Source organism: Pseudomonas sp. FW305-7 (assembly GCF_058786735.1).
This window is the reverse complement of record NZ_JBYSZA010000001.1, coordinates 1-57,671: the sequence shown is the minus strand read 5'-3', so window position 1 is coordinate 57,671 and position 57,671 is coordinate 1. Positions and strand designations below refer to the sequence as shown.

52 protein-coding genes and 3 pseudogenes (1 of these 55 running past the window's edge) are annotated in these 57,671 nt (G+C 58.1%); 25 read left to right on the top strand and 30 right to left on the bottom strand.

Annotation, left to right across the window (positions count from 1 at the left end):
* Together AC3WMT_RS00275 and AC3WMT_RS00270 are read left to right on the top strand one after the other, a co-directional pair.
* On the top strand, positions 1-181 hold the 3' end of the coding sequence (locus AC3WMT_RS00275) for an SDR family NAD(P)-dependent oxidoreductase (protein WP_103301957.1). 608 nt of this gene lie to the left of the window's left edge; 181 of the gene's 789 nt are visible here — the last part of the coding sequence; its start codon lies off the left edge, out of view; its stop codon occupies positions 179-181.
* A gap of 126 nt (positions 182-307) precedes the next feature.
* Entirely contained in the window at positions 308-1,306 is a 999-nt protein-coding gene (locus AC3WMT_RS00270; protein ID WP_103301956.1) for an NADP-dependent oxidoreductase, read from the top strand.
* Between the two features lie 58 nt (positions 1,307-1,364).
* Here AC3WMT_RS00270 and AC3WMT_RS00265 read toward each other — a convergent pair whose 3' ends face one another.
* Positions 1,365-1,976 (bottom strand): dTMP kinase, encoded by a 612-nt coding sequence (locus AC3WMT_RS00265; protein ID WP_103301955.1) that lies wholly within the window; start codon positions 1,974-1,976, stop codon positions 1,365-1,367.
* A 419-nt stretch (positions 1,977-2,395) separates the two neighbouring features.
* On the opposite strand from AC3WMT_RS00265, the gene AC3WMT_RS00260 reads away from it, so the two are divergent.
* Entirely contained in the window at positions 2,396-3,298 is a 903-nt protein-coding gene (locus AC3WMT_RS00260) for a bestrophin family protein (RefSeq protein WP_103301954.1), read from the top strand.
* Here the strand turns inward: AC3WMT_RS00260 and AC3WMT_RS00255 are convergent.
* Complete coding sequence (locus AC3WMT_RS00255; RefSeq protein ID WP_103301953.1) at positions 3,295-3,846, bottom strand: GNAT family N-acetyltransferase; 552 nt, start codon at positions 3,844-3,846, stop codon at positions 3,295-3,297. The genes AC3WMT_RS00260 and AC3WMT_RS00255 overlap by 4 nt on opposite strands.
* A gap of 307 nt (positions 3,847-4,153) precedes the next feature.
* Between AC3WMT_RS00255 and AC3WMT_RS00250 the strand changes: the two genes are divergently transcribed.
* The 3 genes from AC3WMT_RS00250 to msrA all read left to right on the top strand — a co-directional run bounded on the left by AC3WMT_RS00250 (position 4,154) and on the right by msrA (position 5,423).
* Positions 4,154-4,303, top strand: coding sequence for a hypothetical protein (locus AC3WMT_RS00250; RefSeq protein WP_177431335.1), 150 nt, complete (start codon positions 4,154-4,156; stop codon positions 4,301-4,303).
* Between the two features lie 23 nt (positions 4,304-4,326).
* Positions 4,327-4,824, top strand: a complete 498-nt coding sequence (locus AC3WMT_RS00245; protein ID WP_249412131.1) for an LLM class oxidoreductase — start codon at positions 4,327-4,329, stop codon at positions 4,822-4,824.
* A gap of 92 nt (positions 4,825-4,916) precedes the next feature.
* Positions 4,917-5,423 (top strand): peptide-methionine (S)-S-oxide reductase MsrA, encoded by a 507-nt coding sequence (gene msrA / locus AC3WMT_RS00240; protein ID WP_103301952.1) that lies wholly within the window; start codon positions 4,917-4,919, stop codon positions 5,421-5,423.
* Positions 5,424-5,576: 153 nt separating this feature from the next.
* On the opposite strand, the gene AC3WMT_RS00235 is transcribed toward msrA, so the two are convergent.
* The 3 genes from AC3WMT_RS00235 to solA all read right to left on the bottom strand — a co-directional run bounded on the left by AC3WMT_RS00235 (position 5,577) and on the right by solA (position 7,941).
* Positions 5,577-5,816 carry a hypothetical protein gene (locus AC3WMT_RS00235; RefSeq protein WP_103302441.1) on the bottom strand — a complete coding sequence of 80 codons (240 nt, stop codon included), beginning with the start codon at positions 5,814-5,816 and terminating at the stop codon, positions 5,577-5,579.
* Positions 5,817-5,986: 170 nt separating this feature from the next.
* On the bottom strand, positions 5,987-6,766 hold the full coding sequence (locus AC3WMT_RS00230; protein ID WP_103301951.1) for a MetQ/NlpA family ABC transporter substrate-binding protein: 780 nt from the start codon (positions 6,764-6,766) through the stop codon (positions 5,987-5,989).
* Positions 6,763-7,941, bottom strand: a complete 1,179-nt coding sequence (solA, locus tag AC3WMT_RS00225; protein ID WP_103301950.1) for an N-methyl-L-tryptophan oxidase — start codon at positions 7,939-7,941, stop codon at positions 6,763-6,765. The genes AC3WMT_RS00230 and solA overlap by 4 nt, the downstream gene beginning before the upstream one ends.
* Before the next feature lie 354 nt (positions 7,942-8,295).
* Here solA and AC3WMT_RS00220 point away from each other — a divergent pair, with 354 nt between their 5' ends.
* On the top strand, positions 8,296-10,704 hold the full coding sequence (locus AC3WMT_RS00220) for a glucose/quinate/shikimate family membrane-bound PQQ-dependent dehydrogenase (RefSeq protein WP_103301949.1): 2,409 nt from the start codon (positions 8,296-8,298) through the stop codon (positions 10,702-10,704).
* 104 nt (positions 10,705-10,808) lie between these two features.
* Positions 10,809-12,098 (top strand): carbohydrate porin, encoded by a 1,290-nt coding sequence (locus AC3WMT_RS00215; protein ID WP_103301948.1) that lies wholly within the window; start codon positions 10,809-10,811, stop codon positions 12,096-12,098.
* A 169-nt stretch (positions 12,099-12,267) separates the two neighbouring features.
* Here the strand turns inward: AC3WMT_RS00215 and AC3WMT_RS00210 are convergent, their stop codons facing one another.
* A complete protein-coding gene (locus tag AC3WMT_RS00210) occupies positions 12,268-12,459 on the bottom strand; it encodes a hypothetical protein (protein ID WP_103301947.1) in 192 nt (63 codons plus the stop codon).
* 122 nt (positions 12,460-12,581) lie between these two features.
* On the bottom strand, positions 12,582-14,087 hold the full coding sequence (locus AC3WMT_RS00205; RefSeq protein WP_103301946.1) for a sensor domain-containing diguanylate cyclase: 1,506 nt from the start codon (positions 14,085-14,087) through the stop codon (positions 12,582-12,584).
* 337 nt (positions 14,088-14,424) lie between these two features.
* Between AC3WMT_RS00205 and AC3WMT_RS00200 the strand changes: the two genes are divergently transcribed.
* Positions 14,425-15,558: an aminotransferase class V-fold PLP-dependent enzyme gene (locus tag AC3WMT_RS00200; protein ID WP_103301945.1), complete on the top strand. Its 1,134-nt coding sequence runs from the start codon at positions 14,425-14,427 to the stop codon at positions 15,556-15,558.
* Between the two features lie 223 nt (positions 15,559-15,781).
* Here the strand turns inward: AC3WMT_RS00200 and AC3WMT_RS00195 are convergent, their stop codons facing one another.
* On the bottom strand, positions 15,782-16,237 hold the full coding sequence (locus tag AC3WMT_RS00195) for a hypothetical protein (RefSeq protein WP_103301944.1): 456 nt from the start codon (positions 16,235-16,237) through the stop codon (positions 15,782-15,784).
* Between the two features lie 476 nt (positions 16,238-16,713).
* On the opposite strand from AC3WMT_RS00195, the gene AC3WMT_RS00190 reads away from it, so the two are divergent.
* The gene (locus AC3WMT_RS00190) at positions 16,714-17,199 is read left to right on the top strand and encodes a hypothetical protein (RefSeq protein ID WP_103301943.1); all 486 of its coding nucleotides are present in this window, start codon (positions 16,714-16,716) and stop codon (positions 17,197-17,199) included.
* Between the two features lie 140 nt (positions 17,200-17,339).
* Here the strand turns inward: AC3WMT_RS00190 and AC3WMT_RS00185 are convergent, their stop codons facing one another.
* The 7 genes from AC3WMT_RS00185 to AC3WMT_RS00155 form a co-directional block, all read right to left on the bottom strand.
* On the bottom strand, positions 17,340-17,825 hold the full coding sequence (locus AC3WMT_RS00185; RefSeq protein WP_103302440.1) for a P-loop nucleotide/nucleoside kinase family protein: 486 nt from the start codon (positions 17,823-17,825) through the stop codon (positions 17,340-17,342).
* A 102-nt stretch (positions 17,826-17,927) separates the two neighbouring features.
* Positions 17,928-18,821: a hypothetical protein gene (locus AC3WMT_RS00180; protein ID WP_103302439.1), complete on the bottom strand. Its 894-nt coding sequence runs from the start codon at positions 18,819-18,821 to the stop codon at positions 17,928-17,930.
* Positions 18,822-18,977: 156 nt separating this feature from the next.
* The gene (locus AC3WMT_RS00175; protein ID WP_103301942.1) at positions 18,978-20,840 is read right to left on the bottom strand and encodes an ABC transporter ATP-binding protein; all 1,863 of its coding nucleotides are present in this window, start codon (positions 20,838-20,840) and stop codon (positions 18,978-18,980) included.
* 120 nt (positions 20,841-20,960) lie between these two features.
* Positions 20,961-21,335, bottom strand: a complete 375-nt coding sequence (locus AC3WMT_RS00170) for an ASCH domain-containing protein (RefSeq protein ID WP_213028625.1) — start codon at positions 21,333-21,335, stop codon at positions 20,961-20,963.
* Positions 21,336-21,502: 167 nt separating this feature from the next.
* Entirely contained in the window at positions 21,503-22,471 is a 969-nt protein-coding gene (locus AC3WMT_RS00165; RefSeq protein WP_218276670.1) for an AraC family transcriptional regulator, read from the bottom strand.
* A 55-nt stretch (positions 22,472-22,526) separates the two neighbouring features.
* A complete protein-coding gene (locus tag AC3WMT_RS00160) occupies positions 22,527-23,354 on the bottom strand; it encodes an oxidoreductase (protein WP_103301940.1) in 828 nt (275 codons plus the stop codon).
* Between the two features lie 252 nt (positions 23,355-23,606).
* Positions 23,607-23,957, bottom strand: coding sequence for a hypothetical protein (locus AC3WMT_RS00155; protein ID WP_256583433.1), 351 nt, complete (start codon positions 23,955-23,957; stop codon positions 23,607-23,609).
* 27 nt (positions 23,958-23,984) lie between these two features.
* Here AC3WMT_RS00155 and AC3WMT_RS00150 point away from each other — a divergent pair, with 27 nt between their 5' ends.
* Positions 23,985-24,395, top strand: coding sequence for a hypothetical protein (locus AC3WMT_RS00150; RefSeq protein WP_103301938.1), 411 nt, complete (start codon positions 23,985-23,987; stop codon positions 24,393-24,395).
* 43 nt (positions 24,396-24,438) lie between these two features.
* On the opposite strand, the gene AC3WMT_RS00145 is transcribed toward AC3WMT_RS00150, so the two are convergent.
* The 3 genes from AC3WMT_RS00145 to AC3WMT_RS00135 form a co-directional block, all read right to left on the bottom strand.
* A complete protein-coding gene (locus AC3WMT_RS00145; protein ID WP_103301937.1) occupies positions 24,439-24,900 on the bottom strand; it encodes a hypothetical protein in 462 nt (153 codons plus the stop codon).
* Positions 24,901-25,442: 542 nt separating this feature from the next.
* A complete protein-coding gene (locus AC3WMT_RS00140) occupies positions 25,443-25,901 on the bottom strand; it encodes a hypothetical protein (RefSeq protein WP_103301935.1) in 459 nt (152 codons plus the stop codon).
* A 32-nt stretch (positions 25,902-25,933) separates the two neighbouring features.
* Positions 25,934-26,233: an antibiotic biosynthesis monooxygenase family protein gene (locus AC3WMT_RS00135; protein WP_256583432.1), complete on the bottom strand. Its 300-nt coding sequence runs from the start codon at positions 26,231-26,233 to the stop codon at positions 25,934-25,936.
* A gap of 165 nt (positions 26,234-26,398) precedes the next feature.
* On the opposite strand from AC3WMT_RS00135, the gene AC3WMT_RS00130 reads away from it, so the two are divergent.
* The gene (locus AC3WMT_RS00130; RefSeq protein ID WP_103301933.1) at positions 26,399-26,863 is read left to right on the top strand and encodes a MarR family winged helix-turn-helix transcriptional regulator; all 465 of its coding nucleotides are present in this window, start codon (positions 26,399-26,401) and stop codon (positions 26,861-26,863) included.
* A gap of 125 nt (positions 26,864-26,988) precedes the next feature.
* Here the strand turns inward: AC3WMT_RS00130 and AC3WMT_RS00125 are convergent.
* The 9 genes and pseudogenes from AC3WMT_RS00125 to AC3WMT_RS00085 form a co-directional block, all read right to left on the bottom strand.
* A pseudogene (locus AC3WMT_RS00125) lies at positions 26,989-27,195 on the bottom strand (PaaI family thioesterase); the annotation flags it as partial.
* 147 nt (positions 27,196-27,342) lie between these two features.
* Complete coding sequence (locus tag AC3WMT_RS00120; protein WP_103301932.1) at positions 27,343-28,689, bottom strand: glutamine synthetase family protein; 1,347 nt, start codon at positions 28,687-28,689, stop codon at positions 27,343-27,345.
* Between the two features lie 22 nt (positions 28,690-28,711).
* Complete coding sequence (locus AC3WMT_RS00115) at positions 28,712-29,269, bottom strand: helix-turn-helix domain-containing protein (RefSeq protein ID WP_103301931.1); 558 nt, start codon at positions 29,267-29,269, stop codon at positions 28,712-28,714.
* Between the two features lie 25 nt (positions 29,270-29,294).
* The gene (locus AC3WMT_RS00110) at positions 29,295-30,584 is read right to left on the bottom strand and encodes an NAD(P)/FAD-dependent oxidoreductase (protein ID WP_103301930.1); all 1,290 of its coding nucleotides are present in this window, start codon (positions 30,582-30,584) and stop codon (positions 29,295-29,297) included.
* Positions 30,585-31,421: 837 nt separating this feature from the next.
* On the bottom strand, positions 31,422-32,144 hold the full coding sequence (locus tag AC3WMT_RS00105; RefSeq protein WP_103301928.1) for a DUF4225 domain-containing protein: 723 nt from the start codon (positions 32,142-32,144) through the stop codon (positions 31,422-31,424).
* Between the two features lie 3 nt (positions 32,145-32,147).
* Positions 32,148-32,634: pseudogene (locus AC3WMT_RS00100) on the bottom strand (Hcp family type VI secretion system effector).
* A 277-nt stretch (positions 32,635-32,911) separates the two neighbouring features.
* Positions 32,912-35,209 carry a TonB-dependent receptor gene (locus tag AC3WMT_RS00095; RefSeq protein WP_103301927.1) on the bottom strand — a complete coding sequence of 766 codons (2,298 nt, stop codon included), beginning with the start codon at positions 35,207-35,209 and terminating at the stop codon, positions 32,912-32,914.
* 104 nt (positions 35,210-35,313) lie between these two features.
* Positions 35,314-36,432: an aryl-sulfate sulfotransferase gene (locus AC3WMT_RS00090; protein WP_103301926.1), complete on the bottom strand. Its 1,119-nt coding sequence runs from the start codon at positions 36,430-36,432 to the stop codon at positions 35,314-35,316.
* Between the two features lie 61 nt (positions 36,433-36,493).
* A complete protein-coding gene (locus AC3WMT_RS00085; protein WP_103301925.1) occupies positions 36,494-37,477 on the bottom strand; it encodes an ABC transporter substrate-binding protein in 984 nt (327 codons plus the stop codon).
* 32 nt (positions 37,478-37,509) lie between these two features.
* Here AC3WMT_RS00085 and AC3WMT_RS00080 point away from each other — a divergent pair, with 32 nt between their 5' ends.
* Positions 37,510-38,619, top strand: a complete 1,110-nt coding sequence (locus AC3WMT_RS00080; protein ID WP_103301924.1) for a GlxA family transcriptional regulator — start codon at positions 37,510-37,512, stop codon at positions 38,617-38,619.
* Here the strand turns inward: AC3WMT_RS00080 and AC3WMT_RS00075 are convergent, their stop codons facing one another.
* Positions 38,620-39,804: a DUF2252 family protein gene (locus AC3WMT_RS00075; protein ID WP_103301923.1), complete on the bottom strand. Its 1,185-nt coding sequence runs from the start codon at positions 39,802-39,804 to the stop codon at positions 38,620-38,622.
* Positions 39,805-40,032: 228 nt separating this feature from the next.
* Between AC3WMT_RS00075 and AC3WMT_RS00070 the strand changes: the two genes are divergently transcribed.
* From AC3WMT_RS00070 to AC3WMT_RS00035, 8 genes are all read left to right on the top strand, one after another.
* Positions 40,033-41,004 (top strand): fimbrial protein, encoded by a 972-nt coding sequence (locus AC3WMT_RS00070; RefSeq protein ID WP_158249157.1) that lies wholly within the window; start codon positions 40,033-40,035, stop codon positions 41,002-41,004.
* Positions 41,005-41,065: 61 nt separating this feature from the next.
* Positions 41,066-43,888, top strand: coding sequence for an ATP-binding protein (locus tag AC3WMT_RS00065; protein WP_103301921.1), 2,823 nt, complete (start codon positions 41,066-41,068; stop codon positions 43,886-43,888).
* A complete protein-coding gene (pvrR, locus tag AC3WMT_RS00060; RefSeq protein ID WP_103301920.1) occupies positions 43,875-45,062 on the top strand; it encodes a response regulator cyclic di-GMP phosphodiesterase PvrR in 1,188 nt (395 codons plus the stop codon). Before AC3WMT_RS00065 ends, pvrR begins: the two co-directional genes overlap by 14 nt.
* A 66-nt stretch (positions 45,063-45,128) precedes the next feature.
* On the top strand, positions 45,129-48,347 hold the full coding sequence (locus AC3WMT_RS00055) for a hybrid sensor histidine kinase/response regulator (protein ID WP_103301919.1): 3,219 nt from the start codon (positions 45,129-45,131) through the stop codon (positions 48,345-48,347).
* 38 nt (positions 48,348-48,385) lie between these two features.
* Positions 48,386-49,033, top strand: coding sequence for a response regulator (locus tag AC3WMT_RS00050; protein WP_103301918.1), 648 nt, complete (start codon positions 48,386-48,388; stop codon positions 49,031-49,033).
* Between the two features lie 135 nt (positions 49,034-49,168).
* Positions 49,169-49,762 (top strand): fimbrial protein, encoded by a 594-nt coding sequence (locus AC3WMT_RS00045; protein ID WP_103301917.1) that lies wholly within the window; start codon positions 49,169-49,171, stop codon positions 49,760-49,762.
* A 69-nt stretch (positions 49,763-49,831) separates the two neighbouring features.
* Positions 49,832-50,572, top strand: a complete 741-nt coding sequence (locus AC3WMT_RS00040) for a fimbrial biogenesis chaperone (RefSeq protein WP_103301916.1) — start codon at positions 49,832-49,834, stop codon at positions 50,570-50,572.
* 169 nt (positions 50,573-50,741) lie between these two features.
* Positions 50,742-53,210: a fimbria/pilus outer membrane usher protein gene (locus AC3WMT_RS00035; protein ID WP_103302437.1), complete on the top strand. Its 2,469-nt coding sequence runs from the start codon at positions 50,742-50,744 to the stop codon at positions 53,208-53,210.
* A gap of 8 nt (positions 53,211-53,218) precedes the next feature.
* On the opposite strand, the gene AC3WMT_RS00030 is transcribed toward AC3WMT_RS00035, so the two are convergent.
* Together AC3WMT_RS00030 and AC3WMT_RS00025 are read right to left on the bottom strand one after the other, a co-directional pair.
* On the bottom strand, positions 53,219-54,550 hold the full coding sequence (locus tag AC3WMT_RS00030) for an ATP-binding protein (RefSeq protein ID WP_103301915.1): 1,332 nt from the start codon (positions 54,548-54,550) through the stop codon (positions 53,219-53,221).
* A complete protein-coding gene (locus AC3WMT_RS00025) occupies positions 54,547-55,269 on the bottom strand; it encodes a response regulator (RefSeq protein ID WP_103302436.1) in 723 nt (240 codons plus the stop codon). Before AC3WMT_RS00025 ends, AC3WMT_RS00030 begins: the two co-directional genes overlap by 4 nt.
* A gap of 149 nt (positions 55,270-55,418) precedes the next feature.
* Here AC3WMT_RS00025 and AC3WMT_RS00020 point away from each other — a divergent pair, with 149 nt between their 5' ends.
* The 4 genes and pseudogenes from AC3WMT_RS00020 to AC3WMT_RS00005 form a co-directional block, all read left to right on the top strand.
* The gene (locus tag AC3WMT_RS00020; protein WP_103302435.1) at positions 55,419-55,736 is read left to right on the top strand and encodes a hypothetical protein; all 318 of its coding nucleotides are present in this window, start codon (positions 55,419-55,421) and stop codon (positions 55,734-55,736) included.
* Positions 55,736-56,395: a DUF3313 domain-containing protein gene (locus AC3WMT_RS00015; protein ID WP_177431337.1), complete on the top strand. Its 660-nt coding sequence runs from the start codon at positions 55,736-55,738 to the stop codon at positions 56,393-56,395. Before AC3WMT_RS00020 ends, AC3WMT_RS00015 begins: the two co-directional genes overlap by 1 nt.
* Positions 56,396-56,458: 63 nt before the next feature.
* Entirely contained in the window at positions 56,459-57,019 is a 561-nt protein-coding gene (locus AC3WMT_RS00010; RefSeq protein WP_103301913.1) for a hypothetical protein, read from the top strand.
* Positions 57,020-57,441: 422 nt separating this feature from the next.
* A pseudogene (locus AC3WMT_RS00005) lies at positions 57,442-57,671 on the top strand (DUF6124 family protein); the annotation flags it as partial.

Sequence of the window (57,671 nt, the reverse complement as noted above, 5' to 3'; positions counted from 1 at the left end):
AATCATGGAAGTCGACGATCTGGTCGATGCCGCGCTGGTCGGTTTCGATCTCCGCGAACCGGTAACCATCCCGCCGCTGCACGAAGCGGAGCGCTGGGATGTCCTGCAGGGCGCACGTCAGGGGCTGATCGGGCAGATCCGCCAGTCTGCGGTTGCCCAGCGCTACCAGACGCCACAGTGATTTTTTGCTGGCAAGTATCGGCACCGGATTCGACGCAGGCGCAAGGCCGTGCATCGAATCCGTCCTGCTATTCAGCGCCGTCAGGCAACGGTGCCCCTCCTTACAACTGACAAGAGCTGCGTCACGATGAAAGCATTTTTGATCGATCGCTATGGCAAGCAAACCGGGCGCATCGGCGAGGTTCCTGCCCCCGCAGTGGGGGCCCACGACGTGCTGATCGAGGTACAGGCCAGCAGCGTCAATGTGCTGGACTCCAAGATCAGAAAAGGCGAATTCAAACTGATCCTGCCCTATTCGTTTCCATTGGTACTGGGCAATGACCTCGCGGGCGTCGTGGTGGAGGTCGGTTCGCAGGTGAAACGCTTCAAACCTGGAGACGAAGTGTACGCTCGCCCGCCAGAAGCGCGGATCGGCACGTTTGCCGAATTGATCGCGGTGCATGAAAACGCCATCGCCCTGAAACCCGGCAACGTCAACATGGCACAAGCCGCGTCCCTGCCCTTGGTCGCACTGACCGCCTGGCAAGTGCTTGTCGAGACCGCTCGCCTGAAGAAAGACCAGAAAGTGCTGATCCATGCGGGCTCCGGCGGTGTCGGCAGCATCGCCATCCAGCTCGCCAAACACCTCGGTGCCTATGTCGCCGCCACCACCAGCACCGCAAATGTCGAATGGGTGACGGCACTGGGTGCCGATCTGGTCATCGACTACACCAAGCAAGACTTCGCCAGCGTCTTGCACGGCTACGACGTGGTGTTAAACAGCCTCGGTGCCGATGTCCTAGAGACGTCACTCAAGGTGCTCAAGCCCGGTGGCCAGCTCATTTCCATCTCAGGGCCGCCCACGGCAGCGTTCGCGCAGGAGCAAGGGCTGTCCTGGCCTTTGCAGCAAGTCATGCGCCTGCTGAGCCTTGGCATTCGGCGCAAGGCACGCAAGCAGGACGTCAGCTACGCGTTCGTATTCATGCGGGCCAATGGCATCCAACTGCAACAAATCACCGCGCTGGTTGAGGCCGGCATCATCAAACCGGTGATTGACCGCGCCTTCAGCTTTGCATCAACGGCAGAGGCACTGAAGTACGTCGAGCAGGGACGCGCCAAAGGCAAGGTCGTTATCAGGATCAAATGACCATGGCGCCCCTTGATGAGCCGACCGAAGAGCGGCAAGCGCTGAATGCGCCTGGAAGTCACCTAAGCACTTTATAGATCTCGTTCATCACCTGCATCGATGCCGCTTCGACTGTCCCTTCGTTACGGCATAAAACCCAGCCGTGATCGGCAACCGCTTGCTCGAACATCTCGGTACACGCTACATGCTCCGCGTGCTTGCGGATCACAGTGCCGCCCAGTCCCCGCGAGCGTGTCGTTGCTCTTGCCCATGAAATATCCGGTGCGGTGACAACCCCGACATGCAGATCCGGCACACGCACCTCCCGCTCAATGTTCAACTTGAGAATCTCGGCAAACGGCACGGTATGGCGGAACGCGGCGTCCGACGGATACCAGCGATCAATCAGGATAATGCTGCCCAACGGCTGTTCAGGCAGCACATGCCGGGAGATCCAGCGACGGCTATCAGCGAAACGCTGACACACCGCCCACTCCAGATCCCGCGAAGGATTTCTGGCGAGTTCGTTAACCAGAGCCATGGTTTCGCCCCGGTAAGGATCGCTTTTCCTCTCGCAAAGTCGGATGACTTTGTGGTTGTCAGCCCGCAGTCCCGCCGTAACGGCCTCCAACAGCGTGGTTTTGCCGGTGCCCTTGGGCCCATCCAGAGAAACAAACAGCGGAGGATTCATTGTTCACGCAACGATTGAGACATTGATGAACACTCTAACCTCATTTCTGCCATTCAATGAGCTCACCCCTGCCATCGCCAACACTTCCTTCCCAGTTTCATCGTGATCAGACACGTTTTCAAACGAAGCCTCTCAGCGCGTGGCCTGGATCCCGCTTATGCCGCTGGCTACGCAGATTGACCGTGTCAATCTCCCAACAGCTTCTTCAAATCCAGGCGAAACAGGCAACAAGTTGTTTCACTTATCTGGCAATGGCCGCATGCACGCGCGTCGCGCGGGCTTCAGAGGAGCAGAACGTGAGCTGGGGGCCTTCAGCCAGTTGTTTCACAAGCGGGCCAACATCAGCCGCCGAACCTTTACCCAGAAACCACCGTCCGAGCTAAGGCATCAATGCTTACCGCTCGCCACGAGGTTTCCGTTTGAAAGCTGCCATCGTCAAAAAATACCGTCTGATCATCAAAACCATGGGCTATGTGGGCTGGTCGCTGTTCTGGCTGTTGCTCTGGGACATTGCCGTCACCGTGGACTTCATGCTGTTTCTCAACGCCAAGATCAACCTGCCGCTGATGCCGCTGACCTTGCTCGGTTCGGCGCTGGTGGTGCTGATCAGTTTTCGCAACAGCAGCGCCTACAACCGTTGGTGGGAGGCGCGGACGCTGTGGGGCATGATGATCAACAGTTCTCGCAGCTTCGCCCGTCAGGTCCTGACGCTGCTGGATGACCCCGGCAGCGAGGTGAATCCGGTCAAGTCGACGTTGCTGCGCCGGCACGTGGCGTATGTCAATTGCCTCGCGGCGCATCTACGGGGTCAGCCTTGTCCGGAGGAAGTGCGGGCGTTTATTCCCGCTGACGAGTTCGCCCGCAGTGGCACCACCAACAACTTTGCCAACGACATCCTCACCGGTTCCGCGACCCTGCTCGCCCGGGAATACAAGGCCGGGCGCCTGGACAGCATTCGCCTGGCGCGGCTGGAGTCGACACTGGTGGATTTGTCCAACAGCCAGGGCGGCATGGAGCGGATCGCCAACACTCCACTGCCCTACCCTTACGTGTATTTCCCACGTCTGTTTATCTCGCTGTTTTGCCTGATCGTGCCCGTGGGATTGGTGGAATCGCTGGGCTGGTTCACCCCGCTGGCCTCGACTGTGGTCGGTTTCATGCTGCTGGCCATCGAACGCATCGGCACCGATCTGCAAAGCCCGTTTCGCCACAGCGAACACCAGATCCAGATGGAAGCCCTGTGCGAAACCATCGAGAAAAACCTGCAATCGATGCAGCGTGATTCTTTGGGTGATGTGCGCAGGCAAGTAGAGAACGCTTAACCGGTACGCTGCGCCTCGGCCCATTGCGCGCGGCTCAGTCCGTAGCACTTGCAGGGTTTGCACACATTGCCCATGGTCAGCTCGGCGTCGTACAGGTGCACGGCGCCCAGCTTCAGCGTGGCTTTTTGTGATCGAACGTTGGTGGGCGCGATGTGCAGGTAAACGGTGTCATACGTCTTGAATGCGTGTTCCAGCATCAGCCGCTTCAGCTCGTGATTACTGGTGCCGCCCCATTTTTCCCGCACCAGAAAGGTGTACCCGATAGCGATACCCTCGGGCAGATCGGGTGGCGCGTAGTAGCTCGACGTACCGACGATTTTTCCCGATTTTGTATCGATTACGGTGAGCGCCGTTTTCGTCGCCAATAGCGAGGAAAAATAGCTTTCGAATACCCCACGCTTATAGCGATCGGTCGCGGGATGGCCAGCCCAGACCAGCGGATCACTCGCTGCCTGATACAAGCCTCCAAGGTCACTTTCGGCCAGCGGTTGAAGCCTCAGCGTGGGACCACACAATGTAGGTTGGCAGTCGAAAACGGTTGCGGACATGGAGGCTGTTCCATAGGGCCAATGAGCATGTCGCGAGTCTAAACAGGCCGGGTGCCAAGGAAAGATCCATTAACGAGGATATTGATGGGACCATCCGGCAATTCGCTTCAATGTCCGGCAAACCCGACCTCGGAGCGGGACATAATTTTTATGCCTTAAAAGCATTGCGCGCCCAGCCTTTGTCCCGCCGGATATATGCCACAAACGTATAAACAGCTATTTTTTTAGTATTTTATTTCCTCATTTCTACATCGTTATAAGTGCGCCTTCGATCCAGTACCCCGCTGGAATTTGCAGGAGCATCCGTGTGAATCGAACGACTTCGCCAAGCAGAATCTCCCTTCCGAAAATTGCGCTGACCCTGGCCGCAGTGCTGGTGTCCAGTCTGACGCTGGCGGATACGGTCAAGGAAATCCGTATCGCCGTGCCGGACATCAGCGCCGGCCCGATCAGTTGAAAGTCATGCCGGGGATTTCGTCAGTGATCGGCCGGACGCAGAGCGAAGCGGAAGACAAATATCAACAGTTGCAAGACCTGGTCGAACCCCGGGTCGGGCTCGCGATGCTTGCGGGCATGGCCGGTGGCTTCGACCTTTCCGAATACGATCTCGACGGTCCCTTGCCGGAACTGCCACTGAGCAACTCGATGCAAAGCCGTCAGGCCCTGTTCATCGATCTGGCCCGTCGGGAGAACCTGAGCATTCGTCAGCTGTACTTAAAAGTCGCCGGGGCACGCGGGCACCACACCGTGATCGGTACGCCGAAAACCGTGGCCGATACCCTGGAGCAATGGTTCGTCGAACAGGCCGCCGACGGTTTCAACATCATGCCGCCGTTCCTGCCTGAGGGGCTGGATGACTTCGTCGAGGGCGTGGTGCCGTTGCTGCAACAGCGCGGACTGTTCCGCCACGAATACAGCGGCTCGACCCTGCGCGAGCATTTGGGACTCGAGCGACCGACCAATCGTCACGCTCGCTGACTATTTGCGCGGTGCGGTCTTGGAATTGCTCAGCATGCCCTCATAACCATGGCTATACCCAATGTTCCCCCCCCCGAGAGGAAGGACACACCATGACCGCACCAACCGAAACTGCCATTCTTGCCGGCGGCTGCTTCTGGGGCATGCAGGATCTGCTGCGGCGCTACCCCGGTGTGCTGCACACGCGCGTCGGTTACACCGGCGGCGATGTGCCGAACGCCACCTACCGCAACCATGGCAATCACGCCGAGGCCATCGAAATCGAGTTCGACCCTGCCGTGATCAGCTATCGGCAGATTCTCGAATTCTTCTTCCAGATTCACGACCCGAGCACGCCCAACCGTCAGGGCAACGACCTCGGGCCCAGCTACCGTTCGGCGATCTATTACCTGAGCGAACAGCAACGCGACATCGCCGAAGACACCGCCGCCGACGTTGACGCCTCAAAACTGTGGCCAGGTCGGGTGGTCACCGAAATCGAACCGGCGGGACCGTTCTGGGAAGCGGAACCAGAGCATCAGGATTATCTGGAGCGCATCCCCAATGGCTACACCTGCCATTTCATTCGCCCGAACTGGAAACTGCCAAAGCGTGCCTGAGCGGGTGGGCGGCTGATTCGCAAGAGATTACGTCAGAGCTTGCGCGGGAACAAAAGTGTTGGCTTTGAAAATGCACTAGCGGACGATCAATCCCGACTGCCTAGCAACACGGTCAAGTCAGCCAGGGCGTAAAGCCCTGGCAGACAGCGGATATCACTTTTTCTTTTTCGCAGGCTTTTCAGCCTTTTTCGAGTCCTTGGCCTTGTCTGGCTTGCTGTCAGCTTTCTTTGCAGACTTTTTCGGTTCGGCGTCTTTTTTCTTGTCTTTCTTGTCGGAAGATTTTGAAAGCGCCGAGGCCGCAGCGGATTTCTTTTCAGGTGACGACTTTTTGTCCTTCAAATCCTTGCTGGCTTTCGAAGCTTCACCTTTGCCTTTCTTTTCGTCTTTAGCCACGCTGATCACCTCTCGGAGTATGCCGGTATTGGCACAACGCCTGTGCAATTGACCACAAGCTGATCATTAGGGTGAGCGCGCTGGGGGGCGGTTCAAATTATTTTGCTGCGGGATAGGCATTGTGGGTCGATCAAGGGAACCGCCAACCTCTGCGACGGTTCCCGACTGAATCAGAACGCCGGCACAACGTCGCCGTGATAGCGCTCAAGAATAAATTGCTTCACTTGTGGCGAATTCAGCAAGGCACCGAGCTTTTGCACCGCCGGGGCGTTGGCCTTGTCGCGGCGCACGTAGAGGTAATTGGCATACGGTGACTCCGAGCTTTCGATAAACAGAGCATCCTTGTGCGGCTCCAGTTTCGCCTCCAGCGCGTAATTGGCGTTGATCAGTGCCAGGTCAACCTGGTTCAGCACTCGCGGCAGCATCGCGGCTTCCAGTTCCTGAAACTTCAAGTGTTTGGGGTTGCTGACGATGTCCAGGCGGGTCGCCATGATGTTGTCCGGATCCTTGAGGGTGATCAGTCCTTGCCTGGCGATCAGCAGCAGCGCGCGGCCGGAGTTGGTCGGGTCGTTGGGGATGGCAATGGTCGCACCATCCTTGAGCTCGCTGATGGATTTGATCTTCTTCGAGTAGGCACCGAACGGTTCGATGTGCACCGCCACGATCGGCACCTGATCGCTGCTTGGCCGATCCTTTTTGTAAGCGTCGTAGTAAGGCTTGCTCTGGAAGTAGTTGGCGTCGAGCAGACCTTCGTCGGTCTGCCGGTCCGGCTGGATGTAGTCAGAGAACACTTTGACGTCCAGCGTCACGCCCTCTTTCGCCAGCTCAGGTTTGAGGAACTCGAGAATTTCGGCATGCGGCACCGGCACCACGGCGATCTTCAGGGTTTCGGCTGAGGCCGAGCCCATGGCGGCGAGCAGCAGTGCAACGGAAAAAGCGGCGCGTTTCACGATAGTTTTCCTTCGAAGCGTTTCAGGGAGAAAGAGGACAGATCCAGGTCGGTCGAGCCACGCATGCACCACTGCGCAAATGCCTCGCCGAGTGCGGCGGAGTGTTTGAAACCGTGGCCGGAACAGGCCGACACGAACAAGGTGTGTTGCAGGGACGGATGCTCGTCGATGATGAAATGGCGGTCCGGCGTCACTGTGTAGGCGCAGACCGCAGACTTGAGCGCCGTCGAAGTCACGCCAGCGATTCGGCCGCGCACCTGATGCTCGTACATCGCCTGCTCTTCGGCCGCCGAGACCGTGCGGTCGATGTCTTGCGGCAACGTCGCGGTGTGGTATTGCGCCGTGGCGATTTTCAGACTGCCTTCGCCGGGCAACGCGGGAAAGCCGTAATTGACTTTATCGTCGCCGCGACCGTGGGTGAGGATAAAGGTCGGAGAATGGCCGACCAGTTCGGCGTTTTCTTCCAGCTCGAACCAGAACAATTTCTGCCGGTAGACGCTGAGCAGGTTTTCGAACGGTTTGCCGAGTAGCTCGCCACTCCAGTTGCCCGCGCTGATCACCAGTTTGTTGGCAGACAGCGTGCGACGGTCTGTCGTGACGGTGACGCCCTGCTCGTCAGAGCTGATATCGGTGACCGTTTCACCTTTGTGCAGAATCGCCCCATGCTGCTCGGCGAGTCTGAGCTGTACGTCGATGCAGCGTTCCGGGCGGACGAAACCGCCGCCCGGCTCGAAGTAGCCGATGGCCGTGTCGTGCACGTTGGCGAATTGCGCAAAACGCTGGCGAATCTGCGCGGCGCTCAGGACTTCGTGCTCGATGCCATAGGTCTGCGCCAGACCGATGGTGCGCAAGGTGAAGTCGGTTTTGTCATCGGGATCGAACTCGGGGCTCGACGTCAGCACCAACAGCCCGGACTGTTCGAACAGCGACTCGCCCGTCAGCGCCTCCAGTTCGCGCCAGATGCGGTGGGAGTTGCGCACGATCGGCACATATTGCGCGCCCTCACCTACCGACAATCGAGTGATACGCGTATCGCCATGGCTCGATCCAAGGTTGTGCGGAGGATGATGGCGGTCGATGCCGACAACATTCACGCCTGCTTTCGCCAACTGATACACCGTCGCGGCGCCCATGGCACCCAACCCCAGAACGACTACCTCGCAGCGCTCGGACATCAATAGCTCCCTATCAAAAAGGCGCCAGTTGAGCGGGAAACCGATCGGGAATCAAAGACTAAAAGGGCATATGCATATGCCTGATCGTGTGAAGGTAGAGCTCTGACTCCTGCCGTATGTCGGTTAATCGTCGAATTATTGGAGAAATTTTAGAGCTGTCATAAGTACCAGACCTTCTGACATAAACAGCGCTTTCCACGACCTTTGGATAATTGCGTCGAGCTATAGCCATTGCACCGCTTCCCCTGTTGGCACGGGTTTGAGCAGCGAACTACGCTTCCCTCAGAAATAGTGATTTAACTAGGTAGTTACCTATCTATATAATGCACGCCTCATTTCAACGGGACATTCAACGTGAAGCAGAGTCAACGCCTCTCGGGCATATCAAAATTCATTCTGGTCGGGCTGGGCGTGGTCATCGCCCTGCTCGGTCTGGCACTCGCTGCTGGTGGCGTGAAATTGGTCAGCCTGGGAGGCTCGTGGTACTTCCTGTTGGGTGGTCTGGTGATGGCTGTTTCCGGCCTGCTGATCGCCCGCTTCAAACCGGCCGGCGCGTGGTTGTTTGCGGCGTTCCTGGTCGGAACAGCGATCTGGGCGGTGAGCGATGCCGGGCTGGTGTTCTGGCCGGTGTTCTCGCGTCTGTTCATGTTCAGCGCCATCGGCGTGGTCGTGGCGCTGGTGTATCCACTGCTCAAACGTGCCAACGGCGGTGTTCCAGGGCGCGGCGCTTATGCGCTGGCCGCTGTACTCGCCATCGGTGTGGCTGTCGCGGCCGGCAACATGTTCGTTGCGCACCCGACTGTCGCCGCCACCGGCACTGGCCCGGGCCTGACCCCGGTCGAGCCGGACAAGGCGCAGAAAGACTGGGCGCACTACGGTAATACCGAGGGCGGCAGCCGCTTCGCTGCGCTGGATCAGATCAACCGTAACAACGTCGACAAATTGAAAGTGGCGTGGACTTACCACACTGGTGATGTCGCCGTGAGCGATGGCAACGGTGCCGAAGACCAACTCACCCCGCTGCAGGTCGGCAACAAGGTGTTCATCTGCACCCCGCATAACAACCTGATCGCGCTGGATGCCGACACCGGCAAGGAACTCTGGAAAAACGCCATCAACGCCCAGTCGAAAGTCTGGCAGCGTTGCCGTGGCATGGCGTATTTCGACGCCACTGCCGCCGTCGCCAAACAGAGCAGCTCGCCAGTCACTCCGGAGGCTGCACCCGCCCCCGCTGCCAATTGCCAGCGCCGCTTGCTGACCAACACCATCGACGCCCGTCTGATCGCGGTCGATGCTGACACCGGCGAGTTCTGCCAGGGTTTTGGCAACAACGGCCAGGTTGATCTGAAGGCCGGTCTGGGTGATGTCCCGGACAGCTACTACCAATTGTCCTCCGCCCCGCTGATGGCCGGCACCACCGTGGTGGTTGGCGGTCGCGTGGCCGACAACGTGCAGACCGACATGCCGGGCGGCGTGATCCGTGGTTTCGACGTGATGACCGGCGCCATGCGTTGGGCTTTCGACCCGGGCAATCCGCAGGATAAAAAAGCACCGGCCGATGGCAGCACCTATGTGCGCAGCACGCCAAACAGCTGGGCGCCGATGTCCTACGACGCGGCGACCAACACCGTGTTCCTGCCGATGGGCAGTTCCTCCACCGACATCTACGGTGTCGAGCGCAGCAAACTCGATCACACCTACGGCGCTTCGATCCTCGCGCTGGACGCCAACAGCGGCGAAGAAAAGTGGGTGTTCCAGACCGTGCACAACGATCTGTGGGACTTTGACCTGCCGATGCAGCCAAGCCTGATCGACTTCACCAAGGACGGCAAAACCGTACCGGCGCTGGTGATCGGCACCAAGGCCGGGCAGATCTACGTGCTGGATCGCGCTACTGGCAAACCGCTGACCGACGTCAAAGAAGTGCCGGTCAAAGCGGCGAACATTCCGAACGAGCCTTACTCGCCAACCCAGCCAAAATCGGTGGGCATGCCGCAGATCGGTGCTCAGCACCTGACCGAATCGGACATGTGGGGCGCGACCCCTTACGATCAATTGCTCTGCCGCATCGACTTCAAAGGCATGCGCTACGACGGCTTGTACACCGCGCCGGGCACCGACAAATCTCTGAGCTTTCCGGGCTCGTTGGGCGGCATGAACTGGGGCAGCATCTCCACTGACCCGGTGCACGGTTTCATCTTCGTCAACGACATGCGTCTGGGCTTGTGGATTCAGATGATCCCGTCGCAGAACAAGGCGCAGGCGGCTTCCGGTGGCGAAGCGCTGAACACCGGCATGGGCGCTGTGCCGCTGAAAGGCACGCCGTATGCGGTGAACAAGAACCGCTTCCTGTCGGTCGCCGGCATTCCTTGCCAGGCGCCGCCGTTCGGCACGCTGACCGCCATCGACATGAAAACCCAGAAAGTCGCCTGGCAGGTTCCGGTTGGCACCGTCGAAGACACCGGTCCGCTGGGCATCCGCATGCACTTGCCAATCAAGATCGGCCTGCCGACCCTCGGCGGCACCCTGTCGACCCAAGGTGGCTTGATTTTCATCGCCGGTACTCAGGACTTCTACCTGCGCGCCTTCAACAGCGGCAACGGTGAAGAAGTCTGGAAAGCCCGCCTGCCAGTGGGCAGCCAGGGCGGCCCGATGACCTACGTTTCGCCGAAAACCGGCAAACAATACATCGTCATCACCGCCGGTGGCGCGCGTCAGTCGACCGATCGCGGCGACTACGTGATGGCTTACGCCTTACCGTAAGCGGCTGCGCCCGTGTTGTCCACGGGCGCTTTCTTTTCAGTGCGGCACCTGCGGGTGCCGCACTGCTTTGCGCAATCGATAAAGATTTCAGCAGGAAGATTGTCATGTTTCGTTTTACTCATACTGGCTGGCTCAACGGCGTGCTGTTGGGCCTGACCTGCAGCGCCGCCCTGCCCGCCTTCGCCTTCGATGATTCGAACCTTTTGACCCGCAATACCCTGACCGGCGACTGGGGCGGTTTGCGCCACCAGATGGACGAGGACGGCGTCAAATTCACCGGCGACTACAGTGGCGAGACGGCCTATAACGCCGACTGCGGTCTGCACCGTTCGGCCCGTTACTCGCAGAACATCAAGCTCGGCGTGCAATTCGACCTGAGCAAACTGTACGGCGTCGACAATGACGGCAAGGTCCAACTGAGCATCAATGACCGCCGCGGCAACAGCGCTTCCGAAGATCTGGTCGGCAACCGTCTGCCGATCCAGGAAAACTACGGTGGGCTCTATACGCGCCTGACCGAACTGAGCTACGAGCGCAGCCTGTTGACTCCGGCACTGAACGTGAAGCTGGGCTACATGGCCATGGGCAATGATCTCGGCGGCCTCGACAGCGGCATCCTCTGCAACTTCATGAACGCTGGTTTCTGCGGGCATCCGCTGAACATGTCCGGCGGCAGCGGCTGGACCAACTACCCCAACGCCCGCCTCGGCGTGCGGGTGAAATACGATCTGTCGCCTGAATGGCAACTGCGTGTGGCCGCGTTCAATGTCGATCCCGACAGCAACGGCAATTCCAGCCGCGCCTGGCACCTTGGGCCGAAACACACCACAGGCACCGTGGTGCCGATCGAACTGGTGTACAAGCACGCGGGTCAATTGCCGGGTGAATACAAGGTCGGCTACTACTACGACAGCTCTGATGTGAAGCGCATTGGCAGCGATAAGGAAGTGTCGGGGCGCGGCGGTCATTACCTGTTGGTGGATCAGGCCGTGTGGCGTTCCGAGACGTCCGAGGGCCGCAGTCTGCATGCCTTCGGTCAATATTCGGCAGCCAGTGAAGCCGCTTCGCCGTTCAGCAAGTGGTACGGCACCGGCGTCGTTTTGTACAAACCGTTCGAAGGCCGCCCGCGTGACACCATTGCTCTGGGCTACGGGCGTGCGGTGCCCAACCCGCGCAGTCGTGATGTGCAGCAAGATGCCGCGTTGAATAACGGCACGGCATTCCCGAATCTGGACAGCGCCGAACAATTGATCGAACTCGGCTACGGGTATCAGGCAACGCCCTGGCTGACCCTGCGCCCGAATCTGCAGTACATCATCGAGCCGGGGGCGTTTTCCGGGCAGGACATCGACAATGCGTTGGTGGTGGGTTTACAGGTGAAAGCGTCGCTCTGATTGCAGGCCATAAAAACCTCTACCCGAACCAACATTAATTTGTGGCGAGGGAGCTTGCTCCCGCTGGGGCGCGAAACGGCCCTTCTTTTACACAAAAGAGGGTCTGCTGCGCAGCCCGGCGGGAGCAAGCTCCCTCGCCACAGATACAGCGCGAAGCTCAAGGTTTTAGCTAAGGATGCTCACTCGACACCGAGTTATTGGCCTCCACGTCGCTCATGTCTTCTTCGACCGGCGCTTCGTCGTCCGCTGGCAGCGGCACCTCAGGTTCATCGCGCCGTGGGTCGTGCCCGGTTTCATTGTCCGTGGTGCGTGTCACTTCCTGCTGAGACGTGTTGCCTGGCGCTTTCTCATCAATGTCCATGCTGGCTCTCCTAACAAGGCGCGGGAAGTCCGTGCTTGAAGTTCAGAGGCGATCAGCCCATGGGAGTGCCGAGTTCTGGACGGACGGGCTTGCGTGCCAGCCCGGTGAGCCAGCGCACCTTGTTACATCCCTCCCCTCACAAACTGATTACGTCCCAATGCCTTGGCGTTGTACAGAGCCTGATCTGCCACTTCGATCAACCCCTGCAAATTGTCCAGCCGGGTACCGCCCGCGGTAGCAATCCCGATGCTCACACTCAGCCGACCGAGCGGGCTGGTGTTGTGCGCAATGTTCTCTTGCTGCAAACGGTCGAGGATGAGTTGCGCCACCACTGCGGCCCCGTCAGCGTCGGTGTCAGGCATGATGATGCCGATCTCCTCTCCGCCATAACGTGCCACCAGATCCGACGGTCGCCTTACGCAGCCCTCGAAGATTCTGCCCACCGTCTGCAAACACGCGTCTCCCGCCACATGCCCGAGGGAATCGTTAAAGCGCTTGAAGTAGTCGATATCAATCATCAGCAATGCCAGCGTCGTGCCGTTACGCTGTGCTCGCCGCGCCTCCATGGCAAGGCTTTCATCAAAACAACGCCGATTGGCCAGACCGGTCAGGGCATCCCTCATTGCCAGCAACTCAAGTTGCCGGTTCGATGAAAGCAACTGCTGCTGAGCCCCGCGCAACTGATCTTCTGCCTCGGTACGCCGACGGATATCCAGAATCAGAAACCAGCCGATGAGCCCTGTCAGCCCCAGCAAACCCGTTACCACCACCGCCGAGAGCAATGCCTCCGTTCGCCACGCGGCGAGGGCTTCGCGTTTGCCCAGAGCAACAGTCGTTATCAGCGGCAGCCGGTCACTTTTGCGGAAGGCATAGAGGCGCTCCACGCCGTCCAGACTGGAGGTAAATGAGGCGGTGCCGACAGATCGATCGACGAGATACTTGGCATAGATGGGCGAATTGGAAAAATTGCGCCCCATGTCCTGCTCACGGAATGGATAGCGAACGAGCAACGTTCCGTCGGTATAGGACAAACCGATAGCACCCTCCTGCCCCACGTCGATCTTCCCAAACAATCGCAGGAAGTTTTCGATCCCCAGGGTAACCGCCACCACGCCGGCAAACTCGCCGCCAGGACCATTGAAACGCCGGCTGACGGTGATCACCCATTCCTGGTTGGAACGGCTCTGGATGGGCGGACCAATAAAGGTCTCGCGGGAAGGATCGTCGCGGTGATGAATGAAATACACCCGATCACTGCTGTTCGCACCCGCTGGAATAGGCCGGTTGGAGGACATCAACCAACGCCCCTGATTATCGTAGATGGTGATACCACTGAGCTGTGGCATCAGCGGCTCCTGGCGGTCGACCAAAGCACGCAGCCGCTGAATCTGTGCAGGACCGCTGCCTTCAGTTTCCAGACGCTCGACGAGCCCGAGCAAAAGCAGCGAGCTCTGACGGACGATGCCTTCGGAGTAAGTCGCCAGGGCCTGGGTAAGGTTCAAACCATGGACGTCCACCTCCGCCAGTGCTCGCTCTCGAGAGGCCAATACCTTCCAGACCGTCAAAGACGCCAGCGAACAACCGATAACCAGCAGCAAAAGCACAACCAGGTGGGAATCACGCTTCACGTTACTACCTTTTGGAAAGTCCGGTTTTCCGCTCCAGCAACATGGGGTCAAGGCAATGGCGGCAGTCATTCATCCTATTCGGGAAGCAAGGATACAAGCAGTGCTGAATCGATGCAGTAACTGAAGACTACATTTTGCTGAGAAACCAATTCTCACCCTACATTCTCGGTCGGGTCAAAAGACACTGGCCTGCGCGGTGATTGCCATCGGTACGCTCATCATTGGCTGACGGCGGGGGCGCAAAAACGCTGGTCAGCTATATTGGGTCGGTTGCTGCCCCTCTTGAACGCTTGGGGCAGGGTCGATACCACTGAAATCTCTGCCAAAGGAGTCATCTATGTCAAAGCTCTATCCCAGTATCGATCCCGAGGGGCTGATCGAGTACTCGGTGGTCTACACCGACCGCTCGCTCAACCACATGTCGCAGTCGTTTCAGGACGTGATGAAGAACATTTCCAGCACCCTGAAACAGGTCTACAACGCCGAGGCTGTAGCGGTGGTTCCGGGCAGTGGCACATTCGGCATGGAAGCGGTGGCGCGACAGTTTGCCACCGACCAGCAATGCCTGGTGATTCGCAACGGCTGGTTCAGTTATCGCTGGAGCCAGATCCTTGAAACGGGCAAGATCCCGGCGGCCACCACGGTGCTGAAAGCCCGACCGATTGAAGCAGGTCGTCAGGCTGCCTACGCCCCGCCTCCTCTGGACGAAGTGCTGGCAGCCATCGCGGCGCAGAAGCCGCAGATTGTCTTCGCTCCCCACGTTGAAACCTCCTCAGGGATTATCCTGCCCGACGATTACATGCGAGCCGTCGGCGACGCCGTGCATGCGGTCGGTGGTCTGTTCGTGCTGGACTGCATCGCCTCAGGCGCGCTGTGGGTGGATATGCACAAATGCGCGGTCGACCTGCTGATCAGCGCACCGCAAAAAGGCTGGAGCGCCTCCCCTTGCTGCGCCCTGGTGATGTTCAGTGCCTTGGCCCTCGAACGCATCGAGCAAACGCAAAGCAGCAGCTTCGCCTGCGACCTGAAAAAGTGGCTGCAGATCATGCAGGCCTACGAACAGGGCGGCCATGCCTACCATGCGACCATGCCCAGCGATTCCCTCGCACGCTTCAACGAAGTGATGAAAGAGACGCAAGCCTACGGCTTCGACAAGGTCCGCGACGAACAGCAGGCGCTGGGCGATCAGGTGCGCGCGATGTTGACCGGCAAAGGCATCAAAAGCGTGGCCGCCCCGGGCTTTCAGGCGCCTGGCGTGGTGGTCAGCTACACCGATGACGCCGACATCAAGAACGGCAAGAAATTTGCCAGCCACGGCCTGCAGATCGCCGCCGGAGTACCGTTGCAATGCGACGAACCGGCCGATTTCCAGACTTTTCGCATCGGTCTGTTCGGACTGGAAAAGCTGCACAATATCGAGCGCACTCTGAGTACGCTTGAGCAGGCGCTGGACGAGGTGATGGTTGGCTGAGCCCTCGCCTTGCTCACTGCACATAGCGAACCGCTCGCTGTCGGCCGATGGCGCTGAACTGCGAGGAATATGCTGGTTGCCAAGAGCATCCTTCGCCTGATGCAGGTTTTGGGTCGATTGCGGCCTCAAGGGGCAGATAGATAGAACGGCATTTACGTTAAATTGCCGACACAAAAAAAGCCCACTTTGCGGGCTTTTTTTGTACGCGGGGTATAAGTGCTAATTACTTGTTCCGCAACAGCACATAAGCTTCACCGCCGTTTCGGTCATGCTGAAGAATAAAGTTGTTGTCCTGGATACGCACCTTCGATGGCACACGATCTGCTACCGGCGTTTGCGAGTAAGCCTGCGCGGCACTCAGCAGTTGGCGGGTCAGGCTGTCGTCGGGTTGCTCCGGAGTGGTAACGACGCATTCCTTTTCGGAAAGTTGCACTGAGAGGTTTTTGTCCGCGGTGAAGCCGATGCGCGTGAAACCCATGTCCTGTAGGTCGTTGATGCCGAACCGCTTGGCCGCTTCAGCAGAGCCGGCGAATGAGGGGGCGGTCTTCAGACAGATGTCGACGAAGGCTTCGATGGCCTTGGAGGTAACAGGCGTCGAAACGGTTGTCGTTGCAGTGGTGCAGCTGGCGAGGACTAACAGGCTGGGCAAGGCGAGTGCGCGGAACCAAGTAGTGGACATGAAGCGGGGATCCTTCCATTTGAAATTCGAAATGCAGGGGTGGGCTGAGCGGCGCCGGAACGGACCGCCTGTGAATGGTAAATTAAAATGGAGTACGGGGTTCACGACTTTCTGAACGCCGGCGCCTTCTGGCAGTGCGCTCGCGACGTGAACCGGTGAGCACTTGGGCCTGCCTGCCGGCGGTCGAGCAGATTGCATAACAGCGATAGGCAATAGACTCTCGATTTCCGTGAATGCTGACCGGCCGTTATAGGTTAATTGGCAGGCGAAATCGCACGGCTGCTATTGGCCGAAAGCGGTCACTCGTGAGCGGCAGCAATCGGCCAAAAGCCGCCCTTTACAAGAAGCTGCTTTCGTCCCAATGCTGCCGGTTAGATCCCCATGGGTTTCGGGCAAATAGCCCAAACGCCTACGGCCTTCCCAGGTCGGTATTTGAGAGGGTACCCTGAACACCTTTTAATCTGTGTGGCACCCATATGGGCATCAACTTACTGACCGAATCCATGCTTGGCCACTGGCGTGCTGCATCGGGTGTCTGGCAATGCGAATACCAATTCGGCAGCCGATTGATTTACGTCCAACATCGCGATGACGAGCCACCTCGCGCCAGGGTCGCCGCCGCGCAACGCGCGGTCAATGCTGCGTGGGATGATTTACCCCAAGTACTGAAGTTCGCCGAACAGCACTGTAAAGCACAGATGCCCGAACTGATACGGTTGTACGAAACCTACATGCCGGGGGAATCTCCGTTTTTCGTTTACTCGATCCACTTCGATCTCGACAAACCTTACCCTAGTTACGCCATTTCCACGAACCCTGACTTCGACTGGGATCGTATCCTGATCGACGAAGATGAACTGCGCCAGGTTCACAGGGTATGCATGGAGCAGTATGAGCCAAGACATGACTTTTGGGTTTACGTCAGGCGTGTAGGGTTTCAGCAATTCGAGCTTGGGGATTAGCTTTGCCTCAACTCAACTCAACTCAACTCAACCCCAGCCCTGAATCTCCGCTGATAAAGTCAATACTCGGGAGCGTCCGCTTCTGGCCGATACCAGTCACTCAACTCTTGGGCGGCACTGACCTGTCCCCCCTCAGGCACTCACGGACAATGCCGAACGATCACCAATCCCTCCACCTCTTCCGGAATCTGAAAGTAGCCAGTGATCAAATCAAACTCCGCATCAGTTGCCGCAAAGTCATGCCCTCCCCGCTCATTGCGAGCATGCAATCTGGCTCGGCAAGTGTCGTCATCAACATCCAGATAATGCAGGCAATGCGGCGATCCAGCAGCGTCCGCCAGACCTCGTAGCCACTCGCGATCCGCCACAGTATTCGCCGGAAAGTCCAAAACCACATCAAGCGCTGCACCTGACAAATCGATAACCAAAGGCCCCAATACATGGCGAATGCGTTTTGCACAGCGCACGTAGTCCTGCACCGTTTGCACTTTGCCGGGGTAGAGCCTTGAAATCCACTGATCTTCACTCAAAAGAATCGCGCGGTGCTCGCTTGCCAGTGACTTCGCGAGTGTAGATTTGCCAGAGGCAATCTTGCCGCACATCAGGTGCAATGTCGGTTTCGGCATGGAAACACCCCCTATCCATGAAAACATCTGTCGGCAGTCCACCGAACAGACGATCTGATCAATTCCCTCTTGGCTCATCGCATGTCAGGCGGACGTTTGCAGTCAGGCGTTCAGCCTCGACAGTCGCGAGGAGACCCAGGCCTTTATTCGCCCGCACAATCGCGGGATGGGTATAAAAAACAGCGCAGCAAAACTTAATAAACGATCAATCCACTTCCCTTGCAGATCATTCGGCTCGCTAGCAGTGTGCATGGCCAACAGGTAGCGATAAACCTGCCGACTGGAAAGTGGCAGCACTGCGAGTTGCTCCAGTATCGAAGGGCCAATCTCTCGGATCATGCCCGTGAGCATTATCCACAACAGTATCAACTCGGCGCACAACAAGGTGGCAACAAGCACATTTGCGATCAGCATCCGCCAGTTTTGCAAGGCGTCGAAGATTGAGTCGATGCTACTTCCCAACGTCACCAGAGTGGCAATAATTGCCGTGATCGCAATCAGCAATCCTATAAAACGCGCAGAGTCGGGCAACCGAAAGAACGCAGCGAAGCGCGGCCCCATCGTATCGTTACTGGCCAAACGTCGAATTTCCTGCCGTTCTTCCCAAAGCTGTCTGAGGGCTCTCGCCTTGGTGACAAGCTCACCGGGGCCACACTCATAACGCATGCACAGCCAATCTTGCCTCAACTTCAAACGATCAGTGCGAGAAGCATTCACGTCCGCGCCGAGGCTTTCTGCGCGAATCCGAGAGTACACATCGGCGATCCGTGCCGCGCAGATCATGGTGATAATCAAAATGGCAAACAGCACGGGGATGTATTGATAAAGCGAGACACTGGGCAACTCCAAAGTCACCCATAAGATGCCCGGGAGACATGCAGCAATCCAAATCAGACAGCTGCGCGCATCGCGCCTGCGCCATGCAGCTTTGATAGGAGCACGTTCGAACTTTTGAAAGTGTTCTTGAATATCGATTTGCAGCTGACTAATGCTCATTGCGGTGTTCGCCACTGAATCATCCCTCGTCATTAAACATCCCTTGAAACATTAACCCTGGCGAACGCTGAGCCGTGCTGATGGCTCAGCTTTGAATTGCCAGATGCGGTCGTAAATGAGACCGCATTCGTTACTGCAAAATCATTTGCTCCCGGCTCATTGTATGCAGGCAGCCTCCACCACGCCGTTGTCCTCCCCCAAAAAACCACCGCTCTGATGCTGCCACAACCGCGCATAAACGCCGTTCTTCGCAAGCAATTCGCTGTGAGTGCCCTGTTCAATAATGCGGCCTTCGTCCATGACGATCAGTCGGTCCATGGCCGCGATCGTCGACAACCGATGGGCAATGGCGATCACGGTTTTGCCCTGCATCATGTCATCGAGGCTTTCCTGAATCGCCACTTCGACTTCCGAGTCCAGGGCGCTGGTGGCTTCGTCCAGCAGCAGGATCGGCGCGTTCTTGAGCATTACCCGAGCAATCGCCACGCGTTGACGCTGACCGCCCGACAACTTGATGCCGCGCTCACCCACCAGCGTGTCGTAACCGCTATGGCCCTGGCGGTCGCTGAGTTGGCTGATGAACTCATCGGCCTGCGCGCTGGCTGCGGCGCTGCGCACTTGCGCGTCGGTGGCATCGGGACGGCCGTAGGCGATGTTGTCGCGAATGGAACGGTGCAGCAACGAAGTGTCTTGCGTGACCATACCGATCGCACTTCGCAAGCTATCTTGCGTTACGTGGGCAATGTTTTGGCCGTCGATTCGAATCTCGCCGCTGTCGATGTCATAGAAGCGCAACAGCAAGTTGATCAGCGTGGATTTACCGGCGCCAGAGCGACCGACCAGACCGATTTTTTCGCCCGGACGAATACTCAGGCTCAGGCCATCGAGCACCTGACGCTCGCCGTTGTAGTTGAAACGCACCTTGTCGAAAGTCACCGCGCCGCCGGAGGTCACCAGCACGCCGGCATCCGGCGCGTCCTGGACCTTGGCGCCCTGGGTCAGCGTCGCCATGCCGTCCTGCACTGTGCCGATGCTTTCGAACAACGAAGTCATTTGCCACATGATCCAGTTCGACATGCCATTGATCCGCAACGCCATGGCGGTGATTGCCGCCACTGCACCCGCGCCAACGTCGCCCTGATGCCACAACCACAGGGCATAACCGCCCGCCGACATGATCAAGCCCACCACCAGGGCCTGATTGACGATTTCGAACAGACTGACCAGACGCATCTGGCGAAAACCGGTGAGTTTGAAATCTTCCATCGCCGCACGGGCAAAGTGCGCTTCACGATTGGAATGGGAGAACAGCTTTACCGTGGTGATGTTGGTGTAAGCGTCGGAGATACGCCCGGTCATCATCGACCGCGCATTCGCCTGCTCCTGACCGACTTTCCCCAGGCGCGGCACGAAATACCACATGGCCAGCGCAAACAATACGGCCCAGCCAATGAACGGCAACATCAGTTTCAAAGCGAAGCCGCCGGCCAACGCGATGATCGCGATGAAATACACGCCAATCCCAGGGAGTATCTCGATAAGGGTGAAGAGCACGTCGCGCACCGCCAGCGCCGTCTGCATCACCTTGGTTGTGACGCGGCCGGAAAACTCATCGGAAAAAAACGAAAGGCTTTGCCGCAACATCAGCCGATGGAAGTCCCAGCGCAGCCGCAGCGGCAAGTTGATCGCCAAGATCTGGTGCTGCACCATCGTACGCAAAGCCACCAGCCCGACACTGGTCACCATGACAATGCCCATGCCCCACAACACCCGACTCTCCTGCGCCGAGGCTTCACCGCCTGCTTGCCATGTCGACAGCAGGTCCACGACCTGCCCGAGGAAGGAAAACAGCCAGGCCTCGTAGATCGACACAGCGGCACTCAGCAGCGCCAGCACCAGAATGTAACCGCGAGCGCCCCGCGTACAGGCCCAGAGAAAACGTGCCAAACCGTTGGGTGGTGGTGGTGGCACCTCGTCAGGAGGAAAAGGGTCGAGTCTTCGTTCAAACACACGAAGCATGGTGATCTCCAAAACTTTCAAGTTGAGGGGATTCTGCCATTGAATGGTTGCGAGGAGGTCTTTGTGAAAAAGTGTGTATTGATCAGGAGCGTTTTCGACCACTCGCCCCCACCCCGATGATCAACCGTTATCGGTAAACACGAAGTCCACTTCGTAAATACCCCGCGCCGCCCGGATGTTCACAGGGTGCGTGATCGGCCTGACATGACTCAATTCCCATGCGAGCCAACCCTCCTCAAAGTAATTCGCACAGGCCGCTTGCATGTCCGCGAGGACAAACGGGCGAACAGCCTTCACCCGCACGATAGCGACAGCAATGCCGTCGGCATCCTCGTCACCCTCGGTGTGCAGAAAGCGTCCGTTTTCAACAATCAGAAGATCTTCGCAAGGATCCAGGTCTGGATGCCACCGGCGAATTTCGAGGGTTTTCTCCCCTGAAGCGATACGACCGCCACTGGGCCGCACAATCGATAACGTCTTGATGGTTCTCTCCAAAGATCATTCGAGCTATTGCGCTGTCCGCTATAAAACATCAACGACATTCGCCGCTTTTTTTTCAGCACTGCAACTGACCGGTATCATGCAGCGATCATCGCTTACAGCGGCGCATCGGGAGGTGGTCTGGTACGCGGCACACTGGGCGCGGCGTTGATGATGTTGTTTTAGCTCAAGGTCAAGCCTAGTGACCGAGAGCGGTATACCCCGGGTGTTATTCCTACCCACGATTTGAAGGCGCGGTGGAAAGTATTTCCGTCATTGAAACCCAGTAGATACCCTACCTCGGCGAAGCTGATATGTGAGTGACTCAGGTAGTGCTCGGCAAGGCTGCGTCGCGTCTCCACGAGCACCTCCTGATAGCTGCAACCCTCAACTTCCAGATGGCGTTGCAATGAACGCCTGCTGATCGCCAACCGCCCAGCCACAGCATCGATACTCACTTGGCCACTGGGCAATAGCTCCAGTAAAAGACCGCGCACGCGCTTGCGCATGCTCGCATTGACGTCCAGTTCGCTCAGGCGCTTGTCGAGGAGAGGTCGAAAGAACTCCCACATGGCCTGGTTCGCCGTCAGGAATGGCCTCCTCGAATCGCTATCGCTGAACCGAATGGCGATCTCCTGCCCCGAGACCACCGGGCAGCCGAAGAACTCCAGGTACGGATGAAGGTTATCGGGTGGATTCGGTAGTTGCACGCGCAGAGGGCAGATCCGCTTGCGGGTTGCCAGACGTGCCAGTTGGGTAAAAAATACGAGATCGGTCATCGCGCAACTGGAAGGCCATGACGGTACAGTCAGCGGGAATTCGACACGCACCTCAAGATAGCCAGGCTGCTGGTCAATGTGCAGCAGCAAAGGTCCAATCAGCGCTTTGTAGCCCGCAAGGCGTCGCAGTGCGACCTCCAGGTTCGGACTGCACAGGCTTGCAAAAATAGGCGGATCGAACGCTTCGGCGGTAATCGCTCTGCCGATGATCAAGGGCAGTTCTTCCCCTTGGGTCAGTTGCTCCAGTGCCAGCCAGAACCGACAGTACTCCACCGGCTCAAGGCTCGCATCCTGTCGGGCAAAAAGATCATCCGGCAGGCCGGCAAGCTTCAGAACGTCGGCAACATTCACGCCGAGATCAGCGATGAGCAAGGCCCAGCCGGGATGTACTGAAAATCGCGTGGCCCGTCTCACTCTGTTATCTCCATTACCGCATCGTAGACATTATTATTTTGTCGTAAACGCGGTCACCCAGCCACTTGCGAATAGTCATCAGCACACGCGCATACTTGCCCCCCACATAGCGGGTTTTGGGATTAGAGCTACGCACAGCTTTCAACACAAGATCGACGATGACCTGAGGCGTGGAAAGCGTTCCTGGTTTTAAAGACTGCCCGGTGGCGGCTGCTACTTTCTTTGCCAAATCCTGATAAGCGCCGTTTTTCGAACGCCGGAGCATCGGCTCCAGCAATACGCCCCCAAATTCAGTCTCGATGGCCCCAGGCTCTATCACGACCACGTTGATCCCGAATGGGTGAAGCTCCAGACGCAGACAATCAGACCACCCCTCCAGCGCATGCTTGGTCGCGTGGTACCAACTGCCTAATGGTGTGTACACCTTGCCACCCATGGAGGAGATATTGATGATTGTGCCTTTGCGTTGTTCGCGCATATCGGGCAGCAGTGACTGCGTCAGTCTTGCCAGCCCGAATAAATTGACCTCGAACTGATAGCGGGCTTCGTTAATATCGGTGTCTTCCATCGCACCATACAATCCGAAACCTGCGTTGTTCAAAAGCACGTCCACGCCACCATGATCCTTTTTGATGTGAGCCACCACACGCTGGATATCCTGTTCGACGGTGATGTCCATTGCCAGGGTAATCGCTCCCTGGCGGCGCAGCTCAGACATCTGATCGACTCGTCTGGCAACCGCATAAACCACCATCCCCTCGTCCAACAGAGCCTGCGCGAAAGCCTTGCCCATCCCGGACGAAGCGCCGGTTACCAGCGCCACACGATTTGTTTGCCTCATGAAAACCCCTTCCGATTGATTCAAGCCAAGAGAAGGTTATCTCCAACTGTGGTGGGGAGCATTGGCAAGGCGCGCCAGTTGGTATGCGTTTGATGCCAGGAAAAAATGAGGCCGGATTTATTTCAGGGGATAAATTCGACGCCTTTGGGTGCAAAGTCTGCGATTGGTCGGAAGCGAAAGGTGCAATCGGCAGCAACCGGCCAAAAGCTACCGTTCGAGAAATGCAGCTTCTGACCCATTACAGACATGAAATCAGGGGGCACTGGTATAGACGAGCACAGCTATGACTGCTGCAAACGGAGATAGCAGAATCAGTCCACCGACGACAACTGCCCAGCCCCAGGCAAAACCACTCTCACCCTTGAAACGGCCGCCACTCAGCAAACCCAGCACAAACACGCCGATGCGATGAGCTATCAAATCGATAATGAAGTCCATTGGCCCTTTCTCCTTGCCGGATTTACCTGAAACGCCAAAATGTCCACTATCGGCCAAGAGCTGCCGTCCACGCATGGCCTTTTCCAGCCCAAAACGATAATAATCGGAGCGGAGACGGCCTATTGAAAATTGGCTACATGGCTGAATCCGTCTCTTCTTCAGCATTCCATTATCGAAATCAGAGTAAGACTCATGGGCGCGCCCATCATTATCGGCAGCAGCTATGACCTCTGGGTCAGCAACAGCATGAAAGATACTTTTTGCGATGTACTAACCGCTGTCGCGACCTTGGAAGGCCATGATGTGAAGGCCATATATGAGGAGGCACCAGGTGTGGCCGGCACCTATGGTGTTCCAGGTGTGGGTATCCTTCTCGACGAGTTCTATCTCTATCTTGGCGGATTTTCCGGGGTTCGACGCCACCTCGATGTTTGCCGAGTACGGCTAGACGAAGTCAGAGAATCTTGCGGACTGTCGCCAGTTGCTGCCGAACGCATGGCACACCTACTGGCATGGGCCGCATACCATATGGATGGCAACCCGATCCCTGTAGGCGGCTCTTTCTATGAGAGCTGGCCTCCTGACGCAGCTGAAACAAGGTAATACCCGCCTGCTTTCAGCCAGAAGGGGACGTTCGGTTCCTGCGTTAACCCCCAAATGAAAGCGGGCCGCAATACATCAGGATGTTGCACACAACCATCTGGGCGACCATGAATCCCAAGGCAGTTCCCAGAAAGCCAATGCCCGCGACGATCCACGGCAAACTTGCTTTCACGCAGTATCTCAACAGCCAGGCCGACGCTGATGCGCCAACCAACATGCCGGGCATTGAGAACACATGCCCGAGCCCAAACAACCCTTCGGGGTGGTCGAGGCTGGTGATGATGTTCATGTAGATCAACAGTGTGGCCACCGCCGCGGCTGTCGTACCAGTCAGAAACAGGGCAGGCGTTCGAAAAATCAAGCCCAGTACGAACACGGCCGCGGGGACTGCGACAAGGTAACCACTGCCTGTATACAGCGGGTTCGCACCTATGCTGGCGAAAAGGAGAACCGGAGTGATTAACAGGACGGAGTAGGCTAGATCATCTCTGCGGCCAACTGTCATTCCAATCCTCGCTTTCAGTATCGTGCTTGGAGGCTCCGTTTTGGGCCGATTACGGCCCTCACGACAGGCAGAGATTGGCCAAGAGCGGCCTCTCATTTCTTCGTTGAGAGCCGTAGTCGCTGCCATTCATTCCAGCAGTCCTCAGCTACCAGATCCCGGAAACCACGTTCTTTCTCCATATCAAGGGCGACGTCGAATGGAACTGCAACACACGTCGAGTTATCACGGATTTTGAGTGTTTCGGACTCTGTAAGTGGGTAGCCTTTGTTCGTTTCGGCGCTTTGCAATGCGTCCGAAAGCGCCGGAATGAATACAACGCAAAGCCGTCCAGACATGTGTTGCCTACCTCAATTGTACGAGAAGGCCAAAAGATTACGCTCGTTGCTTAATCAAAGCTATTTGGCCAAGAGCATCCATCGCCTGATGCCAGTTTTGGGTCGTAAGCAGCCGTCCGCGAGCGACTGCTATTAGCCGATAGCAGCCGGTCACGAATGGCAGGTTTCGGCCCAGCTTTTCAAGACAGATGGAAGCAAGTATTCAGCTTACCGTCTGTGAGGTGCAACCCGCAGCAGTCGGCCGCTGAGGCGCAGGCCGTCACGCATATTCAGCCCCATTAATGCGAGATTGGTGACCCCTGCGATCAGTTCGATTGCCTGTACGAAGTAAAAACGCGTATCGAAGCTTCCCGCCGACGCCCATTGGTTGAGCACAATGGCGCACGGCATCAGAACCAACAGGCCATTGGCGGCAATGAATGGCATGCGTTTCTTCTTCAAAGCGACCAGTCGTCCTTGTCGTTTTCGACTCATTAACACCCCACTTGCACCGGTCGCAATCATTGCCGGCACCAATATCCAAAGCCCAGGACTCACGATCAGGTGCTTGAGTGAGGCTATCGAGTGTCGGAATCCGATGAGTTCGACAAAAATGGTCGACAGAAAGAAGGTGGCGATGCACAGCAGTGCCAACGTGCTGGAGACCAAATGTAATCGTCTAAGCATTTATCTAATACCGTCAGACAGTTGGTTAACACTCAGGCCGTGCAGATATTCGACACAGCTACTTTGGTGAACAGATGTGGCATGGCCCAGGCACTTGAGGGATACCGCGCCAACGCGTTGGCGAACTCTGGATGATTGAAAGCCTCGCGAAACCGCTCTACCGATTCCCATACGGCGTAATTCAAGAACATGTTGCTGCCACCGATGGCCTGATGGAGCTGTGTGGAGATGAAGCCGGCACGTTGTTTCATCCAGTTGGCATCCAGCTCCCATGCGCAAAGGAGGTCAGGAACATCGTCTGCGTCGACAGTGAAAAGGTTGATCAATACCACTGGAGCTTCGCTGCACTGCAGCTGTTGAGTGATGGGGACGATCGGATCAAGGGGCGAATAGAAAGCATGGCGACCTCTAACTTGTAATCATAATGACAGTTTGGGTTTCACGCTCCAAACCTACTGCGATTGACATCATGGTGTCAACGTGGAAGGATTCGCGCCATGAAAAAGACAAACTACACCCCCGCAGGACGCGCCACGAGCGATCTGGTTCTTGAGATCTTTCGAGCAAGTGCGCGTCTGCTTACTGCAGGCGATCGACTCGTCGCAGAGCTAGGTCTGACAAGCGCCCGCTGGCAACTACTGGGTACGATTGTGTACGCCGAACGAGCACAACCGGTTTCATGGATTGCTCGCGACATGGGGGCGAATCGGCAAAACGTTCAGCGGATCGTCAACGATCTGGTGAAGGATGGACTGCTGGAGTTTCAGCCGAACCCACACCACCGCAGGGCGCAGTTGGTTGTCCTGACTGAAGCTGGAAGAGAAGCATTCGATCTGACGATGAAGCTTCAGGTGCCCTGGATTAATGAGCTGGCGGAAGGATTGGACATCGATGCTATCCAGACTACCCATCAGGTTCTGAACCACCTGCGCAATAGGCTTGAGGAAGACCAGGCCGAATGACCCGGCCAGCGTCAGCATCATCCAGCTCGTCAAAAGCTCAGGCAACAAAAGACCGGGTCAGCTTGTAAACGGTGGTTCATGGACGTCCGCTTCTGGCCGAAAACAGGCATTCACGGAAGGCCGTCCATGGCGTAACCCATGCCCACATCGGCCAGTGTTGCCAATACACCGCCATGCAGCGTGCCGCGGCCATTGGCATGTCGCGAGTCGGTCAATAATCCCAATTCCAGTTGCAGCCCGTTGCCCCTCGCGTAAATCGGGCCAAGCAAATCAAGCAACGGGCTGCTGCGGGTAAACGGGGTAAAGCCCTCGGGAATCGCAGTGGCGTTCATAGTCCCTCCTTGTGCCGGCTACTGACCGGTGCCATTGACTTTAATAAGTCGACTCACTCGAGGGTTTATGAGTAATCGCGCCTTGGGACAAGCACTATACGTCTGCGGAATTGGCGGTGATAAACCGTGCTCCCTGAGGGGCTCCCATCACAAATACCAGCGATACTCCCGCGCACTGATCTCCTGCATGAACGCCAGATGATCCTGGCGTTTGTTCTCGCAATACACGTCGACAAACTCCGCACCCAGGCCTTCACGCAACTGCGCTTGATGCTGCATCGCCCTCACCGCTTCGAACATCTCCGTCGGGAATCCAATCCCGCTGTTGCGATCATCATTGAGCGGTGCAATCGGTTCCTTGCCCGACGCCAGTCCATGCTCCAACCCCACCAGAATCGCCGCCAACACCAGATACGGATTGGCATCCGCCCCGGCCAGTCGGTACTCGATGCGCAGGTTCTTTTCGTCCGACTCGGGAATGCGCAAACACGCATCACGATCTTCAAAACCCCAACTCGCCTTGGTCGCCGTATTCACCGTGCCGCCCAAACGCCGCATCGCATTCTGGTTCGGGGCGAAGATCGGCATGCTGTGCGGCAACAATTCCAGGCATCCGGCGACGGCGTGGCGCAGCGGCTGTTGCTGATTCGCCGCCAGTAAGTTATTGCCCTGCACATCGTAAAGACTGACGTGCACGTGCATGCCACTGCCCGGATGCTGCAAGTACGGCTTGGCCATGAAACTTGCACGATAGCCGTGTTTGAGCGCAACGCCTCGGGTGCTGCGGCAGAACAGCGCCGCCCAGTCGGCTGCGCGCAAACCGTCGTCGAGATGGCCGAAATTGATTTCGAATTGGCCGGGGCCCAACTCTGCGGTGATCACGGTGGCGTCGATGCCTTGAGCGCGGCTGGCCTCGACCATTTCATCCAGCACCGGCGCAAAGCGTGACAGGCGTTCGATGTGCAGGTTGGGCTGATCATCGGCATCGTCGGTCAAGTCGTCGCGGGGGAATTGCGGCAGGCCGTCGCGCAGTTTTTTGTCGAACAGGTAAAACTCCAGTTCAAAGGCCACGACCGGGTGAATGCCTTTGCGCGCCAGTCGGTTCAGCACTTGTGCGAGGACTTCGCGGGGTTCGAATTCGATGGGGTTTTCGGTGCCGTCGGAGGTGATCAGCATCTGCCCCAGCGGCTGGGCTTCCCAGGTCACCGGTTTCAGGGTGCCGGGCACCAGGCGGCGCACGGCGTCCGGGTCGCCATCGTTGAAGCAGTAATCGCCAATCTTGAACAAGCCACCCTGCACACCGAGCAATACGCAGTTTTGCGGCAGTTTGAGCACGCTGCCGGCGGCGACTTTTTCGAGCATGTCCACGGGGTAGCGCTTGCCGTAGAAGTGCCCCGGAATGTCCAGGCAAATCAGGTCGACATAACGCACCTCAGGGTAGCGTTGGCGAAACGCCCGTACTTCAGCGAGCAGGTCAGCGCAGACAGCGTCCATCATGTTCATCCTTTGATTGTTATCAGGTGTAGACCCACAGCACGCGGGTGAGCTGGTCGGTGAGATTGCCGTAGCGGCAGCGGGTGTGGCTGTCGAACTGGAAGCTATCGCCAGCCTTGAGCGTCGCCGGTTCTTCGTTATCGCCCAGCCACAGGGTCAGTTCGCCTTCGAGCACGTAACCGCCCTGCTCCGAGCTGTCACTGATGTGCCGGTCGCCGCTGCTCGCGCCTGCTTCCAGATGACTTTCGAGCATGGAAAACGAGGCGCGCATCTGCGGCGATACCAGGATGTCAGTGATGCCGTTGGCGTAATACAGCGTGCGGCGCTCGTCCGGGCGAGTGACAAACGGCAGCTCCTTGGCTTTGGGCAAACTGTAGAAATAAGTGGTCGGCACGCCGAAGGTTTCGCTGATCGCCGTCAGGTCGGCCACGGTGGGCCGCGACAAGCCGCGCTCGACTTGCGAGAGAAAACCCACCGAGCGACCGATCTTGTCGGCCAGCTCCTTGAGGGTCCACTTCTTGTGCTTGCGCAGGTCGTGGATCAGGATCGCCAGCGCAGCGATTTCTTCTTGCTTGTTCATGGCCGGGGTTCCGGAAAAGGATTCATCAGATGCTGTCTCGCAGGCGATACCAGGCTTTGCCGATGGCTTCGAGTGGTGCGGCGAGGTATTTGCCGCCGGGGAAGCTGCCATTACTCAGGCCCTGATACAACGCCAACTCATCGGCATTGCCGAGAATCGCATCGGACACGGCGCGAGCGGCGGCCAGTGTCGGCAGCACACCGTGGCCCGAGTAACCTTGCAGCCAATAACGGTTGCCCGCGCCGCCGACATCCGGCGTGCGGTTCAGCGTCAGGTCGATGTGCCCGCCCCACGCAAACTGCACCTCGACGCCTTTGAGCTGCGGGAACACCCGTTCGAGAAACGGCCGGGTCGCCGCCACGATGTCCTTGGGCATGCCGCCCAGATAAGTGCAGCCACCGCCGAACAACAAACGGTTGTCCGGCGTGCGGCGGAAGTAATCGAGGACGAACTGGTTGTCGGTCACGCAGACATTGCTCGGCAACAGTGCGGTGGCTTGCTCTGACGTGAGCGGCGCGGTCGCGACTTGATAGGTGCCCACCGGCAGGATGCAGCTGGACAGATGCGGGTCGAGTTCATCGAGATAGGCGTTGCAGGCGAGCACCAATACATCGGCCTTGATCGAACCGCGCTCGGTGTTGACCCGAAAACCTGCGCCCTCCTCCTGATAACTCAGCGCTTTGCTTTGCTCAAAGATGCGCCCGCCGGCTCGCTCGATGGCAGCCGCCAGACCCAGTGCCAGTTTCAACGGATTGAGGTGCGCGCCTTCCGGGTCGTAAAGCCCTGCCTGATAGCGCTCGCTGGCGACCCATCGCGGCAGTTCTTCGCGCGGGATGAATTGCAACGCATCGTGGCCCCATTTGTGGCTCGCTTCGTGTTGCCATTCGGTCAGCAGACTGACTCGGCGCGGCATCACCGACGTCCATAGGTGCCCAGGGCGATAGTCGCAGTCGAAAGCATGCCGCCCCGGCAATTCACGCAGTTCGCGAGCCGCCCAGCGCATGCCGTCCCACAGCCGTTTCGCCCGCTCATGACCAAGCGCGGCTTCCAGCGGCGGCATATCACACGACCAGCCCAGAATCGCCTGCCCGCCATTGCGCCCCGAGGCCGCCCACGCCACCCGGCTGGCTTCCAGCAACGTTACCCGCTTGCCGGCCAACGCCAGGCGCAGCGCGGTGTGCAGCCCACTGAAACCGGCGCCAATGATCACCACGTCGGTATCGTGGTCACCGCTCAATGCAGGTCGATCGCGGAGGATGGCGGCGCAACTGTGGGCGTAATAGCTGTCGACATGGCGCTGGGATTGCTGAAACATTCGCGGCCTCATGAAATTTATTTCTTATAATTTCATGAAAATCTACAGAACAAATTTCATGCGGGCAACCCCCATGGGGGATTGTCATTCGTCATGCAGGAGTGGTCGGTGCTTCTGGGTTGCGGTGTGGCGTGGGACGGATTAGAGGTGAGATTACTTTCGTGAGAACCAGCGCCTTGGCTCTTCTCTACCTGGAAGAAAAAAGGCTTGAACAATGGCACTTACAAATGCGACCCACCGAATTATATAATCATTTTCGAAAATCTCTTTGGACGGCCTATATAAAAATAAATAACCATTGTGAGCCACGCTCATTTGGTTTATCACCCAAAGCATGAGCAATGCAAAAAACACCCAAAACCTTCCAACCGTAAGGTTGCGCCCTGAAATCCTTATCGAGATAGTGCGCAAACACCAGAAGCCTGCTATAGACACAAGTAAATACAGCACTAATATTAATCGATCAATTATCATTGTTTTTGACCTTGTGATGCAGGGTGTCCAATATTGCCGTAAATGTGAATCTACTTTCGGGGACGCCCGCCCCCGGGCTTTTCCTTGCTTGGAAGACAAAAGACCTGGAGGATAGAGCTTATAAATGCGACCCATCGAATTACGTAGTTATCCTCAATAATATTTTTGGAGGCTGGAACGAACAGAATATAACCATTCCGAGCCACATCTAACTGGGTCATCCCCCAAAGCATGACCCATATAAGAAAAAACCAAAACCATCCAGCACTAAAATTTACTCCCGAAATATTTCTAGAGATTTTAAAAAAAATCACAAAGACAATCAGCGAAACCAGAAAATACAACACCGCTAGAAGTAGTGCGTTACTCATCGCGCTCCCGGACATCTAAATGCATGGATCTTATCGTTATGCCGTCCGAAATAACTTCAGTCGCCAATACCTTTTTGCTCACATTCTCATAACCGCGAACATAATCAGAATGCACATACCTAAACAACCGCCACGCATCCGGCTTCAATACCAGCCTGCCGAGGCCATATACCGAAAGCCCCAAGTCAACGGCCCCATAAGCCATATTCCCTTCAAATGCTCCGCCCCCAATCAATTTAGCGGCCTCTTGATAACCTTTTCTAACGGGCCCTTGTATATCTGACCGACCCTCCCATAAGTTCCGCCCGTTTTCATAAGTATTATTGGCCCCATGAGCCATCAAAGGCGCGCCGACGAAAAGGCACAACGCACCTACTGAGCCGTAGCAAATCCCCGCACCTGCTACAAATTGAAGTGCACCTGCAATTGCGCCGACGCCTTTTCTGGCGATATCCACTGACTGACTTAACAGGCTGTTCTGCTCGTCTTTTATAGCTTTGAGGCCCTGTTCAGGGCTTCTTTTGCCCTGTGCAACGTCATTGACAATGCCTCTGGCGTAATAAGAAACCTCGCGATTGAACTGGATGCGTAACGTGCCATCCTTAATGTGACGCGCACTTAACGTACAGGCTTGATTAGCCAGATTGGCAGCAGCATTACTGACCATCCAATAATCGCAACTCCCTGGCTTGCAGCTACTCTTCAGTGGGCTCATGGGTTATTCCCACCATGAACTGTAACCACTGGTTCCTGCCAGATGATGAGTCCATATGATGTCTTGATATCGAATGGCAACGTGCTCTTGCGGTTCGACGTCATTCTGTAAAACCACATGGGGCATATCGAGTGTCAGATCGGTGACCATGCCGCCTCTGATTTCTACCGTGTAAAACTTTTCCTGCAGGCCAAACGGCGATATTCGGTAGAAGTTGATAATGCAGTTTTTCTTCTCTGCTTGAAAGCGCTTGAGCCAGTAAAGGCGATGACTTATCAACGTTTTTTGTGATGATGACGGGATTGTGCGTCGGCTTGTTAGCGTTTCCGATATTGGCCATGTTGTGACTGTAAGACAGCACCATGATTTCGTCTTTATGTGCAGTCTGACACTTGTTGCCAACGGAGTCCTGGGTTGAACAACCCGATGAAATCAATCCTTGAGCCTTGCCTGTGATCTTCATATAACCGTGATTAGCCGAACGTACCACTCCCTTTTATTTGCCGAACATCCTACACCAACGTTTTTTAGGCAAGTTGTAGGACGCTTCTGAAACAGCAAACAAAATATGTCACGACTAAGTTCTACGGAAAGTGAAAGATCCGACAGGCTATTGCTTAGTTACTGACGGAAGTTACGCACCCTGCACGCCGACTCGGCGGACTCTCCGCCCGGCAAGACCACCCGGGCACGTCAATCGATGCCCCGGCAAAGCGCAGCATCGAATGACGTGCTCGGGTGTTTTCGCCGATCAGGGCGAACGACAATCAGAAGTCGTATCGCGCCGTCATGCCCAACGTTCGCGGCGTGCCGAGTACGCCGGTGTAGGCGCCGTTCGGTGAGTTCCAGAGGGTGGTGTAGTAGGTTTTGTCGAAGGCGTTTTTCAGCCACAACGACACGTCCCACTGCCCTCGGCCCCAGTCTCCGCGCACACCGGTGGAGAGGTTCACCAGGCCGTAACCCGGCAACTGCGCCTCACGGGAATCATCAACAGTGCCGACCGCGTGCGAGCGCCACGCGTAGTTGCCGTTGACGTAGGGTTGCAGGCCATCGCCCAGATTCCATTGGTAACTGGCGCTGCTGTTGAAGATCCATTTCGACGCGCCCACCACCGCATGACCACTGAGGTCGCAAGATGCCGGCGCACCCGGACGCAACGCTACTTCGGCCGGGCAAGGTGCATCCTCGTAAGACAGATAACGCACGTCGTTCCACGAGCCGTTCATGTTGAGGGTCAGCCCTCGCAGCGGACGCCAACTGCTATCCACCTCCAGCCCGCGACTACGCACCGAACCGGCGTTGGTCAGATAGCTGGTGAGGTTGACGTCATCGTAGGCGTTGGTCTGGTAACCATGTACTTCGGTCCAGAACAGGTTGGCATTGAGCAACAGGCGCTGGTCGAGCAGCGTGGTCTTGATCCCCAGTTCCGCGTCGTTGGCCCGTTCGCTGCCAATCAACAAGGAATCGGCACCCGCGACCGGCGCACTGGCCACGCTGAGGTTGACCCCGCCCGACTTTTCGCCGTGGGACAGCGACGCGTACGCCAGCACCTGATCGTTGACATGCCAGGCCAGGCTGGCCAGCGCCGAAGGGCTGAAGCTGTACAGGCTCAAATCACCGGAGTCGTAAGCACCGATCCGCCCCGCCCTCGCCGCCGCTGCGGCACCGCTGACCGCCGCACCACCGACCGGCGCATTGCGCGTCACCTCGGCGAGTTTGCGTTCATAGGTGCCGCGCAGGCCCAGGCTGAAATCCAGTCGCGGGGTCAGGTGCAAGGTGCCTTGGGCGAATGTGGCGAAACTGTCGGTATCGACTTCACCGTGGCCGACGCTGGTGACGTTGTTCAGCGCACCTTGCGGCGTGCCATTCCAGGTATCGGCCAACGGGCCGTAGTCGGTGAACACGGTATTGCGCATTTCCTGACGGAAGTAATACCCGCCCAGGACGTAATCGAAACGCTCACCGATCGGCGAAGCCAGGCGAATCTCCTGAGAGTACTGCTTGTCCCGCGCCGACTGCCCGACGTTGTGCATGACATCGACGTTCAGTTCATCGTCGTTACGCGGGGTGAAATCCCACCAGCGGTAAGCGCTGATCGAGGTCAGCGTGTAGTCACCGGGCAAATTCCAATTGGCTTCCAGCGACGTGCCACCCTGAAACACCTTGACGCTCTGGTCGGCGTCGAGATTGACATGGCGCCCCTTCGCCAGCGTCGCGCCCACCGCTGCTGCGCGCTGCTCGTAGCGGTTGACGCCATTGATCGTCGGCCCGGTGCTGAACAGTGAGCGAGTGCCGGCGCTCGAGTCTTCTTCGTGATAGTCGGCCAGCCAGCGCAAGTTGAAATCCTCGTTGGGCTGGAACAGCAGTTGCCCGCGTGCGCCCTGCCGCACGCCACCACCCAGCGTGTGGCCGTCGAAGTCGTTTTCCACGTAGCCATTTTCACGGGTTCGGTAAGCCGCAATGCGCCCGGCCAGCGTGTCGTTGAGCGGGCCGGAAAAACTCGCCTGGGTTTGCGTGTAGCCATCCTCACCCACCGAAGTGGAGAGACTGCCCTGAGGGGTAAACGAAGGTCGCCGTGTGGTGATGTTCAACACGCCAGCAGTGGTGTTCTTGCCGAACAGCGTGCCTTGCGGGCCGCGCAGCAACTCGATCTGCTCGACATCCAGCAGATCGAACACAGCCATGCCGGGGCGACCGAGGTAGACGTTATCCAGATAGATCCCGGCGCTGCCCTCCAGCCCGTCACTGGCCGGGTTGTTACCCAAACCGCGAATCGACAGGCTCGATTGCCGTGCATGCATGAATGCGACGTTGACGCTGGGCATCGCCTGCTGCAAATCCTGCAGGCGATACAAGCGTTGTTCTTCAAGGGTTTGCGCGCCGAGCACGCTCATGGCCGTGGGTACTTGCTGGGCATCTTCGCTGCGACGGCGGGCCTCGACCGTCACCGGTTGCAGGACATCGGAATTGCTCGGCAGATTATTGGCCGCTGCGGGCAACATGGGCATCAGCGAACACAAGCCCAGTGCGCCCACTGAAAAATTGCGCGAATAAAGAAGAGTCATCGGTGGTTCCTGGAGCGGCTTCACGCCGCTCTTTGAAAGGAGTCGATACTTCGCTGCGCGTGGCTTGCGTGAGCGGAATCGTTGCGGTGGAAGTCGGCGCGTGATCAGTCACGCAGCCATGGCAGGTCTTCGCGCTGGTAGCGATGCGCGCGGAAGATCGCGTTGTTTTCGCCCGGCAAGTAATTGCGCGAAGGCGCATCGGGGTAGCTGGCGAAGAACGGATTGACGTATTCCCAGACCACTTCGCCTTGGTGTGTCACTTCAAACAAACGGCCGAAGTTGGCTTCGGTGACCAGCGTATTGCCGTTGTGCAACCGCTGCGCGCCACCCATGAACGGGGTGAAAAAGGCATAACCCGGCGTGTCGGCGTACTGCCATTCGATGCGTTGCGTCGTCGGGTTGATTTCGACGATGCGCGAGTGCGGCATGCTGATGTGCGGGCGGAAGATGCCGTTGTCGAAGACCAGCACGTTGCCGTTGTCCAGCTCAGTCGGGCAATGCTGCTGCGCGACCAGATCGTGGCCCAGACGCCACAGCACTTCACCGCTGCCACGTTGCACGGCGATCACCGAAGACACGCTGCGCAGACTCAGGATCACCTTGCCGTCGCGGCCCGGCGTCACCGCATTGGTCATCGGCCAGTGATGGCGCTCGAAGCACTCGTGCAGCGGATAGTCTTCAGGGCGCAGATGCTCCCAGCTGCGCCATTCCCAGACCACGTTGCCCTGGCGATCGACTTCCTTGACCACGTCGGCATAGATCACCCCGCCCGGCGCCTCGCTGCCGGGAATCCCGCCGACTACGCGACGGGCCAATTCGGCACTCAACGGCTCGGCGGTGGTGTACAGCAGGTTGCCGTTGTCCAGCCACTGCGCGTCGTGGTGATGGAGCAGATCGGTGTGTTCCCAGACCACCTCGCCTTCAGGCGTGACTTCGCTGAACGCGCCGCCATGCCATACCGACCAGCCCGGGAACAGGTCCGGTGAATCAGGATGGTTGCCGTTGTAACCGAGGTTGCCGTTGCGCAGGATCACCGCGTCGCGGCCGGGGCGTTGCGGCAGTTTCCAGCGATGGACGATCTCGCCGTCAAGGTCGATCAGGAAAACATTGCCGCCCGCCGTTTGCGGGGCGAACAGCGTGTAGCCACCAGCGCTGCGGGCATGATCGACAGCGATCAGACCGGTTTTCTGGCGTTTGAGCGTGGTGCGTTCGAGGTTAGGCATGGCTTTTCTCCAGGCGTGTGAATCCCGGCCGACAGTCAAGCGGCAAGGTGAAGTCGTGGGGTTACTGCGGTGTTGGCAGCAAGGCGTTGAAACGGTCGTCGAAGATCTGCTCGACTTGCAGGGGTTTTGGAATCAGGCGCTCGGCAGCAAACATGTCCGCCAGTCGTTGTTGCGAGTTGATCACTGTCGGCTGAATCGGCACGTAGCGAAGGTCTTGATGCGCGAGCATCTCCTGCACCAGTTCGACAGGCAGGCGGGTGGTCTGGGCGAAAACCTTGGCCCAGACCTCAGGATGCGCGGTGGCCCAGGCTTGGGCGCGGACCAGTCGAGCCAACAGATCGCCGACCTGCCCTGCTCGTTCAGGATCTGCCAGTGCGCGCTTGCTGGCGACGGTGAAATTCAGACCGGTTTCCGGCCAGCCACTGCCATCGAGCAGAATCCGCGCACCACGGGAAGTGGCCTGGCCGACAAAGGGATACCACACCGCCCAGGCGTCGAGTTTGCCGCTGGCGAACGCATTTTGCGCATCCACCGGGCTGACGTAGACGATGTTCACATCACGCGGGGTCAGGCCTGCCTGATGCAGCGCCGCCAGCAATAAATAATGGCCACTGCTGCCTTTGGCCACGGCGATGCGCTGGCCTTTGAGATCGGCCACGTTATGAACTTGAGCATCCTGCGGAACCAGCAGCGCGTTGTTGTTTTGCGCACCACTGGCCACGCCGATGATGCGCACATCGAAGCCGCCCGCCTGGGCGAACACCGGCGGCGCATTGCCCACCACACCGGCGTCGATCGCCCCGGCGCTCAGTGCTTCCAGCATCGTCGTTCCGGCCAGAAAGGGATGCCAGGAAAGCGGATACGCCAAATCCTTGTCCTCACCCGCCGCATGCAGCAACGCCTGAATCAGACCGCTTTGATCGCCCATTTTCAATGGTTCGCTGGCAGCCGACACCGGATGCGCCAGTACCAACGCGGCGCAGCAAAGCAACGCTTTGAACCGCGTCAGCAGTGGGTGCTTGGCAGCAAGAAGTTTTAGCGGCATTGTCGTGCCCTCATTTATGCATTGATTTCAGTATGTCGAGGCCCGCCGTGCCGCTCCATGCCAAACACCCCTCCTTTGCTGCCATCTCTGACACGCCGCCGTTGCCTGCGCGCACGGTGGTGGTGTTGGCGTTCGACGATCTGTTGCTGCTGAATGCGGCCGGGCCGCTTGAGGTGTTTGCCGCGATACCACGCGTGTTGGCCGGCGACTTTGCAACGAATCCGCCGTATCGGTTGCTGGTGGCCTCGCCGCAGGGTGGTCAGGTGATGTCGGTCTCGGGCATCACCGTCACCACCTGTTCGCTGGAGCAGGTCGATCAGATAGCGCCAGTGATCGATACGCTGATCGTCGCCGGTGGACCGGGCATGGCCGCCCTTGAGGCCGACGAACACGCCTGCCACTGGCTGCGCAGCCGCGCCCCGCAAATCCGCCGTCTCTGCTCGATTGGCACCGGCACTTTTGCCCTCGCCGCTGCGGGCCTGCTCGATGGGCGCAAAGTGGTGACGCACTGGAAATTCGCCGATGAATTACAGGCGCGCTACCCGGCGCTGCACTGTCAGACCGAAGCCCTGTATCTGCACGACGGCAATCTCTGGACGTGCGGCGGTGCCACGGCAGGTATCGATCTGGCGCTCGGGCTGGTCGAACAGGATCTCGGCGCCCACGCCGCATTGGCGCTGGCTCGCTATTTCACCGTGTTCCTCTGGCGCAGCGCCGAACAGCCGCAGCTCAGCGCCTCGCTCAATGCGCAATCGAAGGCCTTGCGCACCGATCAGGATGTGCGTCTGGCTCGTCTGCACGGGTGGATCGCTGGAAATCTGAACGGTGATCTGCGGGTCGATCGGCTCGCCGAGCAGTTCGGCATGAGCCCGCGCCACTTTGCCCGCGCTTACGTCGCCGCCACCGGGGAAACGCCTGCTCAAGCGGTAGAGAACTTGCGCATGGAGGCGGCCCGTCGGCTGCTGAAAACCACCGATGAACCGATCAAGAGGATTGCCGAAACCGTGGGCTTTGGTCGCGAAGAACGCATGCGCCGAGCGTTTCAAAAGCATTTCGGCATCAGTGCACAGAGTTACCGCAATCAGGTCAAATCCACAGCGGCGCCTGCCCCGGGCATCACATTAGAGCGACTGGCCCAGTAATCAGTGCGCCAACGCATACCGGCGACAATGCTCCAGATACCCGCGCTCATGATTGCCGACCAACTGCACCACACTCGTCCAAAGCCACGACGGCGCGTCCAGGGTTTTCGAGCGGCAAGCTTGCAATTCGCCTATCCATGAGGCCCTCGTCGCCAAGTCCATCTGCCGTGCATGGGCCAGCCCCACGACCCGCGCCAGATAACCGGCCGCCAACATCGCATCGCGTTGGCTCAGTTGGTCCAGTTCAAGCTTCATGTCCTGCGGCAGCAACTCGCGGACGAAAAATCCGTGATCGAGCATACGTGTCGCGAGCATCCGATTGCCGAGCCCCGGTGATAACGAACGCGCACCTTCTACCACGCGTTTGCCGTTGTCCCTGGGCATGGTGGCGCGGGCTGCACGTGGAGCGGCGGCGCCGACGGCCTCTTTGACATCCAGCAGGCAATATTCCTGATCGTCACCCTCGCCCACACCGAGCAACACCGCATAACGCTGCAATCCCAGCGAGCTGCAACCTTTGACCCAATACGCCGAGTCGAGCATTTTTACTCGGTCGTCCTTCGACCGGCCTTTCAGTGAAGTCACCAGCGTATGGATTTCCAGCGTGGCACATAGCGCCTTCAGCGCCGCACGCTCAGGCCGGGACAGTGTCCAGAATTGCTTGCCCAATGGAATGGTCGGTTTGCTGTTCTCGATCCGTTCCTCAGCCAGATGCTTCCAGGTGCGTTGCACCGCACTGCGCATCCCGGCCTTGATCTGCGCCGGGCGCGGCGGCTCTTCATCCAGATCACCCTCGAAGGCTTGCTCGTAGCCGCGCATCATTTCTTCAAGCATTCGCGCGGTGGCCACACCGGGCAAATCCGAGCCACGGGCGGCTGTGGCGAGCGATAGCGCCAAGCGCACCAGATCGTGCGCCGGATTGCCGATGACAGTCTGGTCAAGGTCGCGGATATGAATGTCGATTTTCCCCTTCAGATCCGCTGTCGGCCCCAGATTGCCGGCATGGCAATCGCCACAGATCCACACCGCCGGACCTTTTGGCAGGCTGCGCCCCGGCTGGCTGTGCAGCCACTCGTAAAACTGCACGGTGCTGCCCCTTACATAAGCGTGCGCCGAGCGGGCCATTTTCAGATTGCGCAGTTGCGACAGCGGTTCAAGGCGTGCTGAGGGCCGTGGGATTTTCATGGACGCTTCTTATCAGGAATGTGACCTGTTGACCGCCCGCCGCGCACAAATGTTTCAAAGTATTACAAGATCACTCACAGGCCGAATCTGCAGCAAGAAACTCTAGGAATCTTCTGATGGCCTCTGAATAACGCGCCTATCACTATCAGACGATTACTTATGAGTATGGGAGCGATGACGCCAAAACGCCCTGCTCAATGCCAGAAAACCCGAAGACTGGATTTCACCGTGAACAGAACCTACCGAATCATCACAACATTACTGCTCTTCCACTCTGCCGGGGCGGTCGCCAACTGCTATATCGATGACAATGGGCAGGCCGGCGACGGCAAGCCTCGCGTCATAAATTTCAGTGCGCCATCAACCCTGAATATTCCCGCCGATAGCAGCAGTTTGACCGTCCTTGATGTGACCACTTCGGGGTTGAACAAGCATATCCGACCGGTGTGTATCCCTGAGGAAAATTCCGGTTTCCAGTTGAATCCCGCATTGGGCTCTCAGCCCGCCAAGGGCACGGTATTCACTTTGAGAAATACCGGACTGGACCTGAGGTTGAGAATAGAAGGCTTTAGCGCGTTCTTCTCCAAACTGGATCCGCAGCCGAGCTTCGTCGCAAAGACCGGCATGCTGATAAAGGACGGGCCGTACCGCTTGTTTCTGATCAAAAACCGCACCATCGAACCGGGCACCACCATTCCCGCTGGCTTGCTCGGCACCTGGGCCACCAGCAGTGGCTATGTCATCGCCTCCTTCAATTTGCTCAATCCAATCAATGTCGTCGCCGCGTCCTGCACGGTGAACGACGTGAACGTCGCGATGGGCAATGACTACCAACTGCACCAACTGGAAAACGTCGGTGATACCACACCACCGGTCGCCTTCAAGATTCCTGTCGTCGGCTGCGACAAGAGCATCAATAAAATTCAGATCAGACTCAACGCCACCACACCCATCGTCGACAAAGACACCGGCACCGTGGAGCTTGACCAATACTCCACCGCCAGAGGTATTGGCCTGAGAATCACCAACGGCTTGATGGGCAATATCCTGATGGATGAAACCTACCAGCTTGGCCGCTTCACCAGCGGCGCGGAAACCGCCGAGGCGAATTTCTTTGCGGCATACACCCGAATCCCGGGCGCGGAGTTTCGCGCCGGCAGCGCCAACACCAGTATCAATTTCGTCATGTCGTATTTATAGAACGGCACACTTTAGGAATCGTCTGATGTGGCCTCCGGCGACGCCCCGCTAGGGTGGCCGGATGAAACTGAAGAACTACCTTCACCAGATCAATCCCCTGCTCTCTACGCCCAACGCCGCCCGGCGGTTGCTGCGGATTTTTGGCCTGGTTTTGCTGATTGGCATCCTCAGCGGCGTGTACAGCTTTCTCTTGCTGACCTTCAATACCGAAGTGTCGCGCCGACGCAGCCACATGAGCAGCGCCATTGCCGAGGCGCACACCTTTTTCACCACCCGCGAGGCCTTGCTGGAAAGCCTCAGTCTTTCGGCCATCCGCAAGCCTCAAGGGGTCAAACCGCAGGTCTCACCCGAGGAAGTTCACCTGCTGCTGGGCAACACGCGAGGCAAACAGTGGAGCATCTGGCTGACGGAGCGCATCAAGCAGTATCTGGTGAGCAAACAGGTCAATCTGCTCTACGTCAGCAGTGGCAACGACGTGCGCGTCAAAAGGCTTTACACGGCGACGCCGATAGTCGCCGACTTCCCCCCGGCGATGCTTGATCGGTTGCAGGCGCTCAAACGCGACAACACCGCTGCGCTGGAAGAACTCTGGTTGACCAATCAGTCGGCCAGTCATTCCCGGCTGTATATGTTCATTCGCCTGGATGAGCGCGACGTCGACTCCGGTTGGCTCGGCCTGGAAATGGACGGCCGCGAAGTCTCCCATGTACTGGATGATCAAAGTGCCGGGCAGTTCATGATGTTCAACTCCGACGGCATGCTGGTGTTCAGCAACAGCCAGCCTGCACAACTCAGCCAGAACCTGCTGCAGATCCAGCGGCAGAACTTCTTCGGTTTCGTTGGCGAAGGCTGGTTGCCAGATCATCTGGTGATGCGCAAACAACTGAAGTCCTCGGACTGGCAACTGGTTTATTCGATCAACCTGCGGGATGTCGTCGTCGCCCTGTGGCCGCGCCTCGCCGGCGCGCTGCTGTTCTGCCTGTTCAGTATCAGCCTCGTGTGGATCCTGATCCGCCGCCTCGAATACCGCTTTATCGCGCCGACCATCAGCCGTATTCAGGCGCTGGTGGAGAGTGAACTGTTCAGCAGTGACGTGATTCAAACCGCACCCGTGGCCCTGTGCGTGTTGCGCCGCACCAATGGTCAGGTGGTACTGGAAAATACCCTGTCACAACAATGGCTGGGCCAGAGCGGCGAAAGGGAAAGGCTCAGCCATCGCTGGATCTATCAGGCGTTCGATGCGCTGGACCCGCAAGTCACTGACTACTTCGAAACCGCCGACGGCCGCCATCTCTATCTCAGCTGCGCACCGACTCGCTACAAGGGCGAGGACGTGTTGCTCTGTGCCTTCAGCGATATCAGCACGCGCACGCAAATTGAAGAGGCGCTGGAACAGGCGCGGCAATTGGCCGATGCCGCCAATGAAGCGAAAACCCTGTTTCTGGCAACCATGAGCCACGAGATCCGCACGCCGTTGTATGGCGTATTGGGCACCCTGGAGTTGTTGGCGCGAACCGAACTCGACGCGCAGCAAACCGACTATCTGCGCACCATCGAAGGCTCGTCGGCGACGTTGCTGCAATTGATCTGCGATGTACTCGACGTGTCCAAGATCGAAGCCGGGCAACTGGCGCTTGAACTCAGTGAATTCTGCGTCCATGAGCTGATCCACGAAGTGATTCAAGGCTACGCGGCGGCGGCGCATGGCAAGGGCCTTGATCTGTACGCAGTGATTGATCCGAAGCTGCCGGAACGGGTGATTGGCGATGTGTCAAGAATTCGTCAGATCCTCTACAACCTGCTGAACAATGCCGTCAAATTCACCGATACCGGGCGCATCGTGCTGCGGGTGAAGCTGCTTGGGCGTGACGCTGAGCGGGTGAACCTGTTCTGGCAAGTGTCGGACACGGGCAAAGGCATTACCCAGGAAGATCAGGCGCGGATTTTCGAACCGTTCTATCAGTCCCGGGGCCACACCAACGTGATCGCCGGCACCGGGTTGGGGTTGCCGATCTGTCAACGCCTGACCCACTTGATGAACGGCCATATTCGCGTGGTCAGCGAGCCGGGCCTGGGCAGCAGCTTTTCTCTGACCCTGTCGCTCGAGCAGCCCTCAACGCCGAGGTTGCCGAGCAGCTTTACGCCGCTGTTGCCGGCGACGGTCTACGTGGTGTCGCCCATCCGCGAACTGGCCGAAGCCATGAATGGCTGGTTGCGCCGCTGGGGCGCACGGCCACAACTCGATCGGCCTTCGCGGGGCGCCTGCAACGCTGACCATGTGCTGCTGGAGCTGCATCCCGGCTCATTCGAACAGCGCCTGGACGCCGAGTGGACCGGCTCGCGAGTGATCGCCACGGGCGATGGCTACAACGAACCGCAATGGAGCGACGACGGCTGGGTGGTGAACATCAATCACCTGCACGCCATTCATCAAGCGGTCAGCCACGCTCAAGGATTGTCGGCGAGCAAACCCACAATCGATGCGCCACAGCGGCAACTGAAAACCCTGCATCTGCATGTACTGGTCGCCGAAGACAACGTCATCAACCAGTTGATCCTGCATGACCAGTTGCAGGAGCTGGGTTGTACCGCCGAGCTGGCGAGCAACGGTGAGGAAGCCCTGGCGCTGTGGCGCAAGGGGCATTTCGACGTGATCCTGAGCGACGTCAACATGCCGCAGAAGAACGGCTATGAACTGGCCAGCGAGCTGCGCCGCCTCGGTTGCACGGTACCGATTATCGGCGCGACCGCCAATGCCATGCGCGGCGAAGAAGCGCTGTGTCTGGCGGCCGGGATGAACGACTGCCTGATCAAACCTTTCACGCTACAGGCCCTGCATAACCAGTTGGCGTCCTACGAAAGAACATTCCATGAAACCGATTAGTATCCTGGTCGTTGAAGACCATCCGTTCCAGCAACTGTACCTGCAAAACCTGTTCAGCGAGATCGGCCAGTTTCATCTGCAATTTGCCGAAGAAGGCAGCGCCGCGCTGGACTGCCTGAAACGCCACGACTTCGATCTGGTGTTGACCGATTTGTTGATGCCCGGCATGGACGGCGTGCAGTTCATCCAGGGGCTTGCCGCCTCGGGTTCGCGCCCCGCGCTGGCGATCATGAGCGCCGCCTCGCGCCGCATGCTGACCAGTGCCAGCCTCGCCGCGCGCAATCTGGGCGTGAAAGTCATCGGCCTGATTTCCAAACCGGTCAAGACCGCAGCCCTGCGCAATCTCACCGACCAATTGGGCAACTTGCGTCAGGCCACCCTGCCCCTGCCCGGCCCGCAGATTGATCATCTGGCCATTCTCGATGCGCTGGATAACGGTGAATTGCAGGCCTGGTTCCAACCAAAGAAATCACTGGCCAACGGCCGCATCGTCGCCGCCGAAGCACTGGTGCGCTGGCTTCACCCTGAGCAAGGGCTTTTGCTGCCGGGGGTATTTCTACCGGCCTTCAAAGCCTTCAATCTGGAAGCGCGTTTGCTGTGGCTGATTCTGGGACAAGCAATCAAGGCGCAGGAACAATGGCAGGTGCAAGGTTACGCGATCCCGGTGTCGATCAACCTGCCGACGCATCTGCTCAACAGCCCCGATCTGGCTGACCGGATTCTTGCCTTTGTGCTTCAGCGTCAGGGGGTTCCTGCGATGATCTGTTTCGAATTGATGGAATGCTCGATGCCCGAGGACATCAGTAACTTCTACGCCGGTGCGTGCCGGTTGCGCATGAAGGGCTTTGGCCTCTCGCAGGATGATTTCGGTCAGGGTTACAGTTCTTATATGAACCTGGTCTCGACGCCGTTTACCGAGTTGAAAATCGACCGGGCTCTGGTCCAGGGCTGCAATGACAATGAAGAGTTGGCGCAGGCCCTGACAAGTATTGTCGCCCTCGGCCGACAACTGGGATTGACGGTCGTGGCCGAAGGCGTCGAGACGGCGCAAGAACTGGCGGTGTTGCGTAAAATCAACTGCACTCAGGTTCAGGGTTTCATCATTTCCCACGCCGTGTCGTCACAGGATTTTCAGCAACTGCTGACGCAGGACGGTCCCGCGTTGATGGATTGACCCGATGTTTTCTACAGAGGTAGCGGTGACCTACGCTTATCCCGGCATTTTCAACAGGCTTGCGCAATGACCCACCCGACTGTCCATCTGGAAAAACTGACCAATAGCTCATTGCGAATGAACACCGGTCTGGTGGTGCTCTGCGGCCTCGCTTCGCTGTTGGTGGGCCTCAGTGGCTGGGGGCTTTATCGGATGGTCGAGGAACAGCGCGACACGGTGCGGTTTCATTTCGCCCGGCTGATGGAGAACATCGGCGAACAGGATGTGTTCCTCAGCGCCATTGTCAAGCAAGCCGACAGAGGCCTGCCGTTGAATGCACACGTGCAGATCTTCAAGCAGACGCCATTGCCCGATGAGGGCGCCGGGATCTATAAGGCGCAGGAACTCTCCTCTTCCCTGCCGTACAGCGTGAAAATCAATCCGGCAGCGATTGAAACCAGTGAGCGCGCACGAGTCTTTGCCCTGGGTGCCCATCTGGCCAGTTACTACAGTGCTTTCTGGTCGGCCTCGCACTATCAATCACCGCAGGTATTCCTGTTCAACGTGCCCGATAATTTCGACATCGCCGTCCCCGCTGCCGGGCAGTTGCGCACTGCCGGGCAGCTTCAGGGCGGATCTTTCGTTGACGTCATGAAGCAAGTGGTGCAACAGCTGCATGATGCCAACCCCAAGCCGCTGGACAGTGAAGTTCACTGGGTCCGCTACGACGCCCGATCGGATAGCAAAGGCCCGCCTGCGCTGCTGGCCTACGTGAATGTCAACATGCCCGCCGCGCAACTGGATATCGAGGGCGCCAGTTCTTGGGTAGTCGTGGCGTCGTTGTTGAGTCTGGCGCAGATCAACAACATCGAACGAATCATGAAGTGGTCGATCTACGACAGCTTCAACCTCACCGCTCCCAACGGCACTTTGGTGATCGGTGCGGAGCATGCCAGTCAGGATTTAAAGGACGGGCTGAATGTTCGTCTGGACGGTCTGGTGTTCAAGATTTCCAGTGCCGGGCCACAACCGTGGACGGCCGTCTATGTGGTCGGCTTCAAGCGGTTCATCGACTATGCCTGGTGGCCGCTGCTCGGTTTGTTGACGTTGATGCTGACCAGTATCGGCGGCGGCTGGGTGTTCAATCGCTGGTACAAAATCCGCGTGGTGATTCCTGCACATCAGGCCCATGAAAGCATCGCTGATAGCGAAGCCTTCAGCCGCGCGATCATCGACACCGCCCCAACAGGCCTTTGTGTCGTGCGCCGCAGTGACCACCGGATTCTCCTGGAAAACCGCTGCATTCAGGAGTGGCAACAAAGTGATCAACTGATCGCGGCGCTGATCCGCGAACACGCGCTGACCGCTGCGGGCCAGACCGATCTGGAAGTGGCAGGACGGCATTATCACGTCGGGTTCGTGCCTGCGCGCTACCACGGAGAACATGTGTGGATCTGCGCATTTCACGACGTGACCCGGCACATCGATGACGCCGCCGCACTGGAAAATGCCCTGCGTGAAGCCGACTCGGCCAACGAAGCGAAAACCCGTTTTCTCGCGACCATGAGCCACGAAATCCGCACCCCACTGTATGGCGTTCTCGGCACTCTGGAGTTGCTGGGGCTGACCGAACTTGGCCCTCGGCAGCAAGAATATCTGCGGACGATCCAGCGCTCATCCACGACGTTGTTCCAATTGATCAGCGACGTACTGGATGTGTCGAAAATCGAGTCCGGGCAAATGACCATCGAAGCGCAGGATTTCTGTCCGCTCGAACTGACCGAGGATTCGCTGCGGGCCTACAGTGCATTTGCTCAGGCCAAAGGTTTGCAGCTTTACGCCTGCATCGACCCGGCGATCCCCGACCGGGTGCGCGGCGATCCCCTGCGCATCCGGCAGATCCTCAATAACCTGCTGAGCAATGCGATCAAGTTCACTGATAACGGCCGGGTGGTATTGCGCGCCAGAGTTGTGCAGGAATCCGCCGAAAATGTCAGCCTGCTGTGGCAGGTCAGCGACTCGGGGATCGGCATTTCCCAGGCCCAGCAAGTTCAGCTGTTCGACCCGTTTTATCAGGTACGTGATGCGTCCAGCGAAGCCGGTGCAGGTTTGGGTCTGGCGATTTGCTGGTGGTTGTGTGAATTGATGGAGGGGCAACTGAAAGTGGTCAGCGAGCCCGGTCTGGGCAGCAGCTTTTCATTGCAACTGAAACTTGCTCGTGTGGAGGGTTCGCTGAGTGACTGCCCGGGATTCACCGCGCATATGCCAACCTTGTTCGTCCAGGCTTACGCGCCGGAGTTGGCGCAACATTTCTGCGGCTGGCTTGAGCGACTGGGGCTGGACACTCAGATCATCGGCCCCGAGACCAAACACCTGGCCGCCTCATCATCACTGTTGCTCGACGTACTGCCGTGCGCCGAGCCATCCGGCTGGCCAGGTCTGCGCGTCATCGCCACGGCCGCCGGCGCCAATCCGCCGCAATACACGGGCGAAGGCTGGACGGTCGATGCCCACGATATTCGCGCGGTGGCCTGGGCTGTCCACTTCGCGCAACAAGGCGCCGACCCGCAAGCTCGCCCGGCGATCAAAGCGCCGGCGCGACGCCTTGATCTGAACATCCTGATCGCCGAAGACAACCCGATCAATCGAGCGATTATCAAAGAACAGCTGGAAGCCCTGGGCTGCTCGGTGGTCGCCGCCGCCGATGGTGAACAGGCGCTGCATCAATGGCTGCCGGGGGTGTTTGATCTGGTGCTGACCGACGTCAACATGCCGGTCATGAATGGCTATGAGCTGGCCAAGGCGTTGCGCAGCAACGATGCGGATCTGCCGATCATTGGCGTGACGGCCAATGCCCTGCGCGATGAAGGTGAGCGCTGCGCCGCGGTGGGCATGAATGCCTGGCTGGTGAAACCGCTCAACCTGCACACGTTGCGAACGCAGTTGCTCAAGCATTGCCAACTCGTTGAGCCGGCGCTGGCCGATGACGCGGTTGCCACACAAGGCACCCCACCACCGCTGGATCAGCCACAGCTTTCACCGAAAATGCGCGTGCTGTTTTTCAGTACCCTGCAACAGGACATCGAGAAAGTCAGCGCCCTGCTCCAGAGCAATGACGCCCCCGCGCTGGCCCAACACCTGCACAGCATGGCCGGGGCCCTTGGCGCGGTGCAGGCCACTGGTCTGGCGGAGGCGTGCGTGCGTCTGGAAAGCCAACTGCAAGGTCGCGTCATCACGCCCGCTCTGGTCCGCGAGATCAGCGCTATGCTTGAGCGACTGACCGCGATGCTCGATGCTTTGGCGTAACCCGATTGAATTCAACAACACACTAGGGATAGCCGAACATGGCAATACTCAACGTCGTGATCGCCGATGATCACCCCATCGTTTTATTGGGCGTACGTGAGCTGATAGAGCGTGATGAGCGCTTTCGCGTGGTGGGCGAAGCGGTCTGTTCGAACGAGCTGATCGAGTTGCTGCACACCCAGTCGGTTGATCTGGTGATCACCGACTTCAACATGCCGGCGGATTCGCCCTACGGTGACGGCCTGAAACTGGTGGAGTACCTGGGCCGACATTTTGCCCAGGTGAAAGTGCTGGTGCTGACCATGATCTCCAGCCCGTTGATTCTGACCCGCCTGCATGAACTGGGGGTGGTGGGGGTGATTCAGAAAAACCAGTTACACGACGATATTCAACTGGCACTCTCGTCAATCGCCAAAGGCCGCACCTTCAAGAGTGCCAAACCCGAGCCTGTCAGCGTCCTGGAGCCTAACGTGGCGCTGGACGAAAGACTGTCGCGGCTGTCGCCCAAGGAATTTGAAATTCTGCGCATGTTTGTCTCCGGGCAAAGCGTCACCACGATTGCACGCAGCCAGTCCAGAAGTGCGAAAACCATCAGCACGCAAAAGATTTCGGCGATGCGCAAACTTGAAGTGTCCAGCGATCAGGATCTGTTGACATACTGCCTGGAGAATAACGTCTTTCAATGAATGCACTTATCAGACGAAGTGCAACTAACACCCCCACCTTATAGGAATCGTCTGATGGTCTGAGCACTGCACTCAGACCTATATTCTGGATCGTGTTCTCCAACACAACTTAATCACGATCTAATGGATATCGACATGAAAAAGCTTTCGCTGACACTGCTGACACTTTCCATGCTTTCGGTGGCGGGCCAATCGTTTGCAGCAGACGAACCGGTAACACCCACTAAAGCGGGCAGCGGCACCATTAACTTCACCGGCATCATCAACAACGATGCTTGCTCTATCGAAGATGCAGGTCTGAATAAAACCATTTCCGTACCGATGGGCGAAGTGTCAATCAAAGACATGGGTACCGCTGCAGCGCCTAAGGGCAATGGCAAACTGAGTGCCGAGAACTTCGACATGAAGATCAACTGCAACGCCGGTACCAAAGTTTCGATGATCTTCGAACCGACCAAAGGCGCTGGTTCGGGTATCGTCACTGGCACCAAGGTCCTGAAGTTGACCGACGGTGTGGGCGCCGCGAAAAACATCGGTATCGCCCTGCTCGACGCCAATGGCGATCAGATCGACCTGAGTTCGCCTGCCGCCGCCAAAATTCAAAACACCCTGCAAGACGGCAGCACCACCCTGAAATTCTCCGCCGCCTATGTGACCACTGCCGACCCGAAAACTGCGGTCGCCGGTCGTGGTGACGCGACTCTGCCGTTCACTCTGCAATACGAGTAAACCGCACTCGGGGCTGACACTGTGCGGGACGCAATCGTCCCGCCTTTTTTCAATTTCAGGCAGTTTTCCATGTTTAATCGACACATTCTTTCCCTGTGCATGGGTTTGCACTGCGCGCTGCTGGCGACGCAGGCACACGCGGGTATCTCGCTGAGCGCGACCCGTCTGGTGTTTGATGGCGAGCACAAAGAAGTCAGCATCAAGGTCCGCAACAATGGCGATGACCTGTTGATCCAGTCATGGATCGACAGCGATGAGCCCGGCATTGCTTCGGTGCCTTTCGCCGTCACGCCGCCGTTGGCGAGGATTCTCGGCAAGGAACAGCAATTGCTGCGGGTGATTTACGAAGGCACTGGCATGCCGTCTGACAAGGAATCCGTGGTCTGGCTGAACGTTCAGGAAATCCCCCAGACCGCCAAAACGGAAAACACCCTGCAACTGGCCGTGCGCCAGCGCATCAAGGTGTTTTTCCGCCCTGCCGGACTGGCCAGCCAGGCTTACCTCGCACCGACTCAACTGTTATGGCAGATCGACCAGCAAGGTGGGCATGCCGCATTGAAAATCACCAATCCAAGTCTCTTTCATGTTTCGTTGTCAGAAGTCTCCGTGCAATCGGGTGCCACAACGGAAAAACCAGTCGATTCGATGATGATTGCTCCGGGCCAGAGCAAGACCATCGCACTAAAAGGAACAAACAACTCGACTTATTCCAACCTCAACTTTTCAAGCATTAACGATTACGGCGCACAGGATCGTTACGGCGCAACTTTCTCGGGTAATGCCGCCGTGAAAGCCAAAGCAGTGCATTAGCGCCTGCACCGAAAGTTTGCTCCCTCTCTTGATTCTAATAATGAATTAACTCTTCGTTCTCTGTAGCAATATAGGGCTGGGTATGTCTTTACTCCCGCGCAGCAACTTCAATTCGCTGACTGAACAATCCTGCCCGAAACTCTCGGGATTCAATGCGCTGTATCTGGCCATGTTAGTGAGTCTTCCTTACTTGGCGAATGCCAGTGATGCCGTCGCTGCACCGGAGCAAGAGCAACTCGCCCAGTTCAACACTTCGTTTCTGCAGGGAGTCGGGTCGTCGGTGGATTTGAATCTGTTGCTCTCGGCCAACAGCGTTTTGCCGGGCAATTACCGAGTCGACGTTTACAGCAACGAAGTGTTGGTCGGGCGGCGCGATATCGATTTTCGTCGCGCCGAGAAAACCGGCAAGGTCGAGGCGTGCCTGACCCTGGACATGCTGCAGCAGTTGGGCATCAACATGAGTACGCTGGAAGCGGCAGGCCTGCTCAAGCCTGGGGCGCCCGACACTTGCTACGACTTGCCAACCCTGATTGACCAAGCCACCGTCAGCTACGACCCTACCCGCCTGCGACTGTTGATCAGCGTGCCGCAAATCGCCATGCAACGCGGCATGCGTGGCTATGTCGATCCTGCGCTGTGGGATGCCGGCGTCCCGGCGGCGTTCATCAATTACCAGTTGAGCAGCAACCGCAACAGCACCGACTCCGCCACGACGATCTCCAACAACCTCGGTTTGCGTAACGGCATCAACCTCGGCGCCTGGCGGCTGCGTAACGAATCGAACTTCAGCAGCCGTACCGGCGAGCGCAACACGTTCACCAGCAACCGCAGCTATGTGCAGCACGATGTCACAGCGCTGAAGGGACAATTCAGCGCCGGCGATATTTTCTCCGACTCGCAGCTCTTCGACAGCGTGCGTTACCGTGGGCTCAAGTTGAGTTCCGACGAAGGCATGCGCGCCGACAGCGAACGCGGCTACGCGCCGGTCATCCGCGGCGTGGCGCAAAGCAACGCCACCGTGGAAATCCGCCAGAACGACTACGTCCTCTACAGCACCAACGTGCCACCCGGCCCGTTCGAGATCAGCGACATTTATCCGAGTGGCTCGAACGGCGACTTGCGGGTGATTGTCATCGAGGCCGACGGCACGCGGCATGAAACCCAGCAGGCGTTTTCCAGCCTGCCGATCATGGTGCGCAAGGGCCAGGTCAACTACAGCCTCTCGGCGGGGCAATACAAAAGCAACACCGAGGGTCTGGCCGAACCGAAGTTTGTCAGCGGCACGCTGGCTTATGGCATGACCAGCAACATGACCGGGATTCTTGGTGTGCAGGCGACAGACAGCTTCAAGGCGATGTCTCTGGGCATGGGCCGCAACACGGCGTTTGGCGCGGTGTCGTTCGACCTGACGCACTCGTCCAGTCAGGCGCACGGGCAGACCACCGAAGGGAATAGCCTGCGGATGCTCTATGCCAAAACCTTCACCGGCACCGACACCAATTTCACCCTCGCCGCCTATCGTTACTCCACCGAGGGCTATCGCACCCTGACCGATCACATCGAGGATCAAAGCACCGGGGAGCAGCGCCGTGGCAACTCCAAAACCCGCACTGACCTCACCGTCAGCCAGAGTCTGGGGCGCAACCAGCAATTCGGCAGCCTGTACCTCAACGCAACCGATCAGCGGTACTGGGGACGTGGCGGCTCGCAAAGCCTGTCTGCCGGCTACAGCAACAACTGGGGCGACGTCACCTACAACCTTGGCGTAACGCATACCCAGGACGTGGGCAATGCCGGCCCGGCAAACAACGACACGCAGATGAACCTTTCGCTGTCATTCCCACTGGGTTCCAAACCGCGCGCACCAAGGGCTTTTGTCTCGACCAATCGACAGAAATCCAGCGACAGCACGCAGTTGGGCGTGAACGGCTATCTGTCGGAAAACAGCGACACCTATTATTCGGTGCAGGCCGGCAACAGCAGCACCGGCGGCAATTCAGGCTCGGCGAGCATCAGCTCGCGCACCTCGTTCGTCGACGTCAACGCCGGTTACAGCCAGGGGCGCGGCTACACGTCGCAGAACTTGAGCCTTGCCGGTTCGGTGGTAGCGCACGCGGGCGGTATCAATCTGGGGCAAACCTTGGGTGAAACCTTTGCCTTGGCCGAAGTGCCGGGGGTACCGGGCGGGGTCAAGATCAGCAGCTTCAGCGGCACTGGAACCGGTCGCAATGGCTTCGCCGTGATTCCCAACACCCAGCCCTATCGGGTGAACTGGATCAGTCTCGACACTCGAGATCTGGGTGCCGATGTAGAAATTGAAAACGCCACCCAGCAAGTCGTGCCACGCCGCGGTGCCGCCGTATTGGTGCGCTACCCGTCGCAGACCGGTCGCCGAGTGCAGTTCGAGTTGTTTGATTCGCAGCACAACCGCTTGCCGTTTGGCGCGGTGCTCGAAGATGCGGCCGGCAAGCAGATTGCGATCGCCGATCCTTCCGGCAAGGCGTTGGCACTGGTTCAGGAACAGCGTGCCACGCTGACGATCAAGTGGGCGGGCAAGCAATGTCAGGCCAGCTATTCACTGCCTGAGCGCGACAAGGCCCTCAACTATGAGCGGGTGTCGCTGACTTGCGCGCCTTGAGCACGTGGTCAATGGACCGGCAACTCGACCCGCGCCAACAGCCCGCCGCCGCTGCGATTGCTCAAGGTCAGTTCGCCGCCCTGCTCGCGCACGATGGCCCGCGCTGCCGAGAGCCCGAGGCCAACGCCGCCGGTGTGGCGGTTGCGTGAGGCTTCGAGGCGAAAGAACGGATCGAATACACGCTGCAGCGACTCCTCAGGAATGCCCGGCCCCTCGTCGCTGACGTCGATACGAATCAAGCGCTCATTACCGCTCAATTCGATACGCGGGCGCTGCGCATACTTCGAGGCGTTTTCCAGCAGGTTGACGATCACCCGTTTGAGCGCCAGCGGCCGGCCTTCATACACCCGATGCGCCGGGCCGTTGTAGTCGACGGCAATGTTCTGATCGCGATAGTCATCGACGATGGTGTGCAGCAGTTCCGAGAGGTCGAACGCCGTAGTTTGTTCGGGCTGAGTGTCTTCACGAAAGAACGCCAATGCGGCGTTGATCATCGATTGCATCTCTTCGATATCGCGAATCTGTTTGCTTTGGTATTCAAGATCCTCGATGAACTCGCTGCGCAGGCGCATGCGGGTCAGCGGTGCGCGCAAGTCGTGGGAAATCGACGCGAGCATGTGCGTGCGCTCGCCAATGAAATGCTGAATCTGTGCCTGCATGGTGTTGAAAGCCACAATCACCTGACGTATCTCGTCGGGGCCTTCCAGTTTGATCGGCGGTGCACGCAAGTCGGTGCCGAAACGCCGCGCTGCGCGGGCAAAACGCTGCAAGGGATTGGCCAGTTGGCGCGTGGCGATCCAGGCCACCAGCAAAGTGGCAATCAACCCCAACGTGATGATGATCGCGATCCGCGTGCCCAGCTCCAAACCCCAGCTGCGTTCAGGCGGGATAAATGACAACCAGCTGCCATCGACCAATTGCACGAGTGCAGCGTAATGCGCCTGGGGATTGTCGTTCGGCCAATCGCCGGGGTTGAACGCTTCGATTTTTCGATCAGCACCCAGCAACTGTTGCAGCACCGGCACCCTGCTCGCTTCAATGCGCAGGCCGTCATTGGGCAGATCGAATTCAGCGCGTTGCGCTTTCCATGACACTTGCAGCATGGCGCTGCTCGCTGCGGCAGCCAGTTGCGGGCGCAGGTTGGCCGGTGCAGCCTCGATCACGCGCGATGTCGCGGCAATCTGCTCCAGCAGGCCGGTGCGTTCGATCGGTGGCCTCGCCCAGATCCCCGCCGCCTGAAAAAACAGGGCATTGAGCGCCAGCGAGGCAAACATCGCCGCAATGATGGTCAGGGCGATGCGCCGGCTCAGTGTGTCGCCACGCAGCAATCGGCGGATCACGAGCGATTGACCTTGGCAGTGAACATATAACCGCCATTGCGCACGGTGCGGATCAGATCCGGGCGTTTGCAGTCCGGCTCGATCTTGCGCCGCAGGCGGCTGACCTGCACGTCGATGCTGCGGTCGAAAGCGTCGTGGCCCTGGCCGTGGGTCAGGTCGATCAACTGTTCACGGGTAAGGATGCGTTGCGGGTGATCAAGGAACACCACGAGCAAATCGAACTCGCCTCCGGACAGCGGAATCATCACGTTGTCCGGTGAGCGCAACTCGCGGCAAGTGATATCCAGATGCCAACCGGCGAAGCCGATCACCGGCCGCGACGGTTCAACCGGGCTCCGTTGTTCACCGGCGCGACGCTGCAAGGCGCGCACCCGTGCGAGCAACTCCTGTGGGGCGAACGGCTTGGTCAGGTAGTCATCCGCACCGAGTTCCAGCCCGACAATCCGGTCACTCAGCTCGGCCATGGCCGTGAGCATGATGATCGGAATGCCCAGCTGCGCGCGCACCTTCTGGCACAGGCTCAAGCCGCTTTCGCCGGGCATCATCAGGTCAAGAATGATCGTGTCCGGGCGCTGCTGCGCGATCGCCGCCCACATCGCCTCGCCATCCACGGCGACGTCGACGTCATAGGCGTGCTGGACGAAGAACTTTTTCAGCAAGGAGAGGATTTCCACGTCGTCGTCGACGAACAGCAGTCTGCTCACGGTTACAGGATCCATGGACCAAAAGAGGCTATCTAAAGCCATTTCGCCGCCCGGGTCATTTATTTCAATCGAGTAACATTCCTGCATGACAGACATCAAGCGGACATCGTCCGGCAAAACCCCTCGGGCACTCTGTTGCCATTCCAATCCAGGGGGTTCGCATGATGAAGGTATTGAACAACAGCCATTGCACCGAGGGACATCACAGCAATCGTCCCTTGATCCTCAGCCAGCGTACCGCCGCACTCGGCCCCGACACGCCGGTTGTGTTCCAGGAATCCTGCCTGGGCGTGTCCGGCGATCAGAGCCGGATCTTCCTGCGTCGTTACTTCGAGCAATTCAGCCCGACCAGTGCGCACTGGGTCGAGTACGTCCACAGCATCGCCGCCGCCGACCTCATCGAATGGATCATGCGCCACGGCCAGTTGCACATCGAGTGCGCGGACAGCATCACGACGCAACATCACAAGGGAACCCGTTGATGAGAAGCCATTGCCTGATGACGCTGCTCTGTACGGCGTCAATGAGTCTGTCCGGTTGCAGCAGCAATAGCGTCGAAACGACGGGATTTCTGCATGATTACAGCGTTCTGAAAGAGCACAAATCGCCGTCGGGTCACGACGTAATGAGTTGGGTCAGCCCGGCATTGGCCAGGGGCCGCTATACCAAAGCCTATCTGGCGCCGAGCCAGTTTTATCCCGGCGTAGAACCGACCGGGCGTATTCCGTTGAGCACGATTTCCGGCGTCACCGAGTATTACGATGCCGCCCTCCGGCAGGAATTGGGCAAAGTCCTGCAACTGGTGTCCATGCCCGGCCCGGATACGCTGATCGTCAGGCCGGCCATTACCCGGGTCGCCGCGAGCACTCAAGGGTTGCGCTTTTATGAATGGTTGCCGGTCACTTTAGTGGCTGCCGGGGTCAGCACCGCTGCCGGCATCCGCGATCAGGACAGTGAAATCGCCACCGAAGTGTCGTTCGAGGACGGCTCGACCGGCGAAGTGGTTGCCGAGGTCGTGCGCAAGGGCACCGGCGTGGCGCTGGAAAACGACAAACAAGTGCTGACGGCGGATGACGTCAAAGGGGTGCTGGATGGCTGGGCCAGTGATCTGGGGCAATCCTATGTAGCGATTCGTCGGTAGTACGGCCGTTTTCTCGTCTAACGTGAAACGCAGGTATTGGCAGCACACGGGACACGGCCATTGATGAGCAATTTCTCCATCGTTGCGACAGTTCTTTCGATGATTCTGGGGCTGTCGGTCACTCGGCTGCTGCTCGGCGCGTTGACGGTATTCCGCATCCGCCGGGCGGCGGCGCCGGATTGGGTGGCGCTGGTCTGGGCCGTCACGTTGTTCGCCACGCAGCTGGATTTCTGGTGGGCGGTCAACTCGCTGCCGCAGATCAAATCGACCTTTTCCTTCCCGGAGTTTTTGTTGCTGGTGCTGCTGGCGCTGTCGCTGTTTGTCTCTTCGGCGTTGTTGCTGCCGAGTCGAAGCGAAGATGAACAGAACGGCTTGCGAGTCTATTTCGAACAGGACGGCCGCTACGCCTTGCTGTCGTTGTCGACTTATCTGCTTCTCGGGCTGATCGTCAATGTCTTCCTGTTTCAAGCCTCGCCGATCGCACTGTGGGGTGTGCTGGATGTGTTGATGATCATTCTTCCGCTGTGCGCCTTCGCGGCGAAATCACGCAAGGCTTACACGACTGTCACGCTGATTTACCTGCCGATCAATGCGCTGGATATCGTTGTTTCGCTGACGAATTAGGCGTTGTGTCGGGAAAAAGATCAAAAGATCGCAGCCTTCGGCAGCTCCTATATGGACCGGTGCAGGAGCGGCCGAAGGCTGCGATCTTTGGCTTTAAACACCCCCGTTTAAATGACACGCCAAGACACGTAATCAGGCTACGCGATCTTGCGTAATTGCCTACAGCTACGCCAGAATCCGCCGGCTTGTGCGCCTAGGGGGCGGGTTCTATTGTGGTGCGGTCGCTGAAATTTCAGTGATCGGGTTTAGCAGCTCGGCAATTCTCAAGGCACGCCAGTCCCGCCATTACGTTATGGCGGCTTTGCGTGGGGCACTTCGGTGCGCCGGGATCCTTGAGCCTGGTCTGCTAACCCGCGTACAGCCGCCACCTCTTCGTTTAGCAGCGATGGTTGACGGCTCCGTTTTTCTCAAGGAGTTTCACCATGATCAAACCAACGCCAAACCCGCCCGAAACCGACCCCACCTCTCCCTACGAATCCCTCGAGTCGAAAAAGCTCAACGAAGCCGCCGACCGTGCGCTCGATCACTACCTCTGTCCGCCCGGATCCACGCCACCTCCCCGTAGGACCCGCAGAATGTACGCCGTCACCGCCGACTTCAAAAACGAAGAGCTGCTGGTCGATGCCTGCGAAACACTGGCATCGGCAAGAAC

Coding starts and splice junctions, on each gene's coding strand:
- AC3WMT_RS00040 (WP_103301916.1), top strand. CDS start 49,832: ATGTTTAATCGACACATTCTTTCCCTGTGCATGGGTTTGCACTGCGCG.
- AC3WMT_RS00085 (WP_103301925.1), bottom strand. CDS start 37,477: ATGCCGCTAAAACTTCTTGCTGCCAAGCACCCACTGCTGACGCGGTTC.
- AC3WMT_RS00210 (WP_103301947.1), bottom strand. CDS start 12,459: ATGGACATTGATGAGAAAGCGCCAGGCAACACGTCTCAGCAGGAAGTG.
- AC3WMT_RS00015 (WP_177431337.1), top strand. CDS start 55,736: ATGAGAAGCCATTGCCTGATGACGCTGCTCTGTACGGCGTCAATGAGT.
- AC3WMT_RS00160 (WP_103301940.1), bottom strand. CDS start 23,354: ATGAGGCAAACAAATCGTGTGGCGCTGGTAACCGGCGCTTCGTCCGGG.
- AC3WMT_RS00185 (WP_103302440.1), bottom strand. CDS start 17,825: ATGCCGAAACCGACATTGCACCTGATGTGCGGCAAGATTGCCTCTGGC.
- AC3WMT_RS00080 (WP_103301924.1), top strand. CDS start 37,510: ATGTCGAGGCCCGCCGTGCCGCTCCATGCCAAACACCCCTCCTTTGCT.
- AC3WMT_RS00180 (WP_103302439.1), bottom strand. CDS start 18,821: ATGAGCATTAGTCAGCTGCAAATCGATATTCAAGAACACTTTCAAAAG.
- AC3WMT_RS00075 (WP_103301923.1), bottom strand. CDS start 39,804: ATGAAAATCCCACGGCCCTCAGCACGCCTTGAACCGCTGTCGCAACTG.
- solA (WP_103301950.1), bottom strand. CDS start 7,941: ATGTCCGAGCGCTGCGAGGTAGTCGTTCTGGGGTTGGGTGCCATGGGC.
- AC3WMT_RS00055 (WP_103301919.1), top strand. CDS start 45,129: ATGACCCACCCGACTGTCCATCTGGAAAAACTGACCAATAGCTCATTG.
- AC3WMT_RS00150 (WP_103301938.1), top strand. CDS start 23,985: ATGGGCGCGCCCATCATTATCGGCAGCAGCTATGACCTCTGGGTCAGC.
- AC3WMT_RS00010 (WP_103301913.1), top strand. CDS start 56,459: ATGAGCAATTTCTCCATCGTTGCGACAGTTCTTTCGATGATTCTGGGG.
- AC3WMT_RS00195 (WP_103301944.1), bottom strand. CDS start 16,237: ATGTCCACTACTTGGTTCCGCGCACTCGCCTTGCCCAGCCTGTTAGTC.
- AC3WMT_RS00105 (WP_103301928.1), bottom strand. CDS start 32,144: ATGAGCCCACTGAAGAGTAGCTGCAAGCCAGGGAGTTGCGATTATTGG.
- AC3WMT_RS00045 (WP_103301917.1), top strand. CDS start 49,169: ATGAAAAAGCTTTCGCTGACACTGCTGACACTTTCCATGCTTTCGGTG.
- AC3WMT_RS00095 (WP_103301927.1), bottom strand. CDS start 35,209: ATGACTCTTCTTTATTCGCGCAATTTTTCAGTGGGCGCACTGGGCTTG.
- AC3WMT_RS00190 (WP_103301943.1), top strand. CDS start 16,714: ATGGGCATCAACTTACTGACCGAATCCATGCTTGGCCACTGGCGTGCT.
- AC3WMT_RS00270 (WP_103301956.1), top strand. CDS start 308: ATGAAAGCATTTTTGATCGATCGCTATGGCAAGCAAACCGGGCGCATC.
- AC3WMT_RS00255 (WP_103301953.1), bottom strand. CDS start 3,846: ATGTCCGCAACCGTTTTCGACTGCCAACCTACATTGTGTGGTCCCACG.
- AC3WMT_RS00175 (WP_103301942.1), bottom strand. CDS start 20,840: ATGCTTCGTGTGTTTGAACGAAGACTCGACCCTTTTCCTCCTGACGAG.
- AC3WMT_RS00025 (WP_103302436.1), bottom strand. CDS start 55,269: ATGGATCCTGTAACCGTGAGCAGACTGCTGTTCGTCGACGACGACGTG.
- msrA (WP_103301952.1), top strand. CDS start 4,917: ATGACCGCACCAACCGAAACTGCCATTCTTGCCGGCGGCTGCTTCTGG.
- AC3WMT_RS00120 (WP_103301932.1), bottom strand. CDS start 28,689: ATGGACGCTGTCTGCGCTGACCTGCTCGCTGAAGTACGGGCGTTTCGC.
- AC3WMT_RS00090 (WP_103301926.1), bottom strand. CDS start 36,432: ATGCCTAACCTCGAACGCACCACGCTCAAACGCCAGAAAACCGGTCTG.
- AC3WMT_RS00020 (WP_103302435.1), top strand. CDS start 55,419: ATGAAGGTATTGAACAACAGCCATTGCACCGAGGGACATCACAGCAAT.
- AC3WMT_RS00145 (WP_103301937.1), bottom strand. CDS start 24,900: ATGACAGTTGGCCGCAGAGATGATCTAGCCTACTCCGTCCTGTTAATC.
- AC3WMT_RS00200 (WP_103301945.1), top strand. CDS start 14,425: ATGTCAAAGCTCTATCCCAGTATCGATCCCGAGGGGCTGATCGAGTAC.
- AC3WMT_RS00215 (WP_103301948.1), top strand. CDS start 10,809: ATGTTTCGTTTTACTCATACTGGCTGGCTCAACGGCGTGCTGTTGGGC.
- AC3WMT_RS00050 (WP_103301918.1), top strand. CDS start 48,386: ATGGCAATACTCAACGTCGTGATCGCCGATGATCACCCCATCGTTTTA.
- AC3WMT_RS00115 (WP_103301931.1), bottom strand. CDS start 29,269: ATGAACAAGCAAGAAGAAATCGCTGCGCTGGCGATCCTGATCCACGAC.
- AC3WMT_RS00140 (WP_103301935.1), bottom strand. CDS start 25,901: ATGCTTAGACGATTACATTTGGTCTCCAGCACGTTGGCACTGCTGTGC.
- AC3WMT_RS00035 (WP_103302437.1), top strand. CDS start 50,742: ATGTTAGTGAGTCTTCCTTACTTGGCGAATGCCAGTGATGCCGTCGCT.
- AC3WMT_RS00265 (WP_103301955.1), bottom strand. CDS start 1,976: ATGAATCCTCCGCTGTTTGTTTCTCTGGATGGGCCCAAGGGCACCGGC.
- AC3WMT_RS00110 (WP_103301930.1), bottom strand. CDS start 30,584: ATGTTTCAGCAATCCCAGCGCCATGTCGACAGCTATTACGCCCACAGT.
- AC3WMT_RS00130 (WP_103301933.1), top strand. CDS start 26,399: ATGAAAAAGACAAACTACACCCCCGCAGGACGCGCCACGAGCGATCTG.
- AC3WMT_RS00065 (WP_103301921.1), top strand. CDS start 41,066: ATGAAACTGAAGAACTACCTTCACCAGATCAATCCCCTGCTCTCTACG.
- AC3WMT_RS00155 (WP_256583433.1), bottom strand. CDS start 23,957: ATGCTGAAGAAGAGACGGATTCAGCCATGTAGCCAATTTTCAATAGGC.
- pvrR (WP_103301920.1), top strand. CDS start 43,875: ATGAAACCGATTAGTATCCTGGTCGTTGAAGACCATCCGTTCCAGCAA.